This window comes from Actomonas spartinae (assembly GCF_051209155.1).
In the GTDB taxonomy this organism is placed as follows: Bacteria; Verrucomicrobiota; Verrucomicrobiia; order Opitutales; family Opitutaceae; genus Actomonas.
This window is the reverse complement of record NZ_JBPJGB010000001.1, coordinates 285,217-342,887: the sequence shown is the minus strand read 5'-3', so window position 1 is coordinate 342,887 and position 57,671 is coordinate 285,217. Positions and strand designations below refer to the sequence as shown.

Here is a 57,671-nt window from a genome sequence, read left to right as displayed (position 1 = left end):
ACGCTGCCGAGCAGCTGCTCGTATTTGTCGGTCCAACCCGCGAAGTGCACGATGCGATCAATCGTGGCGACGACCTCGGCCTTGGCGGCGGCGGCGGACACGCCCTTGGTGAGCATCAACGCGGCTTCGAGTTCGGCCGCGCGCGGCTCGATCATCTCGGCCAGCCGGTAAAGGATCTGCCCGCGGTTGTAACCCGAGCGCCCCGCCCAGCCGGCGCCGGCCTTCGCCGCCACTTCGACCGCGTTGCGCACATCCTTGCGGGTGCACTGCGGAATGTGGGCAAAGAAGTTCCCCGCGGCATCGTTCAGCGGAAAGGTCCGCCCGCTCTCCGAGCGAATGAACTTACCCCCGACATAACACTTGGGCGTTTTGGTCACAGTCAGACGAGACATGGCAGAAGAGGGACGGTGTTTTGTTTTTAACCACGGATGGACACGGATAAACACAGATAGGATTTCATACGATAACTCGGTCCCACTGCAGTTTGGCGTGCTTGAAATTTAAGATCAGGCCCACCCGCAGGCCCGAGATGCGAAGGTAGTTCATCATCTGACCACGTTCGTGATCAGTGATCCGATCAATGACCTTGGTATCCACGATGACCGTATTCTCGATGATGAGGTCAGGGATGTAGGTGCCGACCGTGACACCCTTGTAGTCGATATCAAAGACACTCTGTTGCGAGTAGGCGAGGTCGCGCAGTCCACATTCCACCACCAAGGCGTTCTCGTAGGGCTTCTCCTTCAGCCCATGCCCCAGCTTGTTCACGATCTCAAACGCGGCACCGATGATCTCGTGGGTGATCTCACCCGCCTCCAGATCCAATCCGTGTCTATCCGTGTTCATCCGTGGTAACAAACGCGTCCAGCCCGGCTCAGGTCAGTTTGACGTAGTCGCCGAGGCCCTGGAGGCCGCCTTCGCGGCCGAAACCGGATTCCTTGTATCCACCAAACGGTGACGCGGGGTCAAACTTGTTGTAGGTGTTGGCCCAGACGACCCCGGCCTTGAGCGCCGTGCTCATTTTGAGGATGCGCGAGCCTTTGTCGGTCCAGACGCCGGCACTCAGGCCGTAGGCGGTGTTGTTGGCCTTTTCGATCGCCTCCTCGACGGTGCGGAAGGTGATGATCGACAAGACCGGGCCAAAGATTTCCTCGCGCGCAATGCGGTGACTAAGCTCGACGCCGCGGAAGAGCGAGGGGCGAAAGAACCAGCCCTTTTTCGGCAGCGAGCAGCTCGGCTGGAACAAGTCCGCGCCCTCGTCGACGCCGCTTTTCACCAGCTCCGTGATCTTGTCCAACTGCGTCTTGGAATTGATCGCGCCGATGTCGGTGTTCTTGTCCATCGGGTCGCCCACCCGCAGGGTCCGCACACGATTCCGCAACCGCGTGAAGACCGCGTCGGCCACACTCTCCTGCACCAAGAGGCGGGAGCCGGCGCAACACACGTGGCCCTGATTGAAGAAGATGCCGTTGACGATGCCCTCCACCGCCTGATCGAGCGGCGCGTCGTCGAAGACGATGTTGGCGGCCTTGCCGCCGAGCTCGAGCGTCAGCTTTTTGCCGGTGCCCGCGGTGGCGCGCATGATGACCTTGCCCACTTCGGTCGAGCCGGTGAAGGCGACCTTCGCCGCGGTCGGGTGATTGATGACGGCCGCCCCCACTTCACCAGCTCCGGTCACGATGTTGACCACGCCGGGCGGCAGTCCGGCCTCAGCCACGATCTCGGCAAATTTGAGCGCGGTGATCGACGTCGTCTCGGCCGGTTTGAGCACGACCGTGTTGCCGGTCGCCAGGGCCGGCGCGAGTTTCCAGGCCAACATGAGCAGCGGGAAGTTCCACGGGATCACTTGTCCGACCACCCCGTGCGGCACCGGCGTCGCGCCGGGGAAGGCGTAAGCGAGTTTGTCGGCCCAGCCGGCGTGATAAAAGAAATGCGCGGCGGCCATCGGCACATCAAAGTCGCGCGACTCTTTGATCGGCTTGCCGCCATCGAGCGTCTCAGCCACTGCAAATTCGCGGGCGCGGTCCTGCAGCAGGCGGGCGAGCCGATAGAGGTATTTGCCGCGCTCGGCGCCGGACAGGGTCGCCCATGCAGGGGCGGCCTGGGCCGCGGCCGCGTAGGCGGCATCAACGTCCTTGGCCGTCGCGTGCGGGATCTCGGCCAAAACCTGTTCGTTCGCCGGGTTGATCGACGCGAAGTATTTGCGCCCGCTGGGCGCGACAAATTTACCGCCGATGAAGAGCTTGTAGCGCTGCTGGAGCTTCGGATCGGCCGACTCCGGGGCGGGATCAAACGCCCACAGATCACCAAAGATCAGCTCAGGCTCAGCGCGACGGGAACGGGATTTTTTCGGAGCAGCAACAGGCATGGGAAGGGGGATTTTAACCACGGATGAACACGGATGGACACAGGTTCTGAGAGCGGTGGGAAGATGGCATGGCGCCGTCGCATCTGTGTTTATCTGTGTTCATCCGTGGTAGAAAAAATGCGGTCAATAGGAGCCGGCGGCTTCACTGAATTCGTAGGACGCCCGGTAGGCGCCGGTCTTCATTTTCACGAGCTGACGCAGCAAGTCGTTGAGCAGGGAGGAGGCACCAAAACGGTAGCAGCGGTTGTTCAACCACTCGTCGCCGAGGGTTTCTTTCACCGCGATGAGGAAGGTGAGGGCCTGTTTGGCGGACTTGATCCCGCCGGCGGGCTTCATCGCGATGGGCACCCCCGTATCCAGATAATGGTCACGGATGGCATCGAGCATCACCTGGTTGTTGCCCAGTGTGGCGTTGGCCGAGGTCTTGCCGGTGGAGGTCTTGATGAAGTCGTTCGGTCGGATCACCCGCATGGCCAGAAACGATGCCGCGCGGATGTTGTCATAGGTCTCCAATTCGCTGGTCTCGAGGATGACCTTGAGGGTCGCGTCCCCGCAGGCCTCCACCACTGCGCTGATTTCGTCCTGCATGCGCCCGAACTCACCGGCGAGAAAGGCGCCGCGATTGATGACCATGTCGATCTCATCCGCGCCGTCGGCCACCGCCGCTTTCACTTCGGCGAGGCGTGTCTTGATCGGCGCCTGGCCGCTGGGGAAGGCGGTCGCCACCGAGGCGATGCGCACACTCGCCTTTTCGCCCAGCGCCGCGCGGGCGTGTTTCACCATCGAGGGATACACGCACACGGCCGCGACCTGCGGGATGTCGGCGTCGTCGTGGGGGTGCAGCGCCTTGGCACACAGGGCGTGCACCTTGCCGGGCGTGTCCTTGCCCTCCAGCGTCGTCAGATCGACCATCGTGGTGGCCAGCTTGAGACCGGCGATCTTCGAGCCGGTCTTGATGGAACGGGTTGCGTATTTGGCCACGCGCTCCTCCACCCCGACCGCGTCAACGGTCCCAATTTCACTCCACAAACGACGGAAAGCGGCAGCTCCGGAAGGCATGGCGGGAAACGTCGCGCAAACCCTGCTCGAAGCCAAACGCAAAGATGGGATCCTAAAACTCGGCCCCAGGCGGTAGCAGCGCGGCGACTTCGGCGGCCACGATCTGCTTCCAGTCGCGCAACTGCACATGGAAGTCCTTGGCAGCGCCGGTGCGACCCGCCTGGCCGCCGATGACCGAGCGTGCATCGCACAAGGCATCGCCGGAACGAACGTCGTAATAAAAGTCCACCTCGTTCACCGTGCGGACCGCCTTCGCTGCGATCGAACCGCGCACCTCGGTGCGCGGCAGACCAGGCGAACCCCTGACCGTCACCACCGAATCCGGCGCGTGTATCAAACCGGAAAATACGCTGAAGCCCTCCATCTGGACGGCATCCGAGCCCATGGTGTGCAGCACAAACTGCGACGGCGCCCAATCGCCGCACTGTAGCGCCAGCACCGCGAGGTTCTGCACGTAGATCGTGAGCGTGGCGTCGCCCAGGAGGCGCAGCTCCCCGCGCAGTTCGACGCCTTTGTCCACCACGACGACCACGTCGCCCTCCACTTGCATGACCTGTCCGGGCGGCAGCACCATGTCATCCTTGAAGTGCACCCGCGTTTTCGAGGCGGGACCACCGAGATCGTAAATGGGATTGCCGCCCCCCGCGCCGGTCGCCGGAACGGCAGGGGTGGGCAATACCACCACGGTGGTAGTCGTCTGGCGGTGCGGATTGCCGGTTTGGCCTGGCTGGTGCGGATTGCCGGTTTGCCCGGCTTGGTGGGGATCAGCGGTGCCACCCGGTGAGCCCACGGTGGTCGTGGTCGACAGCGTCTGCCCGCCAACGGCTCCTGTCGCCGTCGCCTTGGGCTGGCGCAACCAACCCTCCTGTTCGACCCAGGTGTGGTCCACTTGCGGCGGCACCGTCGGGCAGAAGTTGCCGGCAAAGTCGTGCGTCACCCGATTCGGATCGAACAACACGTCGGCCGGGGTATGCGGGCCCTGCAAACGGGTGCCATTCATCGCGATCCCGGCGGGCGGTCGGTATTGGGGCGTCCCGCCGCCGGTCCGCACCGTGCCGCGAATAAAACCATGGCCCAGATTGATCGCACCATCCCGCGCCGAGGCTGAGCCGAGCGCGGCGTCGTAGCCAAAGTTGTGCTGCCAATCCGGACGGCCAAAGTTCAGGTCGCTGTCGTAACTCGAGACCCGCACGCCTTCGCCGCCGGCATTTTGCAGGGTGAGATCCTCCCGCACTGCGATCACATAACCAGGGCCCGTCAATGGTCCCTCCAACAGCTCGACCGTCGCCTGGATCGCCCGCAGCTCGACCAAGTCTTCCCGGTGCTTCGCGTGGCCGATCGATTTGACGAGATACACCTGCGAATTGGCCGGCCGCGACAACAGGATGCGTTGCGCGCCGACGTTCCCCCGCCCCAGATCCGTGTCCGGCAGCCGCAGCACCGTGGCAAAGTCCTGATGCTCGAGGCCCGCATTCGGATCGGGACTCCACTCGCCCGCGCGGATACGTCGCGCCGCCTCTTCCAGTCCGGCTTCGGCGAGGTAGTAGGCCGCGTTCTCGAGATGCGCGCGGTGCGCCGTGTTCAACTCATCAAATGCGGTCTTGTAGAGCCGAGCCGTCACCGTGACGAGCACCGCCGCCAAAATGAGGGCCACCAGCAAAACCGAACCTCGTTCCGAACGCATGTTCATGGCAAAACCACCCTGCGCAGTTGGAAAAGACTGGAGGTGAACACCGCCGCGCGTCGGTCGATTCCCCCACCCGGCGAATGGTGGTCCGGCACGAGCGATATTCGCACCGCGTTCACCTCCGCAGCCGAAATCGCCGGCACCTCCGCGCCATTGGGGCTGCGCCGAAAATACTCAAAACTGCCGTCGACCAGCCGGCGCATCAGCACTTGCGACTGACCGTTTTCCATCCGCACCAAGGTGCCGGCCGCCCCATCCACCTGATACTCGACCTGCCGATCCGCGGTGTCCGCATCGTCGTAATACCGCACCCGGAGCTCCAGGCGGCTGGGCGACATCTGGGTGATTGCGACCACATTGCGCAGATCCAGCGCGAGCCGCGATTGCACTTGGATGAAGCGGTTGACCTCCACCATGTCCTCTTGGGCTGCCGTGAAGCTGCGCTGGAGGGAAATGAACGAGGTCAAGATTCCGACCATCGCAAAGGACGCCAGCGCCGTGGCCAACAAAACCTCCGCGAGGGTCATGCCGGAAACCGACCGCACGGGCTTCATAAGGCGCCGACTCCTTCCCGGAAAAAGTCCGTCACCGCGTCCAGCTCGCCGGTGTGTTTGTCCACGGCCCACGCCACGCGAACGCGCACCCGGATGTAGTCCGGTTCCACGGTCTGGGGCTGCACCGTCCACCGCACCGGATACACCCCGGACACGCTTGGCGCCTGCACGATGCCGGTAAGTTGGGCGGGGTCTGCCAGACGCTGCTCCAACACCGCGAAATCCATCGCCCGATACTCCTCCAAGGTCGTGCTCAGCACCGTGTTGGCCCGCGCCGTCGCTTCGGCGACCACCGCCACCTCACGAATGCGCACCGCCGCCGTCATCACGCCGGCAAAGACCAAACCAAGGATCACCACGCCCAACGCCACCTCCAACAGGGTAAACCCGGCGCGCGAACGGAAATGGGAAAAGGGACGCATGGTGGAAATCGAGACCGGAAAACGCTCGCTAAGCCAGCAGCCCCACGCTCATCCCGCAAGTCGAGATGCCATTCTCCTGCGATTCCCGTGCAGTAGCCCGTTCTTTAGGCTTGGCGCTGCCCCTGCGCCGGACACCTCTTCCGCATGCGCGCACTCGTGCTTTCAATCGCATTCCTCACCGTCTTCGCCGGCTGCACCACCCTGCCCCCGCGCACCATGGGCTACGGTCCGGCCGAGGAACTCGCGCGCATCAGTCAGCCGGATCTGGCCGAGATCAGCGGCATTGCCCGCTCCCTCACCCAGCCCGGCGTTTACTGGGTGCACAACGACAGCGGCGACACCGCGCGCATCTTCGCCATCAACTCGCAAGGGCGCCTGCTTGGTGAGGTGCATCTCGCCGGTATCGCGGCGCGCGACTGCGAGGACATCGACACCTTCCGTATCGGTGGCCGCAATTGGATCCTGTTGGCCGACGTCGGCGACAACGATGCCGTGCGCGACGACCTGCGTTTCCAGTTCTTCCCCGAACCCGACCCTGCCGAGCTGTCGCCCGAGCGCCCGCTCACCATCACCCCCGCCCACACCTGGCAGGTCGCCTATGTCGATGGGGCCCGCGACTGCGAAGGGGTGACCGTCTCGGAAGAAACCGCCGAGATTCTGCTCATTTCCAAACGCACCGAGCCGCCCGTGCTCTACACCCTGCCCTTTGCCCAGGGCCCCGCCACCACCGCGACCATCCACATCGCCCACCCCGTCACGCCGCTGCCTGGCATCGAGCCCCCGACCGCCGCCGAACGCGCCATCCCGGGCCGCCTCGGCCAATTCCGCGCCCAAGTCACCGCCTTTGACCTCTGCGACGGCGGCGACTGCGCGGCCGTGCTCACTTACGGCAACATCTGGTTGTATCAGAAACGTGGCAACGAGCCCTGGACCACGGTCTTCACCCGCCCCCCGGCCCGCATCCCGGTGACCGGTCTGCCCCAGGCCGAAGCCCTCTGCTTCGCCCCCGACAGCCACGACCTCATCGTCACCACCGAACGCCTGCCCGCCCCCCTGCAGCGCTACCCGGCCAAATAAGCGGTCGGCTCATTCCACCCGCACCGGGCGGCCGGTCTCGCCAGACTTGTAGAGCGCGGTGATCAGCGCCACGGCCTTGCGCGCCTCGGGACCATCAATCATCGGCGGGCGTTTATCCCGCACCGCCACGACCAGATCCTCGATCTGTCGACGGTGGCCCTCGATGGAAATACCCGCCGGATTCGAGGCTCCCGAGCCCAACTCGCCGGAAGCCGCTGCCCGAATCGCCGCGTCCTCGGGCTGCTCCTCGCGAAACGTCCACTCGGTGATCAAGCCGTCCTCGTAACGGACCGAACCGTTCTCGCCGCAGAGCTCGATGCGCAGCGACCAGCCCGGCCACGCCGCCGTGGTCGCCTCGATCGTGCCGAGCGCTCCGCTCGGGAAACGCATCACCGCCACCGCCGTATCCTCCGCTTCGATACCCGTGTGCACCCGGCGCGTTTTGAGCGCGCTCACTTCCTCCGGCAGGCCGGCAAACCATTGCAGGAGGTCCACCCCGTGAATCGCCTGGTTCATCACCGCCCCCCCGCCGTCGAGCTTGAGCGTCCCCTTCCACGGCGAACCTTTGTAATACTCCTCCGTGCGAAACCACTTCACGTAGCAACCCGCCGTGGCCAACCGACCGAAACGTCCCGCATCCAGCGCCGCCTTGATCTTGCGCGCGCCGTCGCTGAAGCGGTTCTGAAAAATCGGTGCGAGCTTCACGCCCGCCATGCGTGCCTCGGCGATGATTTTGTCCGCCCGCGCCGTGGTGGCTTCGAGCGGCTTCTCCACCACGACATGCTTGCCCGCGCGAACCGCCACGAGCGCCGGCTCGAGGTGCGCACCACTTGGGGTGGTCACGCAGATCGCATCCACGTCCGGACGGGCCACCATTTCCTCGACCGAGCCGGTCAGCGCGACCGCACCATGCTTGGCCGCAAAGGCCGGCCCTTTCTCCGCCGATCGGCTCACGACGCCCACAAGGCGCGCGCCGTCGACGGCGTTGATGGCTTGGGCATGCACCCCGGCAATCATGCCGGTGCCGACGATGGCGAATCCGAGGGGTTGATCAGACATGGCCGATAACAAAGCCGACCCCACCGAGCACGTCCAGACCGCGAAATCGACGGACCCTTTTCGTGCAAAATGCCGGATCAAACCGCCGTGTAGGGTGACCTCCTATGCCATCATCACAATTTCAAGGTATTCCATGGTTGCTCCACCCATTCATCCCTATTCCGGTTGAACACAGATGACCGATGGTCCGAATTCGCGCGGGAAACAATCCCTCCCGCGTTCCCGCCCTTTCTTGTTCGCACTGGCCTTGGCTGCGACCTTCGCGCCTGCGACCCGGGCGGCGGAAACGGCCCACCCCGGATTTCCCACCCAAGGCCTCACCGTGCATGATTGCGATCTAGGTTGGATGCTGCGCGAGCTCACGACGGGCCCGGCCGAGGCCGCGGTCGATCTACTCCGCGCCGCCGAGCGCGACGCCATCGGAATCGACCCGTCTCGCGACGAGACTGCCCCGACGCTGGAGGAGGTGCGCAACGCCGAACGTGTGCTGCGGGAGCAGGCACCGACGTGCCCTTGGAATGCCATCGCCCGCGGACGCCTCGCCAGTCTGCTGGCAACCGAAAACCGCGCGGCCGAATCCCGGCAGGCCGCCAGCCGGGCCGCCGAACTGGCCCGGGACCAGCTCAATCGCACGGATCTCCAAACCACCACCCGTATCCGCCTCTTTGATACCCTCCACATTGCGGCAGCCTTTGCGCAACTCGATCACCACGAGGCGCAGGCCGCCGCCCTCTTCCGGGAGGCGATCGGCGGGCTCGAAGCAGAGGCCCCCACCTCCCCTCAGCTGTTGTCCAGCTACGTCGATTATGGTGTGCTGCTCTATCAGGCCGGCCGCAATCGCACCCTGGCCGGCGTGCTGCTGCGGGTCGACGAATTGCTGCCCGCCGGCCCCAATCCGGTGGCCCTCGCAATCCAACGCACCAACGCCGGCACGGCGCAGCTGCGACCCGGTTATCCCACGATTGACGAGGTCGGTGAAATGCTGCGCGCAGCGGCCGATTGATTCAGTCCCCGTTGTTCACGGGCTTCGTCAGAAAGATCGCCTCCCCCGCGCCATCCTGCAGCGCGTAGCGCTGGAAGCCGGCGGCGAGGTAGGTGCGCAGGGCTTTGTGATTTTGATCGAGCACTTCGAGAGTGAGCTTGCAGCAGCCCTCCGCCCGCGCCTGCGCCTCGACCGCCGCCAGCAAGGCCCGCCCCACCCCGCGCCCGCGATGCGACGGCGCCACGCACACGTCGTGCAGGTTGAGCAGCGGCTTGGCCGCGAAGGTCGAGAAACCAAGAAAACAGACCGCCACGCCGACCGCCGCCGCCTCCTCGTAGGCGAGGAACACCCGGGTGGTCGGAAACGTCCGCAGACTCTCGATCAAGTTCGCCCGCGTTTCCCGCCGCAGCGGCGCACCATCCCCCATCGGGTCCTGGGAATACGTGTCGACCATCGTCAGCACGTCGGCCGCCTGCGCGACATCGTTCAAATCGGCCAAGATCACGCGCATGCTTGTTTCGCTCATGCCTTCACGAACGGCCAGCACCCCGGCTCTGTCGACCGCACAATCACTGTCTTTTCCGCGACAGACCCAAAAAATCCCTCCACCGTGTCCTCAGTCGTCCGCCCGGTTCGTGTAAGAGGTGAACCTGCCAACCCATCCTCATCATGACAGATCAAAACGAAAAATTACCGCAATACCTCCTCCTCTTCCGCGCCCCGCCCGATGACGGCCCCGAGCCCTCGCCCGAGGAGATGCAGGCCATCTTCGCGGTCTGGACGGCCTGGTCCGAAAAGGTCGGCGCCGAGGGCAAATACCACGGCGGCAATCCGCTCGAGGAAACCGGCAAAGTCCTCCGCGGCGAGCACGGAGAAACCATGACCGACGGTCCCTTCATGGAGTCCAAGGAGGTGCTCTGTGGCTACTTCCACATCAGCGCCATCGATATGGACGACGCCCTGCGCATCGCCCGCGATTGCCCCGGACTGGCCAACGGCATGTCCGTCGAAGTGCGACCCGTCATGGCGCATTGAACCCGCCCCCTGAATCGCCGACTCCTCCAGCCGACTCCGCCATCACGGCGGAGCCGGCCGCGCAGGTGCTCGCGCACACTTTTCGCCGGCACTACGGCCGGCTCGTCGCCATCCTCACCCGCCAGTTCGGTGCCGACCGCCTTGGGCTCGTCGAGGACGTCGTGCAGGACGCCCTGCTGCGCGCCGCCCAGGTCTGGCCCTACCATGGCGTGCCGCCGCAGCCCCTCGCCTGGCTCCTCACCACCGCCCGCCACCGCGCCATCGACCGCTGTCGCCGCGACCAACGTTGGCGCACCCAGGAAGCCGCCGTCGTCACCCACCTCGACCAACTCCGCGATCACCTCGCCGCCGCCCCCACCGCTGTATTCAACGATGAGATACAGGACGCCACCCTGCGCATGATGTTCGTGTGTTGTCACCCCGGTTTGGCCGGTTCGTCCCAGGTTGCCCTCATCCTCAAAACCCTCGCCGGTTTCGGCGAGCGCGAGATCGCCGCCGCCTTTCTCCTGCCCCGCAACACCATCGCCAAACGACTCGTGCGCGCCCGCCGTTTCCTGCGCGACGCCCAACCGCCGCTGGAGTTGCCGCCGCCAGACGAACTCACGTCGCGCACTGCGGCGGTGCTGCATGCCCTCTACCTGCTCTTCAACGAGGGCTACTGCGCCTCCGGGGGCGACCAGACCATCCGCGCCGATCTTTGCGCCGAAGCTCATCGCCTGCTCGCGGCGCTGCAAGCATCGCCGGTTGGACAAACCCCGGCCGCCTCGGCGCTGGCGGCGCTCATGTGCTTTCACCGCGCTCGTCTCGCCGCCCGGGTCGATCTCGACGGCAATACCTTGCTGCTGGTCGAGCAGGACCGCTCAACCTGGGACCGGCGGCTCATCCAAACCGGTTTTGCCCACCTGCAACGTTCCGGCCGCGGCGAAGAACTGACCCGCTACCATTGCGAGGCCGGTATTGCGGCCTGTCACTGTCTGGCGCCGACCTACGCCGCCACCGATTGGGCGCGCATCATCGCGCTTTACGAAAAACTGCACCGCATCGCGCCCTCGCCGCTGGCTACGTTGAACCACGCCGTCGCCTTGTTTGAACACGGCCAATCCGACGCTGCCCGGCAGCTGCTCGACCACCGCATCGACCCGACCACGCTCGATGGCCACCATCGCTTTCACGCCGTGCGCGCCCACCTGTTGCAGGATCACGATCGCGCCGCCGCCCGGGCCGCCTGCCAGCGGGCGATCGAACTCGCGCCGCTCCCCGCCGAGCGCCGGATCCTCGCCGCTCGACTGGCGTCCCTGTCCCCGCGTTGAATCACGCCGGTTCCGCCGCACCTACAACCGCTGCTGCATCACCTGCGCCGCCTGTTGCTGGCGCTCGGAATAGGTCTGGATCTTCGCCGCAATCTCGTCGAAGCGCGCCTGCGCGTCTTCATTCAGCCACTCGACATTGCCCGTTTCCGGCTCCACCTGCCATTCGTCGAAGCGCTCGGCGAGCAGCCGGTAAAGCTTGTCCATCTCCTCGTAGGTCTTGGATTCCAGGGAACGCATGGCGCGCATCGGGCCGATCTGGCGATTGAGCGGCTCCATGAACCCGGCGAGAAACTCCTCCTTCTGTTTCTCCGGAAAGTCCGACTCCGCAATGATGCTCTTCGCGTGTTCCTCCACCCCGTCGATGCTCGTCAACAAGGCTTCGTTGAGGGTCTTCAGCTCAAGGAGCGCCGCGCGGATCTCGGCCAGCCGACCCTCCTTTCGCCAGTTTACGGGATCGAAGGCGCCGTCCATGAAGCCCGCTGCCTGCCGCATGTAGGCGTTGCCCTGCTCCATGATCGGCCGCCCGACCTTCATGCCGAGTTCCAACATCACGCGGGTCGGCGGCGTCACCTTGGCGAGGGTCTCATCCATCAACTCCATCAGCTCCTGCTGCAGCTCCGCCGTGCGCGCGGGATCGGTCTCCTGCAGAATCTCCATCTGCAGCTCCCGGCTCCGGCTCTGCAGGTGAGCCACGAGGGCTTCATCTCCCGGCCCCTGCGCTCGCAGGACCGATCCTCCCCACCCCAGAACCAGCAGACAGAACAGGCGACGAAACAGTGGCACGAAAGTCATGCCCCCAACGTGCACCGTCCCTCCCGCCAAAGCGATGCAATTATGCCCCGCACGCGACCAGGGGATCATTCCCGGTCGCGCGTATCGATTCTTCAACTACAGCATCGCCTCAATCGAGGCGCGCGTATTTCTCCGCCGGAATCTTGAAGCGGTGCCCGGAATCCAGATCGGTGAAAATGTGCCAGTGCGGGTCATCGGTTTTGTGCACCGCGACCTCAAGCTTTTGGCCCGGCTCGTAGTGGTATTCCGCCGCGACCAGGACGTGGTCCTCGTGTTCGATCGCTTCGCCCAGTTCGCCGCTGTGCGGCTCTTTGATTTCAATATGCCAGTGCATGGGAGGTATGGGGTTATGCCTCCACTGGCAGTCGACGAAGGGCGGCGGCCAGCTTCGGCGTTTTTGAGACGGCTTCAACCTAACCGCACCGGCCCGGGCGTCGAGCCATCGTATACCGCGTTTCCTGCCAAACTCCACGCATCCGCGGAAACGCTTTCCCTTTGAAGTCGGTGTCAGGACCAACACGCTCAGACTCGTGTCCGCAAACGCCCCCATCGACCCGCAGCTCCTGGCCCGTGTGCGTGAACTGGCCGCCACCCACCTCCGGTCCAGCCGACCCGAGCGCTACGACGGCGGCGGGTTTGACATCACGTTGGACCACTTTCACCCCACCGACCAGAATCTCCTCCGCCGGCTCTACGCCGCGGTCAAAGAGTGCTTCGAGCTCTGGCGCTACATGCGCGAAGCACCCAACCATGACCTCATGGCGCGTCACCTGGTCAAGCAGTTCACCGGTCCCGCATTTAACGAGGTTGTCAGCCAACTTGGATACGCGACCCGGGAGAGCGCGCCTGACACGCCGCCCATGCTGCGCAAGGTGCTGCACGATGTGCGGGGTGGTGCCCTTGTCGGCATCGCCGGCTACGCCGACCTCATCGCCGACGTCGCGCCCAGTCCCACCGAACTCGCCCAGTGGGTTGAGATCGCGTCCTACATGACCCGTGACCACGCCAAACTCATGCGCAACGCGATTCCCGACATCGACCCCCTTGTGCGCGAGGCCGATGAAGGGCTCAAGGTGCACTACATCGACGACTTCGCGACCAAATGGTCCGGCGCCCGCATGCGTCACGGCGACCACTCCGCTCAGGTCACCGTGCACTGCGACTTTCACGGCAGCATCACCAACCGCTGCCTAGAAACCTCGGCCATCGACCGCGTGCTCTACAACTTTCTCAACAACGCCACCCGTTTCTCGGTCGATGGCCACATCGACCTCATCATCACCGCCATCAATCCGACCCTCATCCGCTGGGCGGTCAGCAACCAGATCAACGACGACCAAGCCCGGTGGCTTACCACACGTTTCGCCGAAGACCTGCGCCCGCTCTTCGCCGGCGGCCACACCCGCGGCGGCCAGGGCATCGGCCTGAGCAATTGCGCCGACTTCGTGGCGGCCAGCTGCGGACTTACGCCCCGCGAGGCCGTGGACGAAGGCTACCTCGGCGCCCGCCTGTATCAGAGCAGTTACTACGCCTGGTTCCACTGGCCCGCCTACGACGCCGGCGCCCGGAACATCCCCGACTGCGCCTGCTAGGTCAGGCGGTTCAGCCAGCGCACGAGTCCGGCCAACAGCGCGGCGCCAACCGCCACGATCACCATCACCGTGGTCGGGTCGCTCACCTCCACCACCCAGCCCATCGCCGCCGGCATCAGCGCCCCGCCCACGTAAGCCGCGCCAATTTGCCGGCCGATCACCACCTGCACCGCGGCGGGCGCAAACCGTTTTGGCACCTCATGCATCATGCTCGGGTAGACCGGCGCAAACCCCAGGCCCAAAGTCACCACCGCGGCCAGCGCGGCCGCCGAGTCCAGCGGCAGGCACAGCACCGCCCCGCCACCGACCGCCAGCATCGTGCCGCCGACCAACATCCGCCGGTTGCCCCAACGATCCACCACAAAACCGGTCCCGATCCGCCCCACCGTGATCGCCCCAAAATACAGCGACACCGCCAACCCCGCGGTCCCGAGCGCCACCTCCCGCGCCACCACCAGGTAAGTCGCCAGCCATAAACCGGCGCTCAGTTCGATCGCCACATACACCGCAAAAATCAACGCCGACAACCAACCCGCCAGGCTGTTCGCTCCCATCGTGGGCACGCGACCGCCCGGCTGCTCCGCCGCTGTCTCGGCGCTGCGCTCCGGCACCGCCCGCCACCACGACAGCGTCACCAAAAACAGGGTCGCCAAGCCCAACTGCATTCCGCCGATGATTCCGTAGCCGAGTCGCCATCCCGCCTCGCGTCCGATGACTTGCGCCATGATCAACGGCCCCGCCGTTGCCCCAATGCCCCAGCACGCGTGCAACCAGTTCATGTGTCGCCCGCTGTAGTGCCGCGCCACATACCCGTTGAGCCCGGCATCAACCGCCCCCGCCCCCAGCCCCAGCGGCAGCGCCGCCACCAAGAGCCAGCCGACATGCGTCGCCTGCGCGATCAGCAGCAACGCCCCGCCCGTCATCACGCAGCTCATCATCACCACCGGCCCTTCGCCAAAGCGCCGGATCACCCGCCCGCTGCCAAAACTCGACCCTGCCGAAAACAGCGTCACCCAAAGCATCAGCGGACCGGCCAAGCCCAAGGCCAAACCGAGGTCGCCATGCATCCGCGGCCACGCCACCCCCAGCGTGCCATCCGGCAGCCCCAGGCTGATGAAGCCCAGGTAAATGATCGGCAAAAGCCACCGCGTTGCGCGCTCAGCGTCCATTCGCCGTTTCGCTTCAGCCCATCGGACTGCACAGTTCCACCAGGTGACCATCCGGATCGCGCACGTAGGCCACCACCTGTCCCCATGGTTTGGATACGGGAGTAGCGAAAGGCTCGGCTCCGTTCGCCACCGCGACTTGAAATGCGCCCGACACGTCGGCCGTGACAAACGCGATCTCCGCCACCGCCGGGGCGGCTCCACGGGTCGGCAACATCGGCTCAATCCCCAGCACCTCGGTCGCCTGGGCCTCACTGACAAACCCCAGCCTCGTCGCCCCCGTCTCCAGCTCCCCGTAGCCTTTGTCTCCATCTTGGTGAAACATGCGCCGACGCAACCCGAACGCCGCCTCGTAGAACGAAAGCGTCGCACCGACATCACGCACGTAGAGCAAAACATAACCAAGCGACAAAGCGGGACCACGACTCATGACCCCACTGTGATTCAACGCCCCCCATCCGGTCGATGCCGATCTCGATTCAACACGCCCCCGACTCCCGCCTCGCCTTCTTCGCCGGGACGCAAATGCTGGCCGGGTCTCACCGCCATGGCCGAAGAACCGTCCCTCGAAGCCGCCGCTGCCGCCGCCTTGGATGGCACCACTGAACCGCCGTCCAAGCGCCGGCGCGGCGTGGTCGACCCCGAGCGCCTGCGCGTCGCGCCCGATCTCGTCGGGCGTCGGCTCGCCTCGCCTATTCAGCGGGCAGCCGCGATGGCGGTCGACTTGGTGGCGATCGGCGCATTGTCCCTGCTCGCCCACCCGGTGCTCGGTCTGCTCACCGGCGCGACACTCGCCGCCCTCGGCACGCGTCGCGAAAGTGATGCCAAAACCTGGACGGTCGTGCGCTGGGCTCTGATCGCGCTCGGCGCCGTGGTGATCCTGCTCTCCGGCGCCGCGCTTGCCGGCCAGCCCTTGGTCCGCACCGGCGCCTTCAACCTCGCCGCGGAAAAGGAGGCGCCCGATCTCTCGCCGGTCGTCATCAGCCCGACGCCAAGCCGCGACGAGTTGCGCGCCGCCGTGGCCAAACTCGATGCTCAGGTCGACTACCTGCAGGACCAGAACGCCGCGCTGCGCGATGAGATTCGCGGCAACTCCTGGCTGCGCCTCGCCGCCGACTCAACGCGCACGATGGGCTTCACCTTCGGTTGGGCCGGCGTGTATTTCACCCTGCTCACCGTGCTGCTGCGCGGCCGCACGCTGGGCAAACTCATCCTTCGCACCCGCACCGTGCGGCTCGACGGCCGCCGCCTCACTGCGATGGATGCCTTCATTCGCAACGGCGGTTACGCCGCCGGCCTCGCCACCGGCTTGATCGGTTTCGCCCGCCTGCTCTGGGATCCCAACCGCCAAGCCATCCAAGACCGCATCGCCGGCACCGTGGTGGTGCGCGAGACGTAGCGTAGATCGAAGTCGCGCCCCACTGTAGCCGGGGTCGGTTCGCCTCACTCCTGCATCGGGCCGTGGTAGATGCGGCCGAAGAAATCGCCTTTCAACCACACCGGATCGGCCGTCTCGTCGGCCACCGCGCCGAGAAGGTTTTCCAGCAGGCGCGTGAAGGCGACGGCGCTGTCCCAATCGATCGGGAGCGAGAGGTCGTCCGAGGGGCGGTGGTAGTGGTTGCGGCGGAAATCGCGTTCATGCTCCGCCGCTTCGCCCTCGGTGTTGCCCGCGCTCAGGTAAAGCGCCGGCACGCCTTGGCGCACGAAGGAATACTGGTCGCTGCGCACGAAGATCACTTCCTCCGGAATCGGGTCTTCCACCACCGTCCAACCCTGCGCCGCCGCCACCTCGCTGAAGATCGCGCCGAGCGTGGAGTGTTGGTCGCCGCGCCCCAGCACTTCGCGGTTGGGCACATGCAATTGAGTCATATCGACATTGAGGTTGGCGGCGTAGCCACTCAGGCCAGCCGGCGGATTGCGCGCGAGATGCAGGCTGCCGAGCAGGCCCTTCTCCTCGGCCGTCACCGCGGCGAACAACACCGGTCGCGCGCGCTGCGGTCCGTTCACGAGCGCCTCCGCCGCGGCCAACATGATCGCCGTGCCGGTCGCGTTGTCATAGGCGCCGTTGTAAATGTTGTCGCCGTCGATCTCCGGACCGATGCCGAGGTGATCAAGGTGCGAGGTGATCACGATCGGCCGGTCTGCAAGCGCCGGATCGCTGCCCGGCAACAAGCCGAGCACATTCGAGGACGAGGTGCGCTCAAAGGTCGCCTCGCCGTGCAAGGTGACTTCGCAAGCCAAGGGGAAGTGCATCACCTCGCCGCGCTCCGCCGCCGTATGGGCCTCATCGAGACTCATCGGCGCGCCCTCAAACAGCGCGGCGCCACCGCCGCTGCGCACCGTGGCCGAAACCCGGATGCCGGACAAACCGTCCACCACGCCACCGTCTGGATCGATCAGACGCATGCGGGCAAAGCGCTGGCGGGCCAAGCTCACCGCCCACGGCGTGCGCTGCGCGTCGTCGGGCTTGTTGAGATAGACCATGCCGATCGCCCCCGCGGCTTCGATCGCGTCATACTTGCGCCGCGAGAAATGGGCCCGGGCCGTCACCGGCAAGTGCTCGGGCGCCCCCGCCAACACCACCGCGATCTTGCCGGTCAGGTCGACCCCCTCGAGGTCATCATGGCCAAACTCCCCGGCCCGCACACCGAAGCCGATGAAAACCGCCGGCGCCCGCACCGTCTCGCTCGTCGAGTCATAAGCCGGCCGCGCCGTCATGTCGTTGAGCGCTTCGAGCGCGACCTCCGCACCATCGGCCCCGTGCACGACCAGGCGACTGGCCTCAAGGTTCACCTGCGCCGAGAGCAGCGGCACGGTTTGAAAGTAAGCCTCGCCCTCGCCCATCGACCGCAGGCCGAGACGTTGAAACTGCGCCGCCACGTAGCGCGCCGCGATGTCAAAGCCCCGCGTGCCGGCCGCGCGCCCCTCCAACAAATCGTCCGCCAGAAATGTCCGGTGCGCCTCGATGATGGGCTGCAGGTCCTGGGCCGGTGGTTCGGTGGCGAGCAAAGCACCGCTCGACAAGGCGGTCAGCGTCAGGGCGAAACGTTTCACGTGCATGCGCCGCAAGCTGCGCCGGTGCCGCGGCCGGCGCAAGAAACCGCCCGCCTCCACCGCAAAAAAAAACCGCCGCCGGGAACGAGCCGGCGGCGGTGCGACAATAACCTATAACTTACTATGAGATTCCCCCAACCCAACGGGGAAAGTGGTGGGACCGCTCACATCGGCGGCAGAATCACAGTGTCGATGAAGTGGATGACGCCGTTGGAGCTCTGCCAGTCGACGCCGGTCACGGTCGCGTTCTCGATCATGACGCCGCCCTCGGTGCTGAGGGTCGCCATGTCGCCGTTGGCCATGGTGACTTCGCCGGCGGTGACCGCGGACGACTCGACCTTGGCGCCTTGGATGACGTGGTAGAGCAGGATGTCGCGCAACGTCGGGATGTTCTCGTCCAACAGCAGATTCTCCACCGTGCCCGCCGGCAGTTTGGCAAAGGCCGCGTCGGTCGGCGCGAAGAGCGTGAACGGTCCGGCGCTGTTGAGCGTGTCGACGAGACCCGCGGCCTGCACCGCCGCGACGAGCGTGGTGAAGTCGCCCTGCGCGACGAGGTTCTCAACGATTGTCTGACCCTCCGGCGCATCGCCCGGCAGGATCACCGTGTCGATGACATGGATCGTGCCGTTGGTGCCCATCCAGTCGACCTCGATGATGTTGGCGTTGTCGATCATGGCGCCGTTCTCCACCGAGAGGCTGGCAGGCAGACCATTGGCCATCATGAGCGGGCCATCGGCCACCGCCGAAGCCGGGACCTCGGTGCCGGACACCACGTGGTAAAGCAGGATGTTGGTCAGCGTCGGGAGATCACCAAGCAGACTTTCGACCGTGCCTTCGGGCAACTTGGCAAAGGCTTCATCGGTCGGCGCGAAGAGTGTGAACGGACCGGGCCCGGAGAGCACCGCATCCAGTCCGGTCGCGGTCACGGCGGCGAGCAAGGTGGAGAATCCACCGGACGCGACGAGGTTGGCCGGAATGCTCTTTTCTTCGAGGAAGTAGGCTTCGACCAAACCATTGGCCGCGACGGCTTCACCGTGCAGGTGCGCTGAGTAGAGCCCCGGCACGAGATTGGCGATCACCGCACTCTCGTTCTCGTAAGCCGGCGCAAAACCGGTGGCGCGAATCGCGTAGGATTGCCCGCCTTCGCTCCAATTGTCGTTGGCGGCCAACTCGGTCGTGCCGGTGAACACCGTGAGCGCGGGGTCGCTGAGCACATTGGCCACATCGTAGTCGGCGAGGGTCGGGCCGATGCCGCGGAAGAGCACCTGAACATAATCCGTGGACGGACCTTCGACGACCACCCCGGCGATCATCGTATCGTCACCGGTGCCGGCGAGGCCGCGCGTCGCAACGTTGGCGACTTTGACCGTGGATTGGGCGGAAAGGAGGGAGGCTGAAAGCAGCGCTCCACAGGCGAGGAGGGTAGTTGTGGATTTCATAGCTGAGGTGGTTCGAAGATAAACAAAAGCTACACAAAAGATACTCGGAGGGACGTTTTTGTTTCATTTTTGTGCGCTTCAACGTCCCCGAATCCCGGCAGCTCGCCTCACTTCCCGCTCATTTCGAGTGGCTTATCTTGATTCATCAGCCAAAGGCGCTGCACTTTTTTGTTTATTTTTTGTTAGGTTTTTACAGAGTCCGACCATGCGCGTTCCCATCAAAATCGCCGCCCAACGCAGTGGCCTCTCCCCGCAGCGCATCCGCATGTGGGAGAAGCGACACGGCATTCTGACCGGCACGCGCGGGCCCACCAACCGGCGCCAGTTCTCGGCCAGCGAGGTGGAGCATCTGGGGCTGCTGCGCGAGGCCACCGAAGCGGGACATCGCATTGGCGATATCGCGGATCTCCCCGCGACCGAGTTGCGACGACTCATCGCCGACCCGGCTGCACCGGCCCGGGCCACCGCGCCCGGGTCCGACGGCGCCATTGCGCGAGCGTTGGACGCCATTCAACAACTCGACGAGGAGGCCCTGCGCCAGCTGGTCGCCGAGGAGCAGGCCACCCACGGCCACCAAGGCATGCTGCAACGGTTCATCGCTCCACTGCTGGCGCGCATCGGCGAAAAGTGGTCGGCCGGTGACCTGCGCTCGCACCACGAACACTTTGCCACCGCCACCCTGCGCACGGTGCTGTTGGAAGGCGCGCACACCTTTGCCCCCGAGCCGGGTGCACCCACACTCATCGCCACCACGCCCGCCGGCCAACTGCACGAAATGGGCGCCGTGCTCGCCGCCGCCGCCGCCAAGAACCAGGGCTGGCGGGTGCTTTACCTCGGCGCCAACCTGCCCGCCGAGGAGATCGCCGCCGCCGCCCGCGCCTCCGGCGCGACCCTCGTCGCACTCAGCATCATTCACCCCGCCGACGACCCGCAGCTCCCGCAGCAGCTGCACGCGCTGCGCGACGGCCTGCCCGACGATATCGACATCCTGGCGGGGGGTCAGGCGGTGCCAGGCTACACGACCACGCTTGACCGCATCCACGCGCGCACGGCCGACTCCTTGTCTGCGCTCATCGCGCACTTGCAGCTCGCCCGGCGCGGCCGCGGCTAGGGCCTGTCTTGCCGTCGGCGCCGGCCCCCCCTTCGATGCCGGCCGTCGTGACGCGCGCAATCATCCTTGGGCTGTTCCTCGCGGTCTTCCTGCCGGCGCAGGAGGTGCAGCAGCACGGTGTCGTGTTTGAAAAATGGATACGCGACACCTTTTTCGAGGGTTATGAGCCGGCGAGCTACACCCAGAAGTGGGACATTCCGGCCGACGCCAACCGGCGCCACGGCGGTCTGCCGGTGAACCCCAAGGCCACCAAATACCGCAGCGCCGTCGGTCTCGGCGACGCCCTGCGCCAATACGACATCGACCAGCCCTTCATCCTGCTGCTCGGTTTCTGGGAGCAGGACGGGGACGTGAAACGCTTCGTCAACATCACGCCGGTGACGATTCATCCGGAAACCTGGCGCATGATGTGGGGTCCGGTGACGCGCGCCGACCTCGAGCGCCTCGACGAACTGATCAAGAACCGGGACCTCGACTACCGCGAAGTGCGCCGCCGCGCCCAGGCCATGAAACGCGCCCCGCCCTTCAGCGAGTCGCTCATCGTCCTGAACCCCAAAATCGGCGCCGGCCCCCACGGCCAGCGACGCCTGCAGTGCAGCCTGCGCTTCGACCACATCTTCGACCTCCTCGCCAGCCACGCCGACCGCACCCCCTGCGAAAACCCCACCCTCTGGGGCATCCCCTTCCCCGGCCCCGTCGCCTCGGAAGCGCGGCATTTCGAGGAAGAGAGAAGTCTGACAATACCTTGAAGGCTTTGCCCCTTGCTCTCTATCCGCTCGCTCCGGTAATTCACGTGTTCCCCTGCCCTCCGGAACTGGCCTGCTGGAGTGAAAAACCCTTCTCGTCCATGATCACTCCCTTTGCTCACCGCGGTGAGCTTATTGCCGGCCCATCGCAGTGTTTCCTCACGATCCTGCGCCTCCTTCTGGTGGCAATCGCAACCTGCGCCACCTCGGCACAAACGCCGCTCAAGCTGCTGGAGCCCCCCCAGTCCACCACTGTCGCGCCCGGTGAAACCTTGACGCTGAGCGTTGCCGCCGAGGGCGACGGTGAACTCAGCTACCAATGGCACCACAACGGCTACGCCATCCCGGGCGCCACGACTTCGACGCTGACGATCGCGGAAGCGAACGCACAGGATCAGGGCCACTACACCGTCACGGTGACCGCGGGAGAGAGCGAACTGGCGTCCGATCCCGTGTGGGTGGCTGTGGCTCCGGCCGAGCTCCCCAACATCATGGAAGTGGACTCGTCCTTTGCACCGAGGTTTTCATATCGTCAAGGGACCGCCTACGACGGAGTCGGGATGGCCGACGGATCGGTCATCATCGCCGGCTCGTTCGACAACGTCGGCGGCACGCCTCACACGCTCGCAGCTCGCATTACGCCGGAAGGTGTCCTGGACGATTCCTTCAACCCGGGCCTCGCGGTCGACGGTATTGCCAGTGGCGTGGCGGCGCAGCCCGACGGAAAGATCATCGTGGCCGGTGCCTTCACCGTCCACGTTGGCAACCGCGCCTACCAGGGCTTGGTTCGTTTCGAAGCCGATGGCCAAGTCGACACCGACTGGTATGAGCAGCGACCACAACTTTCGGCGATCAGAAGGATGGTGGTGTTGCCGGACGGCAAACTGCTGGTGGCCGGATACGCTTACGCACCGTTGAACGGCCTCATCCGCCTCAACCCGGACGGCAGCATCGACAACACCTTCACCCGGGGCTGGGGATTCGACGGGGATGTGCTCGACATGACCCGGCAGACGGATGGCTCCATTCTCGTCGTTGGACGCTTCACCACTTACCAAGGCTTCGCGTGCCCCGGCGTGGCGCGGCTGCTGCCCGACGGGGCACTCGATACCGCTTTCCAACTCGCGGAGGCCCTGCCCGGCGAGCCGATTGCGGTTTTCGGTCAATCCGACCAAAAGGTGGTGGTTGGCATTCGAACGAATTCCGAAGCGCCCCACCTTCACCGCCTCACCAGCACCGGCGCGGTCGACACCAGCTTCACACCCGGCACTGCCGTCCCCGTCTACGATCCGCGGTTCTGGCAGCAGGCCGACGGCAAGCTGATCGTCGCCGGTGCCGCCTATCCGCTGCCGCCGCTCATTCGTCTCAATCTCAACGGTTCGCTGGACACCTCCTTTTATCCCTCCGGCGTCACCGCACCAGACCAGCCGTTCTTCCTTTTCCCGGCCGGCAACAATCGCCTTGTCACCGGCGGATCCACGGGCGGCATCGACGGACCGGCCGTAGTTCGCTACGACCTCAGCGGGCAAGCCGATGCCACCTTTCAGGTCAATCTCGGGAACGGCGGGGAAGTCGTCGACCAAGTAATGGATCAGGATGGTTCCATGTGGGTGTCCGGTTCATTCGACAAAGTGAACGGCGTGGTCCGCCAAAACGTGGCCCACCTGCTGTCCGACGGTTCACTCGACCCGGCCGTGCCCGCCGCGACCACCGCCATCGGGCTGGTGCACCGGATGCTCCGCCAAGACGACGGACGCATGGTGTTTATCGGTGGATTTCACACCTTCGCCGGACAGGCGCGCCGGGGCATCGCGCGAACCTTCGCCGACGGCACCTTTGATTTGTCACTGGTCAACGCCACTTCGGCGACCTGGGACCTGCAGGACGGTCTGCTGCTGCCCGACGGACGGATGTTGGTCTGCGGCTGGAGTTCTCTGCAGGGCCACGCCGTCTGGCGCGTGCTCGCGAACGGGACATTGGATCCGACCTTCGATTCCTCCGCCACCTTCGACGGCTTCAACACCAATGTTGCGGCGGCGGTCGAATCGCTGGCCCTGCAGGCCGACGGCTCCATCCTGGTCGGCGGAAACTTTACCAGCGTGAACGACAAACCCTTCGCTGGTCTAGCGCGCCTGCACCGCGACGGCGGTCTGGATGAAAGCTTCAGTGGCGGCAGCACGGCCTTTTCCGGGGTCTCGAAAGTCGCTGTCCTGCCGGATTCGAAACTGGCGCTGCTCGGCGGCACTCAACTCAACACCGAGTTTGGCACCCGCAATGGCTACCTTCGGCTCACCGCCGAGGGTGAAGTGGATCTCAATTTCGCCGGCACCGGCACGCCTACTCAAGCTACGGCCTTTTGGGTCCAACCCGACGAAAAGTGGATCATCGGCGGCTACCGGGGACACGCCCAACGCCTCGAAACCAGCGGCGTCAGGGACAACACCTTCGCGGCGGTCGAGGCGGAATATTCGAGCGAAGGTCGCATCAACTACTTTCTCCCTTGGCACAACAACCAGCTCTTCGTCGGCGGTCGCAACCTCCGGGTGCCCGGTGAACCCGAAACCGCCCTGGTCCGCATGCGCCCCTTGGACCTGAGCAACGACGCCTTTGCCACGCCGCAAGCCTTCCCAGCCGGCGGAGGTTCGATCAGCACCAACAACGTTTTCGCCACTCGGGAGACCGACGAACCGCAACACGGCGGCCTCACCACCGATCGTTCGGTGTGGTTTACCTGGACCGCGCCAGCCGACGGACGGGCGGAAATCGAATCCAGCGGCGACTCATTTTTCCCCAAGGTCTTCATCTACACGGGCGATGATCTCGGCGACCTCACCTTGGTCGGTTTCACCGAAAGTTCCCTCCCGGCATCGTTCAACGTCACCGCCGGCACCACTTACCGCATCGTCGCCACCGGGGACCCGGGCTCAACCGGGGGCGGTCCGCTCACGCTCACCCTGACCCAACCATTCGTCTTTCGCGACGGACCAGCCGACACCACCGCTCGCGCGGGCGAAACCGTGACGCTCAGCCCCGACGTCGAGGGCGACAACCTCACCTACCAGTGGCGCAAACACGGTTTCCCGATCGCAGGCGCCACCGAACGCAACCTGGTCATCCCGGCGGCGGATCTCCATGACAGCGGTCTTTACGACGTGACCGTGGGCGACGGCAGCCTGACGATCACGAGTCCGCGCGGCCGCCTCACCGTTTATCCTGCGGCGGAACCCGACCTCATGGAAATCGATCCCGCCTGGGTGGTGCCGCTTAGCGGCGGCATCACGGTGGTGAACGCGGTCGCCTCAACGGCGGACGGTGGCTTCGTGATCGCAGGGTCCTTCGATACCCTGGGCGGGCATAACACGTCCCAAGTCGCGCGCGTGCACGCCGACGGCACCGTCGACACCACCTTCACCTCCGACACGACCATCGAGGGCGACATCGTCGAGATTCTCGAACTCGACGACGGGAAGGTGTTGGTGGGGGGGCGGTTTGAGGCCGGAGCCATGTTCACCCCGCTGCTGCGTTTCAATCGCGACGGCTCGCTCGATTCCACCTTCCAACGCTTCCAGGGGGACGTCTCCCTCACCCGCTTCGTCGTCGATTCCGGGGGAATCATCTACGGCGCGGGTTCGCTGCTCGAATCACCCTCCGGTCCCGTGCGACACCTGTTCCGCTTCGGCGCCGACGGCCGGTTGGACGCGACCTTCACGGCCGAGCTGCCGACCACAGACGCCTCCATCCCCACCCTCGCCGTAAGTTGGGATCGATCCATCTTCGTGGGCCACCAAACGTGGATCGAAGCCGAGTCCCGCTACGCGCTTCGACTCATCCGGGTCCTCCCCGACGGCACCCTCGACAACGAATTTAATCCCGACCTCTCCGCCTTCTCCGAATTGCGAGACCTGCGCTGGGGCTCGAACTACACGATCTACGTCACCGGTCTCGGGGGCTCGCCCGAGCGGGCCCGTTGGCGCCGCTACTTTGCAGCCAACGGCGTCATGGACGGTGGCTTCGCCGGGGAAGGCGCGCCCGCCAACGACCGCATTCGCACCGCGGTGGTGCGGGATGGGTCCCTGCTCATCGGCAGCACGCGCCTTTATCACACCTTCACGGACGGCCGGATGAAGAACCTCCCCGTCTGGAACACGCTGAACACCGTGACCGATGTGGCGCTCGACTTCGCCGGTCGGCCGTTGGTCGCCGCCGCTCGCAGCAACGACACCAGCGCAAGCGAAGCGATCACACGGCTCACGACCAACTTTGCGGTCGACCCGACCATGTCCCTTTTGCCGACCCATCGACGTCGGGCTTACGACCTGTGGCTCCAGCCGGACGGACGTCCGGTGATCGTGGGCGATTTCACTCACGTGCAGAACGCCTGGAGCCCCTACATCGTCCGCCTGCAGACCGACGGCTCGATTGACTACACCTTTAACGCTCCCTCCGTGGACGGACGCATCCGCAACATCGAACCACAGGTCGACGGGAAGATGCTGATCACCGGCGACTTTAACTGGATTGGCAGCACCCCCCGCGACGGACTGGCCCGCCTCAACCGCGACGGCACGCTCGATCTCACGTTTGCTCCGCCGCCCGGCTGGACCGGCTTGGGCGACTTCGCCACCACCGCTTTCGTGCGGGCCTTGCCGAGCGGACAGGTGCTCATCGGCGGCTCCTTTGGCCCGACCTCGGTCCTCGATCCGGATTTGCACCTGCTCCATCTGACCGCCACCGGTGGCGTGGTGGACACCTTCGTTCCGCCCTTTGCTTCCGCCGCGCTGGAAATCGTGAACGCATGGGAGACCCGCGACGGCGACATCGTGGTGGGAGGCAATCACCTCACCGACCACAGCCCGGTGCTGTTGAGACTCTCCTCCAACGGCGTCATCCTCGTCGACTACGCGACCCAGTTCGACGAGTTGACCACCATCCGCGCCCTGGCGCTGGGCCATGACGAGAGCCTGTGGGTCATGGATGACTTCGGTTTGCATCATTTGAACCCGGACGGCTCTCCCGCCGAGGGCTTCTTCGACGTGGGCCGCGCCGAATCGTCGCCGTTCCATCTCGCCGAGGCAGACTTCGATCTCTTGCCACTCGCGTCCGGCGACGTGCTGGTGGCAGGTGGTCGCCGAACCCGGATCATCGGCGACCCAGCGGCCTTGCAGCCGATCACCAAATTCGGGGCGGACGGTTTCGAGGACTCGGACTTCACGATCCTCGGTCTCGACCAAGAGGTGACCGCCGCAACCGCCCGCGCCGACGGCAGTCTGATCCTCGGAGTCTCCGGGGCGCTGCAACGGGCGATCAGTCTGCGATCGCCGCTGCCTGATTCTAACGGCGGCGCGACTACCGTTGTGAGCTCGATCGGCCAGACCGTGGTGCTCGACGCCGGTATCGCGGGTCGTCTCCTGACCTACCAGTGGTTCAAGGACGGCGTCGCACTGCCGGGCGAGACCGGCGCCTCGCTCACGCTCTCCGACATCGAAGCCGCCAACGTCGGCACCTATCAGGTCAGAGCAACCAATCCGCTTGGCGTCACTTGGGCTACCCCAGGCACGCTGCTGGTGCCGACCGACGGCGAGTCCATTTACACGGGCAATCACCGCGTCATCGCCTCAACCGGTCCCGACGACCAACCCGACAGCTACACCGTGGCGAATCGACTGAGCCTCACTCGGGCGACCTCAGGCCTGAGCTGGTCCGTTCTCCTGCCGGAAGGTTGGACCCTGACACCCGGTCCCAGCACCGCGACCACGAGTCCCGCCGCGACCAGCACAAGTCTCGCGGAATGGACCTGGTCGGGCACCACGGACACTGAGATCAATTTCGACTACACCCTCACCCCGCCCGCCTCCGTCGGGAGTTTCGCCTTCGCCGCAATGGCCGCCGCCACCATCAACGGCGAATCGATCGAAATCATGGCCCGACCGGATCCGTTGCGGATTCGGCGCGGCGTGCTGCACAGCGCCGACGTGGACGGCGACCGACGCATTTCATTGAGCGAGCTGCTGCGCGTGATCGAACTCTACAACACTCGTCACGGTAGCCAGCGCACGGGCGCCTATCGCCAGGATGACTTCACGGACGATGGTTTCGGCACCGATACCTTCACCGCCCCCACCGAATCGATCTGGCTCGCTCGTCACCACAATGCGGATACCGACGCCGATGGCCGACTCAATCTCTCCGAGTTGCTGCGCGTGATCGAACTCTACAACACGCGCGCCGGCACCACCCGCACCGGAGCTTACCGCCCGGAGGCGGGCACGACGGACGGATTTTCGCCCGGAGAATGATTTTTTCAAAAAAGCGGCAAAGGGTGTCCGTCCGTTCCAGGTTCAGACGTAGGGTTCTCGAACTTCACCCCATATGAATCCTCCCTTCGTTGAACCCTACCTCTTCTTCGGCGGTCGTTGCGCCGAGGCCCTTGAATTTTACCAGACCGCCGTCGGGGCGCGCGTCGAGTTTATGATGCGCTACGACCAGAGCCCGGATGGCCCGCCCGAGGGCATGCTGGCGGAGGGCTTTGCCAGCAAGATCATGCACGCGTCCTTCTTCGTCGGGGAGTCCCACCTCATGGCCTCCGACGGCTGCAAGGAAGACGACCGCAGCCGCGGCGGCTTCACCCTGTCGCTGACCGTGGCCGATGCCCCCGCGGCCGAGGCGGCGTTCACCGCCCTCAGCGAGGGCGGCGCGGTTTCGATGCCACTGGGCAAGACCTTCTGGTCCGAGAGCTTCGGCATGCTCACCGATCGCTTCGGGATCGAGTGGATGGTGACGACGCCGGTGAAGGAAATGCCGGCGCCCTAGGTCGTGCCGATCAGCCGAGTTCCACCGCCTCGCCCGAGGCCGAGGCGCGGTAGATGGCGTCGATGAGCACCATGTCGCGGCGGCCCATTTCGCCCGGCACGATGTCTTCGCCGTGGCCCAGCACCACGGCCGCAAAGGCGTCCATCTGGTGCGCCTGTTGGTTGAAACCGTCGAGCGGTGTCAGCGCATCGCCATCGAGCGTCATGCGCAGCCGGTCGTAGGAAAACGCCGGTTGCAGGCGAAGGGTGTGGTCGGCGGCGCGGGCCGCAAAATGGTTGGAGCCTTCGACACCGCTGGAGGTGCCATCAAGTTTGGAGCCGTCGGCCCATTCGAAGGTCCAGTTGATCGTTTCCTCCACCTCGCTGAAATAGTCGGGACGCGTCTTCGGCGGCTCGCTGGCCGTCACCCGCACGGGCATCTCGCCGCCTTTGGCCATCAGCGCGGATTGGATCACGTAGATGCCCGTGTTGGGCAACTGCCCGCCGCCGGCGAGCTCTTTGTCCACCCGCCAGTCGTCACCCGTTCCCATACGATAACCAAAGCCGCCGTTCATCGCCACCGGCCCGCCCCAAGCCTGTTCCGCCGCGAGCGCCTTCACCCGTTGGTGGTAGGGATGGAAATGCAGGCGATAGCCCATCGAGAGTCGCACCCCGGCGTCCCGACAGGCGGCGATCATGTCGTCGCACTCCGCCACACTCACCGCCATCGGTTTTTCGCACACCACCTGCTTGCCCGCCGCCGCGGCCGCCAACACATCGCGCCGGTGCAGTCCCGGCGGCGTCACCACGTAAACGATGTCGATCGCCGGATCCTCGGCGAGGCGTGGCATCGTGTCATAATCGTAGATACTGCTCTCGCTGAACCCATACTCACGCGCCCAGCGCCGACCTTTGCCCTGCGGATCACCGGTCACCACCCCGCGCAATTCGCACAAGCTCGTCTCGCGCAGCGCCGGGCCGAGTTGGCCGGTGGAGTAGCCGCCCAATCCCACCAGCGCCACACCGAGTTTGCGGCGCCCGCCGAGCAAATCCTGCGCCTTCGCCGACCAACTCAGCCCCAGTCCGAGTCCAGCCATACCCATCACGGATTGGCCCAGAAAACGACGACGCGACAGCGGGGAGAAAGCAGGTTGAGTTTCCATGCCGGCAGCATGATCGCCCCCGCCCGCCGTGCAAACGCTTGGCGTGTTTCCGGCAAATCCTGCGTAAATCACCCCACCGCCCTGCGTAGTTTCTTCGCTTAGAAAATGCGTGTGCACGCATACAGTTCCCCCTCGTGGCCCGGATCTACTGGCCTGGTGCTGTGCACAATGGCGCCGATCCGTGGCCACACCTTTTCTTTCCTCCATGACTCTCGAACCGCCTCTTTTCGACCGGTGCGTTCGCCGGGCGTGCATGCTCGGCGGAACCCTGGCGGCTACCGTCACGGCATGGGCGGCCGAGCCGGTCACCGCCACCGCGACCAGCGAAGCGGCATCGCGGTTGGCCCGCACCACCACGGAGTTCTGGAATCTCGCCACCGAAAACCCCGACACCGACCTCGCCTACGACATCGAGTGCGACGTGCTCTACTACAATCCGTTCTGGACGATCATGTGGATCGATTCCGGCGCGAAGGGTGAATACGCCGATCCCGGACCGGGACCGCGCCCCTACCAGTCGGGCGACCGGGTCCGGTTCACCGGCGTCATCCCCGCCCCGGTCACTGCCCTTACCTTTGCCCACGCCACGGCCACCGTGGTTGGACGCGGCCACCCCACCGCACATCCACTGCCCGAAACCGAGTCGGGCTTCGACGCCTTGCGCAACAGCTTGGTGACCGTGGACGCGTGGGTCGACAAGCAGGACATCATCGACCAGGACTTCATCCGGCTGACGCTTTCGCGCCAAGGCCGGACGATGACCGCCAACGTCACTTGGAAAGCCAACGGCCTGACCGATGGCTTGGTCGACCGGCGCGTGCGGATTGAGGGCGTGTTCGCCCCCCGCCAAGATCCCGCCGGGCAGATCACGGAGCTGCAGCTCATGGTTCCCGGCGTCGAGTCCATCGAGGTGCTTGGAGACGTCGCAACCGACCCCGCCTTTACGGCGGCGCGGGTCAGCATCGATTCACTGGCCAACCTGCCTTCCGGACAAGCCGTCCTCCTCCGCGGCCGGGTGGTGGATCAAAACGTTGGCCGCACCCTCACCATTCGCGATGAGTCCAGCCAACTCACCCTGACCACCGAACAGGTTCGCTACGTGAATGCCGGCGAAACCGTGGAAGTGGTCGGCGAAGTGGATCACACCAAAGCCTTGGCGACGCTACGCCGCGTGGCCTTTCGCGCCATCCCACCGGTGTCCGCCGACCGCGCCAGCCCCACCGCCAACCGCTACTTCCTCAACCTCGCGGCCCGGGTGCGCGAACTGCCCGAAGCTGAACTCACCCGCGAGCACCAAGCCACGCTTCGCGGTGTCGTTACTTGGAGCGACCCCGATTCCACCACGTTCTTCGTCGCGGATGCGAGTGGCGGCATCGAAATCGACCGCACTCCCGCGATGCCACACGTTGATCCCGGGTCCTTTGTTGAAGTGCGCGGCGTCGTCCGTGCCGGCGATTTTGCGCCCATCATCCACGCCAACCGTCTGACCGCCATCGGCACCCTGTCCTATCCACTCGGTCGGGAAGTGAGCCTCGAGCGCGCCCTGACCGGTTCGGAAGACGCGCAATGGGTCACCATGCGCGGCTACGTTTTCGACGTGTCCCGCAACGACGGCACCTGCACCCTCCAGCTCTCCACCACGGAAGGCGACTTTGCCGTCGAGGTGTCGTCTCGACGCAACCGTCGTGACCTGCTGCACTCGGTGGTCGAGGTCGTCGGCGTTTGTCGGGCGCGGGCCAACTCCCAGCGCCAGCTCGAAACCATCGACCTGCTGGTTCCCGATGAAACCCTCTTGAACAGCATCGACAGCCCGCCGGCCGATCCCTTTGCCCTCGCTGAGCTCCCCGTGTCGCGCCTCGGACGCTTCAATCCCGGCGCCAACGTTCTCAACTTCGTCAACATCGCCGGCACCGTCCTCTACCATCAACCGGGGCGCTGGCTCTACCTCGCCGATGGGGAGGAGGTGATTCGCGTTCACACCCGCGAAACCAAGCGGTTGCCCCGGGGACGTCACCTTGAGGTGGCGGGACGACTGGGTCGCGATCAGGGCGAAATCGTGCTCCGGGAAGCCCTGCTGCGCTCCCGGGGAGAGGCCCCCCTGCCGGCCAGTGTCGAAATCGCACCTGACTCCACCGACCTGTCCGGTTTGGCCGGTCATCTTGCGACCTTCACCGGCACCCTGATCAACCTGCTGGAGACCAAGGACCGCATCCGCTACACCGTGCAACAAGGCTCCCTCGTGATGGAGGCCGAGTTGGCCCACGATCACCACGACTTTCCAAACGACGCCTTCGCCCACCCCTCCAACGGTTCCACGCTGCGCCTCACCGGGGTGCTGGTGCCGACCTCCGAGGGGACCCGATCGAGTGCCGCCGGCTATGTGCTGCAACTGGCCGAGCCCGCCGACGTCGCCCTGTTGCACGACGCCCCCTGGTGGACCTCGCGCCGCCTCACCCAAGCCGCCCTTCTGCTGGTGCTCGTCCTCAGCCTCGGCATCATCTGGGTGCGGGTGCTGCGCCGCCGCGTGCGCCACCAAACCGCCCTGCTCAAACGCCAGATGGCACGCGAAGCCCGCCTCTCCGAACAACTGCAGGACGCCACGCGCCTGGAATCCCTCGGCCTGCTCGCCGGCGGCATCGCCCACGATTTCAACAACCTCCTCACCGTCGTGCTGGGCAACCTCTCGTTGCTGCGCCTCGACCTGCCAACCGGTCACGAATGCGAGGAAAGCGTCGCCGACGCCGAGAAAGCCGTGCGCCGCGCCCAGCAACTCACGCTGCAACTGCTCACCTTCTCCAAGGGCGGCTCGCCCGTGTGCAACGCCGAGGATCTTCCCGGCATCGTCAACGAAGTGACCGAGTTTGCCCTGCACGGCAGCGGAGTGTGTTGCGACACCCGCGTCGCGCCCGACCTGTGGGCGGCGCATGTCGACAAGGGCCAAATCTCCCAAGTCGTGCAGAACCTCGTCATCAACGCCCAACAAGCCATGGGCGGCGAGGGCCGACTCGACCTTCGTCTCACCAACGTCAGCGACTTCGCCGAGTTGCCGCCCACGCTTCCGGAGGGACGCTTCGTGCGGCTCGAGGTGCGCGACACCGGCTGCGGCATCCCGGAGGACAAGATCAAGCGCATCTTCGACCCCTACTTCTCGACCAAACACGACGGCCACGGTCTCGGCCTCGCGACCGTCTACTCCATCGTGCGCAAACACCACGGCGACATCGCGGTCACCTCGCAACCCGGACGCGGCACGACCTTCACGGTTTGGTTGCCCGCCGCCCGCGGCACCAGTCAATCCGGCACGCCCTTCGCCGCCAAAAAGCTTCCCCCCCGTGGCCACGGCCAACGCATCCTCGTCATGGACGACGAAGCCAGTATCCGCGCCCTCGCGACCAAGATGCTCCTGCAGCTCAACTACGAGCCCGTCGCCGTGCCCGACGGCGACGCCGCCATCGAAACCTTCACGGCCGCTCAGGCCAACGGCCACCCCTTCGCCGCCGTCATCCTCGATCTCACCATTCGCGGGGGCATGGGCGGCGCCGACACCTTGAAACAACTGCGGCTGCAACAACCCGACCTGCGCGCCATCGTATCGAGTGGTTACTCGTCCGACCAAGCCATCGCCGCCCACCAGGAGCTCGGCTTCGACGACCTGATTCCGAAGCCCTACGAGCTCGAGAACTTCGCCACGACTCTCGCCAACCTGTTGGCCCGACGCAGCACGCCCCCGGCCGAAGCCGCCGCCGCGCGGTGAGCTGAGCACACCGTTGTGCGGGATCCGCGTGATCGTTTGTTGACATATCAACTATTGTTGTATCAACCATATTTCATGCCCACCCCGCCGTCCATCGAACTCGTCGTGCAAACCCTCCGCACCCACAACGCGCTGCTGCGGGCCAGCCGTCGTCTCTTCCGCCCCTACGGCCTGTCCGAAGCCCAGTTCAACGTGCTCCACGTGCTGCACGATGCCGGCGACGCCCTTACCCAGCGCGAACTCAGCGAAATTCTGGTCGTGGACCGCTCCAATGTCACCGGCCTCATCGATCGCATGGAAAAGGCCGCCTGGGTGCGCCGCGCGCCCGTGCCCGAGGATCGCCGCGCCTACCGCATCGTGCTCACGCCCGCCGGACGCAAGCTCTGGCAAACCGTGCATCCGGTCTACGCCGCGGCCGCCCATCAACTCGCCGCGCCACTCACCGCCGCCGCACTCACAACCACGCTGCGCAGTCTCGCCACCCTCGAGGCCGAGGCCAACGGCCTCGAATAACCCCCCCAGCGCCCCCTCCCATGGAAACCGCCCCTGCTCCCTTGGCCGACCGCGTCGCGGTTTTGGAACGCGAAATCGGCCGCCTGCGTCGCCGCCTCGATCGCCTCGAAGGCATCCCGCAAGCCGCTGCGCCTGCGCCCACGCCCGCGCCCTCAAAACCCGCCCCTGAGCCGACGCCCGCGGCGCGCCCCACGCCACCCCCCCTCCCTCCGCGCCATGCTCCGGCCCCCAACGTTCCGGTCAAACCGTCGGCCGTGCACGAGGTCCTGGCCACGCTGCAACTCCTCCCCCCGCGCGCCGACACCGGAGGCGAAGCCCAACTCGGCGCCTGGTGGGCGACCCGCATCGGCGCCCTGCTGGCGGTGATCGGAGTGGTGTTTTTTGGCCTCTATATATCCGCCCACACGACGCCGCTCGTGCGTTGGCTCGAGCTCGCCACCATCGTGGCGGGCATCAGCGCGGCCGGCGCCTTCTTCGAGCGCCGTGGTCTGCGTATTGGTCCCGTGGTGACAGGCGCCGGTCTCGCACTCACCTACTTCACCGCCTTCGCCGCGTATGCGGTGCCCGCGGTCAAAGTGATCGACGCGACGCCGCTGGCCGCCGTGCTCCAGATCGCCGCCGTGCTCTACATCGGCGGGCGGGCGCTGCGGCGCGATTCCCGCACCATCGCGCTCATGGCGATCGGTTTCGGTTATTTGTCGGCCTTTGTATCGCTCGAAACCGATCTGGCCGGATTCGCCGCCCTCGCCGGTCTGGGGCTCAGCCTCGCCGCCATGCTGCTCCACCGCCACCGCGGCTGGATGGGGCCGCTCTTTGCCAGCGGACTGCTCGCCCCGGCGCTTCAGCTCGTGCTGGCGTTCCAAATCTGGGCCCATCCGGCGGGCGGCTGGGATAGCGCCCTGCCCTACGGTTTCATCGCCCTCGGTTTTCTCGTGCATCTTGTCCCACTCGGGCGCGCGCTGCACGGTCCCGACGCCACCGGCACCGATTCGCGCATGCGCATGCTGCAGGCGATGCAGACGGCGTTGCACGTCCTCGCGGGACTCGCCTTGACGCTAAACGCGCACGGCACCGACGCGATCGAGGCTTGGTGCTTCGCCGCCGGCGCCGCGTTGAGCGTGGTGACCGTGCTGGTCTGGCGCGCTCGGTCCGAAGATCCGATTCTTGCCCTCTTCGCGGTGAAGGCGTCGGCGCTCATCGCGCTCGGCATCATCGCGCACTGGGATGCGCGCACGCGCTGGGTGGCACTGTTGGTCGAGGCGGCCGTGCTGCTCGCCGGTGCCCATCGCACCCGCCGAGCGGGACTTTTCGTCACCGCAGTCGGCACCTGGGCCGTGGCACTGGGCTTCTTCCTCAACGACATCGACGGCTTGGCGGGACGCTTGGTCTCGCCTGCCGGCGGTGCGGTCGCGTTGTTTCTGCTCGGCGGCGTCGCGCTGCTGAGCTGGGCCGACCGCCTGTGGCGGACCTTCGAGCCGACGACCGCCGTGGTGTTTCGTCGCATCGTTGCCATCGCCGCCGCCGTTCCGGTGCAAGTAGCCGCCGCGGTTGCCGGTGAAGAGGCCTGGTTCATCGTGGCCGCGCTCGTTCTCGGGCTCGCGCTGGAAGCGATGCGTCGCCGCTTGGCATCCACCGTCCCGGTTGTCGCGATCGTGGTGGCGATGCTCAACGCCCATGTCGCGCTCCAAGGTTTCGCCGAGCACGCGCACGGCGTGACCTGGCTCTGGATTGGCAGCGCGCTGCTCATCCCAGCGACCGCCGCCGCCACCTGGATCCTGACGCGCGACGGCCGTTGGCCGGGCGCGGCAACCTTTGGCTGGGTGCTCGTGCACGCCGCCTGGTCCGGCGCGTGCCTGCAATCCCTGCCCTCGCACCCCGCCCTCGCCATCACCCTCGTCTCGGCGGTCGCCATGGCCGCGGTGGGACGCCGGCTTCGGCAGGAAACCATCGTGACGGCGGCGATTTTTGCCGTCTTCAGCGGCAGCCTGCTGGGCTTCTGGCACCTCCTCACCACCTGGCAGCAAAACGGCGCCGACACGTGGCTGATCTTCTCCGCCCTCGCCCTGCCTGCCCTCTGGTGGCTCGTGCCCGGCCAGGACGCGGACAACGACAAGATGCGTCGCGCCGCCTGGTGGGGTGCCGCCGTCGCGGGCTCGCTCCTCATCTGGGCCGCGTTGACCAACCTCACGCCGCGACCGGCGTTGAGCCTGGCCACCGCAGCCGTGGTGATTGGCCTCACCGTATTCGCCCGCCGACTCGATCGGCCGACGATCCGCTTCGTCGCGGGCGCACTGGCCGGCTTGGGCGCGATCGCGTTTCTGATCCGCGCCGATGCGGCTTCCACCGGCGGTCTGGGACTGCGATTGCTCGGCGGCACGGCGATGGGTCTGGCCACGGTCGCGGCGCCCTTGTGGTGGCGTCAGCAACGCGACGCCCGCGACCGAGGCGTTTGGACGATGCTCCACGTGATTCTTGGCACGACGGTCATTTCGGCCGCCGCGCTCAACCCCGGCGGCCCGTGGCAGACCTATGCCAGCGCCTGGTGGGCGCTGGGGGGACTGGGGCTCTTTGCGTTGGGTCTGGGCCTGCGCTCCCGCCTGCATCGCGTGGTCGGTCTGGCGGTGCTCGCGCTCTGTATCGGGCGCATCTTCGTCCATGATATCAACGACGTGCAGCACCGCATCATCGCGTTCATCGCGCTCGGCGGCCTGTTGATCTGGGTGGGCTTTTCCTACCAGCGTTTCCGCCATCTCATCGACGACGATCGCCCGGATCCGTCCTGAGCGGCCGCGGCGCCCGCTCAGTCCAGCACGGTGCGAAAGACCTGTCGCAGCTGCTCCAGCGTGAAAGGTTTCGCGAGCACTCCGGCCGGCCGTTCCCCGGTCCAATTGCCGACTTCGAGCATGCTGCTGTAGCCGCTCATCAGAATGACCGGTAGCTCCGGTCGTAACTCGTGCAGGAGCCCCCATACTTGCCGCCCGCCCCAACCCGGCATGGTCATGTCCAGCAGCACAGCGGCATAGCGTTGCGGTTGGGCGACCACCATCTCCCAGCCCGTCTGTCCATCCGCCGCCTGGTCCACTTCGAATCCCAGATGCTCGAGGGCGCGGCTGGCCACCCTCCGCAAGGTTTCCTCATCGTCGATCACCAGCACGCGGCCGGTGCCGGTCCAATCCGCCGCCGGGGCGGCGGAGGTTGTCTCCATCGCGATGTCGGCCGTCGCCGGCAGGGCCAGCTCAAAGGTGGTGCCCACCCCGGGCTGACTCAGCAGTCGCATCGCACCGCCGTGTGCGCGCACGATTCCGCCCACCGCCGCCAAGCCGAGGCCCCGCCCGGTGAACTTGGTGGTGAAAAACGGATCAAGCACCCGTTGCCGCGTCGCTTCGTCCATGCCTTGGCCGTTGTCAGTGACCCGCATCAGCACGAAGGGCGGCGTCAGCACCTCGGCGCGAATCAAGGCTTCATGTTCCCAGACCAAGTCCTGGCTGCTCGTGCTCGTCGCAATGACCACGTCTCCGGCTCGTTCCCCCAGGGCCTCCGAACCGTTGATCACCAGATTCATAATGACCTGCCGCAGCTGCGAGGGATCGACGCGGATCGCCGGCAGATTCGCGGCCTGGTCCAGTCTCAGCCGCGTGTTCTTGCTCACCGTGTGCCGCAGCAACGGCAGCAGTTCCTCGATCAAACGGTTCAGATCGGCCGCCTGCGCTTCCCGCCGGTTCTTGCCGGTATAATCGAGCAACTGCGAACAAAGCTCCGCCGCCCGCAATCCGGCGGAGCGGACATCCTTGAGCAATTCCTCCAACGGCGAACCCGGCTCCACATCCGCCAAGGCCAAGCTGGTGTTGCCGAGCACACCGGTCAGCAGGTTGTTGAAATCGTGCGCCACCCCGCCCGCCAGCACGCCCAGACTCTCCAGCCGCTGGGCCTCCAACATTTTCCGCTCCACCGCCCGTTGCTCGGTTTCGAGCCGTTTGAGATCCGTGATATCCGTGGCGATACCGCAGACCCCCCGAATCGCACCGTGTTCGTCAAACAACGGAAACTTGTGCACGAGGCTGCTGACGGTCACCGGGCCGGCCACGGACGTATTTTCGCAGGTGAACGCACGCCCTTCCCGGATCACGCGTTCGTCGATCTCGCGATAGGCGGCGACCTCTTCGGGCGGGAAGTTCAGTTCCTCGTCGGTGCGGCCCAGAACGTCTTCCCGCTTTTGGCCCAACACCTGACAAAACCGCGGGTTCACCGAAAGGTAGCGCCCCTCCAGATCCTTCAGAAAGATCATGTTGGGACTGTTCTCCAGCACCCCGGCCAGTTCCTCGCGACTCGCCCGCAGCTGGGCGGTTCGCATCTCCACTTCACGCCGCACCGCCTCATGCCGGCGGCTCACGGCGGAGATCAACGAAACGACGAGGCCGGTGACCGCGAGTCCCAGGACCAACAGCAAGAACGGCACGGCGGAGTAGCTCTGTGCCCGCCAATCCCTGGTCGCGGCCAAACCCAGTTCCCACGTGCGGTCGCCGGCCCGCACGATCTGCAGCACCGCCCAACGATCGTCCCGCTGAAAGGGGGGAATGCGTGCCGCGTCCACGATGCTCTCGCCGTTCACGGGCAGATGGAGCTGCGGCCCGGCCGATCCCTCGGACTCAAACAGCCAGAGGTCCAGCTGTGACGCCACCTGCGACTCTCGTGTCACCGCGAGCAAGTCCTCCAAGCGGAACACCCCGAGCAGAAACCCCAGCAGCCGGTCGGTGCGGTCCACGCCACTCGCCCGATTGCTCGGATCGACGTAGACCGGCAGGTGCATGATCCAACCCAAACTCGGCCCGAGGTCCGCTTCACGATACAGGGGCGTGATTCCCGACCCCCCCGGCTCCCCATTGCGCATGCTCCACAAGCGGGACGGCCAGGACGCCGCCGAGCTGATGTCAAACCCGAGCGCCGGCCGGTTGGGCGCCAACGGCTCGATGAACGTCACGGGAAAATACTCCGCCCGCGCTCGGGCCGGCCGCAGCGTGAGATCCTCGAAGGAGGTCATTTCCATGATCGAGGCAACGTCCGTTCGGAGGCTGAGTTCGGCCTCAAATGCGGCGCGATCCGCTGCCGCCACCCGGGGCACCCATTCCAGCGCGGCGATATCCGGGAACCGCTCCCGGTAGTCGCGGGCTGCGTCGGAAAACTCCTGCTCCAGCAACTCTTCGGAATGGTCCAGGAGAACTCGCATGCCCCGCAACACCTGCTCGCGTCCCTCGATTGTCCGTTGCACCGCGATCGCCATATCCTGGCCGCGGCGCTCCAACGCGGCGCGCGCATCCGCCCGATGCTCGCGCCAGGACCAACCGGCCGTCAGCCCGCTCAAACTCACCCCCACGACCAAGACCAACCACGGAAAGGACAGCCGTCGCGACGGCGGCGGTGTGCCCGGGCTCGCCGACGAAGGAAAGCGCGGAGAACGGCTCATGACCTGCGGATCCTCAATGCCATTTTTCCCGCTTCAACGCGCATTCACCAGTCGGTCTGTCAAGTGGTCGTAGAAGCCCGGCAGGTCGCGCCAACGGATCGCGACCTCGGCGACATGGGGTCCGTCATCGTCCCGCACGGTGAAGCCGTCGTTGGTCACCGAAAAACGGATGGTCTCATACTCCAGCAAATCATCGTCGTAAGCCATGTAGACCGCGACGTTGTCGAATAAAGTGGAGGATTTCTGGGTGAAGAAATCGCAGGTCATCCACGGCACGCGCGGCGCCCAGATGCAGTAGTTCTCAATCACCGCGTTGGCGATGGGGTCGTCGGTCGCGCGCCACACCCGCTGATAGTTTTCGCCGGCCAGAATCACCAGTCCGCAGGTGTCGAGCGGCGTGAGCGCGATGCGTTGCCACGGTGCCGCCATGAGCGTGCGGAAGGAGGCGACGTCGGCCTTCACGTTGTATTCAGCATCTGGATTCGCCGCCCCGCCGTAGCCCACGTCGAAGCTGCCATGCATGCCGTAGAGTCGGCATTTGCGCGCGATGTCCGGCGCGCGCTCGACCGCCGCCGCCAGGCTCGGTGCCGGCCCGATCGCGATCACCACAACTTCGCCCTCCGCCGCCCGCACCAGATCGATGAAGGCCTGCACGCCGTCCTCGACCAGTTCACCCGGGTAGGCGCCGAGATCGTAATCGGCGACCCACGGTCCCTGGTGGCGGTGCTCGTCGCCCATCACGCCAAAATCGAGCCCCAGCGCCACCGTCACGTCGGTGCGATCGGCGACTTCCAAAAACTTGGCCGCCACCGCCGCCCGGTAGCGGGCTTCCCCCGTTTCGGTGAGCACCATCCGCAGATCGAGCTCCGGCGAGCGCAGCAGATGCGCCAGCGCCCAGGTGTCATCGATGTCGCCCGCGATATCCGTCGAAAGCACCGTCGTGACCCCGGCCCGCAGTCCGCCGCCCATGAGTCCGACCAGGCCGAGAAGAAAGAGGAATCGCTTCATGCCCACGGTTTAAGTCGCTCCGGTGCGCGAGGTCGATTCAGTTAGCGACCATGCGCGCCATTCGTCTGCACGGCCCTTTCGACCTGCGTTGTGAGAACGTCAACCCTCCGCCTCCGCCTTCGGCCGGTGAAGTGCAAGTGCGCGTCGAAGCCGTCGGAGTCTGCGGTTCCGACCTGCACATGTATGAAACCGGCGGCATCGGCGGTCGTTATGCCGATCAACCCTGCACCCTCGGCCACGAGTTCGCCGGCGTAATCGAGGCGGTCGGACCCGAGGCCTGCGACGAAGCCGGCCTCCCCCTCACCGTCGGCACCCGGGTGGCGGTCGACCCCGCCGTGCCCTGCGGTCACTGCGAAAACTGCCGCGAGGGCGATCCCAACCTGTGCCCGCATCACCGTTTCTTCGGCGTGCCTCCGGATCACGGCGCGCTGTGCGAGCACCTCGTGGTCCCCGCGGTCAACTGCTTCACCTTGCCCGACCGCACCTCGGCCGCCGTCGGCTCCTTGCTGGAAACCCTCGGCGTCGCGATTCACGCCGTCGATCTCGGCAAACTCCAGGTGGCGCGCAGCGTGGCGATCTTGGGCGCGGGCCCGGTCGGCCTGCTCATCCTCAGCCTCGCGCGTCTCGCCGGTGCCGCACCCATCCATGTCTTCGAGCCGGTGCCCGAGCGGCGGGCCAAGGCCGCCGCGCTCGGCGCCGACCACGTGTGGGACGTGCCGACCGAGGGCACCACCGATTCGATCCTCGCCGATTTCAACCGGGCGACATCCGACCGTGGCGTCGACGTGGCCTTCGAAGTCGCCAACGCCGACCGCTCGATCGACCTCACTTTCGCGGCCGCGCGGCCCGGCGGACGGGTCGTGCTGGTCGGCATCCCGGCGCACGACCGCAGCGAGTTCGGCCACTCGGTGCCCCGGCGCAAAGGCCTCACAGTCCGTTTCGCCCGGCGCATGAAGCACACCTACCCGCGCGCCATCGCGCTCGCGAGCCGACCTGATTATGGCGCGCTGTTGGAGGGATTCATCACCCACCACTTCAAATTGGAGGAAACCGCCGCCGCCTTCGAACTCGTCCACCAACAGCGCGACGGCGTCATCAAGGCCGTCATCATGCCAAGTTCACCGGCTTGAGCGCACGCCTACTCAGGCCTCGTCGCGTTGGCGCAGGGCTTCGAGGACGTTTTCGCGGCGCACGGGTTTGGCCAAAAAGAGGTTCATGCCGGCGGCCTCGGCCCGTTGTCGGGTTTCTTTGAAGACATTGGCGCTCAGGCCGATGATCCAGGGATGCGTCGCGGTGGTGTCCTCGCGCTCGCGCAGCCAGCGGGTGACCTCGATGCCGTCGCGACCGGGCATCTCGACGTCCATGTAGATGACGTCATACATATCCCGCTCCAACACCTCGCAGGCTTCGTCGCCGGTGCTGGCAAAACCCACCCGGTCGTAGCCGCTCATTTCGAGCATGAGGCCCACGACACGGCGATTGGTCGGGTTGTCATCCACCACCAGGACGGAGGGTCGGGGCGCGGTGGACGCGGGTGGCTCCTCGACCGGCTCGGTCTCCACCGGGAGCGCCGCGATCTCGCCCATGGGGTCGCCGGTTTCCACCGCATGAATCTCGAAGGTGAAGGTCGAACCGCGCCGGACTTCACTCTGCACCGAGATACCCCCGCCGAGGGCCTCGCAAAGCCGCCGGCAGATGGCGAGACCGAGGCCGGTGCCACCGTAGTTTCGCGTCGTCGATGAGTCGACTTGGCTGAAGGGCTTGAAGAGCCGCTCCATCGCCTCGGAGGCAATGCCGATGCCGGTGTCGATAACGCGGCCGATGAGCACGTCGGGCGCGCGATAATCAAGCTCGACCGTGATCGAGCCCGCGGCGGTGAATTTCACGGCGTTGCCCACGAGGTTGACCAGGATCTGCCGCAGTCGCGCGCGGTCACAGCGCACAAAACCCGGCACCGGCCCCACCGCCCGGGCCTCCAAGACGAGATTTTTGTCGACGACCCGTGAACGCATCATGTCGACGACGTCGTTGGCGACCTGCATGGGGTCGACGGGTTCGATCGAAAGCTCCAGGCGACCGGCTTCGATCTTGGAGATGTCGAGCACGTCGTTGATCACCTCCAAAAGTCCCTCACCCGAACTCTCGATCATGCGCACGTAGCGGGACTGGTCGGCATCGAGTTGGGTTTCGCGCAACAAGCTCGTGAAGCCGATGACCGCGTTCATCGGCGTGCGGATCTCGTGACTCATGACGGCGAGGAAATCACTCTTCGCCCGGTCCGCGCTCTCGGCCTTTTCCTTCGCCTGGCGCAGGGCGGCTTCGGAGCGTTTCAACTCCGAGACTTCGACCGCCGAGAGAATCACTTCGGACACCTCCCCTTCCGCATAACGCGGCTGCAACTGCGCGAGATACCAGAGATCCTTTTCGGTATCGCAGCCCTCCCAAGCCACGGCCTTGCCCTCCCAAGCCTGGGCGTAAACCCGCTCGAGTTCGGCGGCGCGGTCCTCCGGGAGGAACTCGTTCAACGCGTGGTTTTCAACCTTCTCGGCCGTCCAGCCCAAGCGGTTGGCGAGGGCCCCGCGACACAGGGTGTGCACGAACTGCAGCCCTTCGCGCCGGAAGCACACGATCATGCCTTGTTGCAGCTCGAGGGTCTGCTCGTAGTAGCGGGTGAGGTCCTGCAGGCGGTGCTCCGCGTCGCGGCGAATCTTTTCGTTGGCCTGGGTGAGTTCCTCGGAGACGACGTCGAGCGTGCGCTCCACGAATTCACGTTCCTGATCGGCCTGCACGTAGGCCGCGTCGATCGCCGCGATGAAGTCTGCCAGCGGCCCCGCCGTGATGTCGACGCCGGCGAGCTTCTTGCGAATTTGGCGAACGAGGAGTGGGTGCATGTTGGCGGGGAGCGACTGGGGTCGGAACTGCGGAGGTCAGTTCGCCCGCTCGCGAAAGGTCGTGAGGGTCATCGTTTGGTTGTGAAGTTCACAGCCATGCGCGAGACCGCCGGGACCGATTTCGCCGTAGGAATAGAAACCGACCGCGCCCGGCGGATGACCCAACTCCGTGAGCACCGCCTCGACTTCCTCCTCCACCCGTTGGTCGAGGAGGAGGCGACGACCGACACAACTGACCAGCAGCGCCAGCTCCGGCCGGGCCGCGGGACTCGCCGCCTGCCCCGCCTGCTCCGCGCCCCAGATCAGCTTGTCGATGGTCGACTTCATCAGGCGCACATGGCGACCGGCCGGCACGTCGCCGGCAAAGGTGAGCGACTGCTGCGCTTCGTCGACGGCGAGGATCGTGCGCACGAGGCTCGGTTCACCATCATCCTCCGGCAGCAGCTCCAAGGGAAACAACAGCCCCGTCGCCGGCAGCCCCTGAGCCCGATCGCCGAGGTAGTTTTTGTAGAGCGTGAGGGCGGGCTGCCCATCGAGTTCGAAGAGCACGTTGCCCGTCGCTTTGGTCACCAGCCGACGCGGACCAAAGGCCTCCCAGCCGCCGGCCGAGCCCCAGTTCACTTCCAAATCTTTCCCGTAGAGACCCACCGCGATCATGCGATCGCCGCCCACCTCGTCACCGTGCAAGACGACTGTCTGCTCAAAGCGCGAACCATCACCCGCCAAGCCACCGGTCGCACTCACGTGGTTGGGCAATCCCGCCCGCAAACCATCGGCCAGCGCCGCGCCGTTTACGTGCAATCCCTCGCTGAACACCAGCACATGGCACAGGTCTTCGGCCAACAGGGCCTCGGCCAGGTCGACCCCGATCTGATGGCTCGACTCCGCCGTCTCAATGGCATGCTCCACCGTTCGCACTCGGGTGGACGCAAACTCCACCGCCACCGCCACCGCACCGTCGTCGGACACGGTGGTGCCACATATTTCACCCGCCGTGCTGCAGCCCACGATCGCCGCCTGCGGGACCCGTCGTCGCAGCCCGCTGCGCACCGCCGGATCGAGCAAACAAGCGCCCGCGCCAAACACAAAAACCAGTTGGGCGCGATCAAGGGCGGTTTCGGGACCGATCCAACACCCGTCTTCCCATCTTAGGCTGGTGGTAAACATGGGCTTTTCTCCATCGGCCTCAAACCGCCGGGGCTGAAGGACTAACCACCGTCTCACCCCGCAACCAGCTCCAGGCCTTGTTGAGCCCGATCGGCTGCACGCCGCGGCCGCAGCCGTAGGCCGCCGCCATTTCCTCCTCATGGGTGCGGTAGCGCGGGGGCAGCACCAACACTTCGCCGCGACCATCGGTGACATTGGAGAAAAATGCGCCGCGACCGACCGCCAGACCCGCCGCCGCCGGCACCGCCACCCGGCGCTCGGGGAAAACGAGCCACGGTTTGTAGGCCAGTTCCAAGCTGCCGTTCTCAAGCTTCACCAGACGACCATAGGTGCGTTGCGGCGCGGTGCCCAGCCCCGTGCCGGCGAAGACCTTGTTGGCATCCGGCGCCACGCGAAAGCGTCCCTTCCGACCCGTGAAGAAGTCCCAGCAGAACACGCTGCTGAACACCGTCAGTCGGAACGACCAGCCGGCGATGAAGTAGGAGATGACAATCACCACCAGCGACAGCGCCGCGCCGATTTTCGGATCAAGCTGCGCCGTCAACACGACCAAACCCAGCAGCGCCGTGCGCGCGGCCTTGAGCGCCGCGTCGATCGCACCCCACGGGCTCAGCAGAATGAGGCCGTTGATGGCATGCGAACCCATCCAGACGACGGCGTAGACCGCGATGCCAAGCGGCACGGTCAGCACGCTGAGCAACCACGACCAATCAATCACCGCGAAGTGCAGCATGCCCACGCCGCCAAAATCGGCCGAAGCCGCCGCCACCGCGGTGTCGCCGCCACCCGTGATCATCTTGGACAACATGTGCATCGAAAACGGCACCACCGCGCCCGCCGCGACGAGGCCGGTCGCTTTGTTCTCAATCGTCTCCAGCACATCGAGCGGCTTCTTCCAGCCCGGGGGCAGCGCCGCGCCCGCTGCGTCTTTGAGCGCCACCGCGCCGACCAGGCCCAGGGCTGGCAGCCAGAAGGACATCTGCGCAAACCACGGCAGGTTGGCGCGCCCGGCCTCATCGGTTTGGAAATACAAATAGGCGCCGTAAACGCCCGTGCCCAGCAGCGGCGAAATCGCAATCCCGGTCACGGCCGTGATCGCCCCGGCCACCGACGCCGCCGGCGACCGGTCGTTCACCGCCACTTCCTCCGCCTCCGTCGCCGCCCAAAGCGGCGAAATCACAACGGACAGGATCAACAGCAGGACGACGGACGGAGCGAAGCGTTTCATAGTCGGGAAGCGGGGATGCAATCGGGTTGCCGAAATCAGGAGGCAAGCAGCCCGATATTGCAGCCGAAAAGTTACCTGCGTGGAAGGCGCGGAAAGCACGCGTCAGGCAGGCCCATTCAGGCGTAGTTCACGCCAACCTGCGCGCACCAATCGAGCATACCGGCAAGGTTTCCACGGGTATCGGCCCAGGTGCAGGCCGGCACCTCATGCTCGCCCGCCCGCACCGCCGCCGCGAAGGCGTCGGCCTCGTAGGCATAGAGGTCGCGATCGGGGGTGATGGTGACCACCTCGGGCTCCGTCGCGCCATCGCGCCGGATCTCGAGCCCGGTCGCCTCCAGGTCGCGCGTGATCACGAAGGGCGAAGGCACCACGATATGTCCGGCGCTGCCGTAAACCCGCACCACGTTCTGCTGCCCCACATCGGTCCCACACGACAGCTCGGCGGTCATGCCACCCGGGAAACGCGCCACTGCGCTGGCCCGCACGTCGGTCCCCGCTTCGGGGTGCATGATGCCGACACCCCGCAACTCGGTTGGTTCGGCAAAGCCCGCGCCCGTGGCCGCGCCGGCCAAGAGCCGCGCGTAGGACAAGGGATACCCTCCCACGTCCAAAATGCCGCCGCCCCCCAGCGCCTTGTTCCACAGGCGTCCCGCGGCATCGAACGGCGCGTTAAAACTGAACGCGGCCTGCACGTGCCGCACCTCGCCGATCGTGCCCGCGCGGATGAGCTCAACAAGTTTGATCGTCTGCGGATGACACCGATACATCCACGCCTCCATGAGGGTGCGACCGTGCTCGCGCGCGGCGGCCTGCATCGAGTCGACCTGCGCCAGGCTCATGCCGATGGGTTTCTCGCACAGCACGTGTTTACCGGCGGCGAGGGCGGCCACCACCACGTCGTGGTGAAACGGATGCGGCGTCGCGACATAAACGGCTTCGACCTCCGCATCGGCCCAGAGCCCGGCGTAGTCACCATGCGTGTGGGCGGGATCGATGCCATGGGCGGCGGCGAAGCGCTCGGCCGAGGCCTGACCGCGGCTGGCGACGGCAACCAGGCGGCCGGCCTGGGCGGTGCGTAGTCCGCGAGCGAATACGCCGGCGATGTGACCGGTTGAAACAATGCCCCAGCGCAGCAGCGGGGACGAGGAGGGGTTGGTGGGGGAGTTCATCGGCGTTCGGGACGGGCCATGAACACCTGCACGGCATGCACGACCTCGCCGCCCAGAGGACTCCGAGCGAGGGCGGTGCCGCAAGCCAGATAACGCACTTCCGGGTGGAGCAGGTTCACCCGGTGCGCCGGCGAATCCATCCACTGCTGCACGATGCGGGCGGCGAGTTCCGCATAAGTCGGCCACGGCAGGTCCTGGCCCGTGACGTCATCGCGGCGCAGGCGCGCCCCTTCGGCCGACACCACGATGCGCACGGCACCACCGGAGGGCGGAACCCGCGCCAGGGTGATCGCAACGTTTTCCAACACCATCGCCGATTCGATGCCCTCCGCCCGCACCCGGTCCCAGGCCCGGTCGCGTCGGGCGAGCGGATTGTGGTGCGACACGTTGCCGGTAATCGCGTTGGTGAACGCGTGGATATCCGCCGCCCCGTGCAGACGCGGATAAGCCCGCAGCGCCCGCAACCCAAATTCGCGGCGCACCCGGTTGGTCTCGGCAAAGATCGCCGCCGAGAGCAGTTCGTCATCGAACCCGTCCCAGCTCACGCTCGCCTGCGCCGCGACGACGGGCTGCGGGGCCTCCTCCAAGCGCCACGCCGGCGTCTCGCAACCGGCGCCCAAGAAGACCAGCATCAAAAGGCAGAGAGGACGCCACCATTTCACCACACCCCAACAAGCCACCCCTTGGACAAATGGCAAGGGAGGCTCGGGTAAGGACCTTAGCGCGGTCGGAGCGCGCGAATTTCGGATTCACTTGCCCGGGTGAGTGAGTAATCCGTTGAGGTCCGCTTGGGCACTCGCCAGCCCGTTCCTCACCGTTCCCATCGATGAAGTCCGTCTTTCACTGGCTCGATCAGCACCCGGGGTTCTACGCCGTGGTGGCCATCGCCGCGTTGCTCGCGGTGATGGGCCTCTTGCTGGACACCAGCCGGCGGCCAGTCGACCAGTGGCCGCGCCGACCGGTGCGCGCGTGGCTGGCCTGGGCCGGTATATTTGCGCTCATGCTCTTCGCCTGGCGCTGGCCGCACCTGCTCGACCCCAAACCGCTCAATCCCGACGAGGCTTCGTTCGTGGCGAGCGCCATCCGTCTCGAGCACGATCCGTTTTTCTGGCGGTCCATTGACAACACCACCTCCGGTCCCCTCGCGAGCTTTCCGCTGGTCGCAATGCGACTGCTCGGCTTGCCAGCGGACTACTTCACCGCGCGACTGGCCGCGATCCTCCTCAACGGTATCGCGCTCGCGGCGAGTTTGTTGGCGACGCGTCGACTCGCCGGTCCGCGGGCCGCCGTCGCCGGGGTGTTGTCGGCCCTCGTCTTCTTCGCGGTCACGGTCGACTGGGACATCCTGCACTATAACTCCGAAGGTCTCCCGCTTGCGCTCATGAGCATCGGCGTGTGGTTGATCACCGAGGCACAAGCCCGGCACTTCACCGGCCGGGCGTGGGTTGGGGCCGGCATTTTCCTCGGCTTATTGCCGTGGGCCAAATTGCAGTCCGTGCCGATCGGGATGGCTATCGGTGTCTGGGCGCTCGGCTGGGTGCTGCTGCAATCGAGCCTGAGTTGGACCCAGCGCTGGCACCGCGCCGCCGTCTTGGTTGGCACCGCGGTTGCGCCGACGATCCTGCTGCTTTCTTGCTACGTGTTCGGAGGCCAACTCGACCACTGGTGGACCTCGTTCATCATCGACAACCTTATTTACGCGCGCGGCATCCCGGAATCACTCGGCGTGGAAAAGATCCTGCAGATGGCGAGCTACACCTACGCCCTACACGGGTTCTTCATCGCGCCGAGCCTGTTGCTCGCGGTTGGGCTTTCCTGGTCTCCGCGCTTGCACCGGGAACCCGGCTGCTGGCTCGGCGTGCTGAGCATCGCGGCCGCCTGCTACGCCATCACCGCTTCGGGACGCGGGTTCCTCCACTACACCATGTTCCTATTCCTGCCAGTCAGCTGGCTGACCGCCGTGGCGTTGAAGGGCTGGTTGGAACGCTCGCGCACGCCGCCCCCCGCGCGTTGGCGCTTCGCCGCCCTCATGGTGCTGATTGTGACGCCGCAACTGCTCGTGCGCGCCGGTGGCTCCTACCCCACGATGCTCGGTCAGCTCGAGCACGTCTGGCGATTCCCGCGCAACGAGATTGCCCAGGTGATCACCCGCTTGAAGCAACCCGGCGACATCCTCGGCCTGTGGGGATGGGACCCCGACCTTTCGGTGCGCACCGCCCTGCCGACGGCCACCCGCGAGACCAACACCGAACGGCAGGTGCGTGAAAGCGAGCTGCGCGATTCCTACTATCGCAAACGCTACCTGGAGGAGTTTCGGACCAGCCGTCCGGCCTTCTTCGTCGACGCGGTTGGACCCAATGGCTCGCAATTTTGGGACCGCACCACCCAAGCCCATGAAACCATGCCGGAACTCAAGGCGGAGATCGCGGAGCGCTACGTTTACATCGGCGACTTTCGTCCTTGGCGCCTCTACCTGCGCAAAGACCGCGCCATGGATCTGGACGCCGTTCGCACCGCCTTGGTCGAGGCCGCGCGGCAGCAGCCGCCGTTGAACGAAAATCCCATTCCCGCCGTCCATGAATATTTTCTGCCGGAACGCCCCCGCTGGGTGATTGAAGGGCGCGAAGTCAGCATGCTGGAGACCCCGGCACATGGCATCCTGCAGCTCAGCGGCGATGAGCGCACCCTCATCTTCGACTACGGCATGGACCCGCGTTGTTACCAACGCGCCGACCAGACGGACGGAGTGAATTTCCTCGTGCGCCTGCTCGTCGACGGCGAGTGGCAGGTGCCGATCTGGGAAGACCTGCTCGACCCGGTGAACGACCCGAGCGATCGCGGTTTCCAACGCGGCGAAGCCTACCTCCCCCCCCACGCCCCCGGCACGCAGGTCATTATCCAGGCCACCCCGGGACGCGTCGGCAACGCGGCCTGGGACTGGGCCTTTGCCACCGACTTCCGCTTCCGGCGCGGACCGGCGCTCAATTATGAGCTGCTCGGCGTTGTGGACTATACCGGTCTCTAAGAAAGGCCCCCGCCGTTCGTTTGAACTCACATGTTCAAACTCGGCTGCATCTGCCTCGGCATCCTCGCGACTCCCGGACTCGCCGAGGTTCCCCTGGCCCCGGCAGAGCCGGCCGCGGCCATCCGTTGGGCCTTTGCGCACGCCAACCGCGTATCGGTCAGCGACTGGGATGCGCAGACCCGCCGCAGGTTCGAAATCGAACTGCGGGCGGACGCCCGTTGGCGCGAGGAGGTTGACGACCTGCTCACCGACGCCGTGTTTCGGCCGCGTTCCACCTGCTTTTGCCACACCCCGCCGACCAAGCTTTGGCGTGACGACAGGTGGTTGCTCAGCATCTCGGTCCACCACGGCCGGAAGTTCCGGCTGTCGGTCAATCCGCAGCTCGGGGAGCTGTCGGGCGACTACGAAACGGACGAGGCCGTTTGTAAGGCCTTTATCGATACAGCCTACTCCCGCCTGCGCACGATGCAGGCCATCCGCGCCTCGGCCGAAACGGTGCTCAGCCGTTGATCTCGGTCGCGTCGGACTGACCGCCCAGGCTCACGTTGCTGGGCAGGAAGCTGCGTTCGAGAAAGCGCAGGGCGGCACGGCCATCGGAGCGCAGCGCCTCAAGCTCCGCGCTCAAGGCATCGGGTTGCGCGGTGGCGGCGGTATTGGCGGCGGGCGCGCTGAGCACCTTTTGCGAAAACGATTCAATGCTCGCGCTGAGTTGCTGCAGGTCCTGCTGGGTGAAGGCGATGTCGTCGCTCGGGATGGTCGACTTGCCCGGCGCGCCGTTCCACAGCGCCGCGGTCACCGCCAGCGCGGCGGCGGTGCCGAGGGCGACGGGCAACCAGCGCTGCCAGGCCGGCGCGCGGCGGACCTGCGCCTGCTCACGGAGCACGGGCCGCACGGCGGCGAAAATGCGGTCCTCCAGGCCGAGCGGCAGCTCCGGTTCGGCCCCTCCGGCAAAGGCGCGGGCCTCCTGGCGCAGTTCGTTCTCAAGCGCGGAGAGCGCGGCAAAGTGTCGAGCGCAGTCGGGGCAACCCGCGGCGTGGCGGGCGGCGAGACCGGGCGCGGGCCGGGTGGCGTCATCCTCGCGCCAAGCGCTCCACGCTCGCGCGAGCCGGCAGGTGAGACGGGGTTGGGCGGGGGCGGTGGTTTTCATGGCGGGTTGATTCATAGGAACGATTCCTTCGCCGACAGCAAACGCTGACGGGCTCTAAAGATGAGGGTTTTGATGCCGGGCACACTCTGGCCAGTGGCGGCCGCGGTCTCGGCGGTGGACATTTCTTCGCCGAAGCGCAGCCAGAGCGCTTCGTATTCGCGGCCGGTGAGGACGCGGCGGGCCTTGGCCCAGAGGTCGTCGACCCGCTCGCGCAGATCGGCCTCGCGGCGCGGTCCGTGGCTGCCGTCGCCGAGGGTTTCCTCGGGCAGCTCGACGAACTGCTTGCGGCCGCGGAAGTGGTTGAGCGCCGTGCGGCGCGCGATGGTAAAGAGCCAGTTGATGAGCGGCCGATCGGCGTCGACCTTGTGCAGCGCGCGGAAGGCTTTCACAAAGGTGTCCTGCGTGATGTCCTCGGCGTCCTGGGACTGGCCGGTCATGCGCACGACGTAGTTGTAGATCGGCCGGTGGAAGAGGCGCACGAGTTCGCGGGCGGCCGACTCGCTGCCGGCCTGGGCTTCGCGCACGAGTTCCGCCTCGGCGGGGGACGCTGTATCGGTTTCTTCCATACCGCGGGCAACCGAACTGGATGCGGCGGACGTCATGGTCAGTTGGCCGGCGCGAGGTGGCTGAGGGCGAAGGCCGAAACGCCGTCGGTTTCGTCGACGTAGCGCACGCGCAGGCGGTAGCTGCCGGCCGGGCCATGGAAACGCAGTTGGGCTTTCGCCGGACCGCCGTGGCTGGAGATCAGTTCACCGCCGGAAGCGTGTTCACTTTCTTCAATGCGGTAGTTGGCGAGGCGCATGAATTCGGCTTCGTAGCGGGTGCTTTCGCCACCGGTGGCCGGGATCAGATCGATGTAATCGACGCGGGCGTGCTCGCCATTGTGGGCGATGCTGGAGAGGACCACGATCGATCCGGCGCTGAGTGCCACCGGTTCCGACGTGAAGAGGGCGAAGTTCTCAGCCGAGATAGCGTCGGATCCCAGGTCCGCGTCGGCGTGCCAATCGGCAATCGCTTCGCCATCGACGTTGCCGATGTGGGCGCGGGTATCGTCGACGGGAGCCTCGCTGCGGGCCGCTTCAGCCTGCTGAGCATGTTCCTCCATGTTGTGCATTTGCTCCTGCAACATCGCGGCCAGGCGCTCGGTCGGATAGGCCATCTGCACCGCCACCCGGCGGTCATCGCGGCGGATGCTCACCGACTGGATGAAGGCCATCAGGTCGGCGTCGCTGGACTCAGCGAGGGAGAGCATGGCGGTGAGGCCGTTGAGGATGCGGACCAGTTTCTCAGCGAGCGCGTTGTCTTTGGACTCGAGCGTGGCGGAGGCGATGAGGTTCTCTCCCTGCTCGCCGAGCACGACAGAGGCGGCCTGGGTCATCTGCAGCACACGGGCCTGCGGGGTGTTTTCACCGCCGCCGATGGCCTCGGACGGAACCTGGGACGCGGCGTAGAGGTAATACTTTCCTTGCGCCGGGAGCAGGCTGGTGAGGGCGTGCCGGCCAGCGGCGAGCGAAGCGCCTTTCCCGCGGTAGAGGTCCAGCGATTGCAGGAGCATGTCCTGCGAGCGGCTCACGAGCACGATGGGCTCGGATGGGAAACCGATGAAGATCTCATTCTCCATGCGGTAGGTTTCGATCGGCAAGCCCTCGACCTCGACGAACTGGTCGGGCGCCGAGACCGTGGCGTGGGCGACGAGGCCCTCGGCGATTTTGCGCAGGTCGGTCGTGCCTTCGATGATGAGGGCGCCGGTCATGTCGGCGTTGTCGGTGGAGAGCTGGAGGTTGCCGAAACCGGTGATGCTGCCAACAGCGTCGAGGATCTTGCCGATGTTCGGCTGGAGCGGGCTGGCCTCCGCCATGCTCTCGGCGATGGGCAGGCGATCGATGATTTGCTGGCCGAGCGTGGATTCGCGCAGGGCGGCGAGGTCGGCGTAGACCACCCACTTGGCGTCGGCGGGCACCAGAGCCGGGTTGAGCTCGGCGTGCGCCGCCGGGGTCAGCCAGGAACCCGCGGTGAGGGCGGCAAGAGTAAGAAGGGTGCGTCGTTTCATGAGGTTTGGGAAAGGAGGTTGGAAATGGGTGGAAGGTTGTTGTTGCCCTCTATTCACCGCCGAAATCGGGGTGGTTTCGAAAAAATCGCGGTCAGCTCTCTTTTTCGCGGGCGCCGAGGAACTCCATGCGGGCGAAGACCGCGACCGCGACGCCCACGAGCCCCACGCTGATCGCCAGCATGAGACCGAGCGCGCCGAAGGTCTCGGCGTTCCAGGCCAGCGGTTGGAGATCACCCCTCGGCTGCAAAACGTGCAGGTGGCGGCTGATGGAGAACTTGTTGATTTGAATCGGGATGTTGCCCACGCCCGCCTCGATGAGCCCGGCGTAAGCGAGCCCCAGCAGCATGTAGCGCCGGGTCAGCGCACCCATGCCAAAGCCCAGCGCGGTGAAGGCCATGACCGCCGCGGCCATGATGGCGAACTTGCGCGGCAACTGCGCGAGCAACTCCGCCTGGTCACCCATGGCGCCGACGGCGACGACGAAACCCACCAGAAACGTTCCGGCGATGAGCCCGCAGGCCGTCTGGGCGAGGTAATTGAACACCACCAACATCGAACGCGGCACCGACCGTGGGCTGAGGTAATCGACCGTGCCCGGTTTCAGGATCTCGCGCACCGCACCGGCTCCGCCCATGAAGGCGAACAGCGGCACGATCGTGCTGAACACAAAAACGTCGGTCCAATCGGCGAACTGCGCCCCGTCGGACCGCATCGCGATGCGGAAGGTCAACACGCCCAGCAGGGCCAGCATCACCAGCGACATCACCGCGCGCGACGGCGCGAACACGCGGCGCCAGGTCAGGCGCCATACACCGCCGAGCGCCGGCAGGAGTCGGGGCGCCACGCGGGGACCAGAGACAGGGGAAGCAGCAGCAGTGGAGGTCGTCATGGCAGGGGCGGCGGTTCGATCGCGCGCTCGAGGGCGGATCCCTTGGCGTTGGCCTCTTGGATCACCACCCCGCTCTCGAGCAGGATGGCGTGGAAGTTCTCATAAAACGCCGCCGGATCGCGCCAGCGGGCGACGAGGGTGGATTTCTCCTCATCGAGGTCACAGCCGCGCAACAGCTCGCGGGCGAAAAGGAAACGGGCGAGCTTGGCCGGGTCGTCGCAGCGGAACTGGGTTTCCGCCGGCCAGCGGCGCGGCGGCGGAGCGGTCGGCACCTGCGCATCGATCGCGGCCTCCGTGTTCGGCATCGCCGGGGTGGAACGGGCGTTCGCCGCAGCGTTGCTGGAGCTGGGCATGCGACCCCAACGCAGCAGGATGAACGAGCGGCACAACGCCTCGAGGTCCTCGAGGATGTGACTCGAGATCACGACGCTCGTGCCTTCGGCGGCGAGTTGCCGCAACACGTTGGCCAGCTCCTCGCGGCCCATCGGATCGAGACCGTTCATCGGCTCGTCGAGGATGATGAGGCGGGGCTCGTGCAACAGACATTGCGCGAGCTTCACGCGCTGCTTCATGCCCTTGGAGTAAGCCGTCACGGGCTTGTTCCAATGCACCGCCGGTAGCTTCACGCGTTCGAGTGCGGCCGTCGCGCGGTCCTTGGCCTCGCGCGCCGACAATCCGGAGATCATGGCCAGCGCCGTGAGCCAGTCGCGCGGTTTGATGTTGGCGGGAACCGCTTCGTCTTCCGGGCAATACGCCAGCTGCGCGCGCACGTTGGAGCTGCTCCACGGCAGATCGCCAAACACCCGCAGCTCGCCCGAGCTGGGCTTGATCTGGCCGGTGAGCAGACGAAAGAGCGTGGTCTTGCCCGCCCCGTTGGGTCCGACGACGCCGGTGATGCCGGGGCCGATGCGGAAGGACACATTGTTGAGCCCGAGCACGATGCCGTAGAACCGGCTCAGGTTGGTGGCTTCGACGATCGCGTGACTCATTCCGGTTTCACCCTCCGCATGAAAAAGGCCAGGGACACGCCGACCAGCACCACGAGGCCGGTGATCACGCCGGTGAGCTCGTCGGTGCCGACGAAGTTCGAGGCACGTTGCATCTCGGCCGCCATCTCGGGACTGAGCAAGGGCAACACGCCGGCTGCCTCCTGCAGCACGCCGCCGATGTTGAAGATCTCATCGCGCAACATCTTGAGGTCGTAGGTGAAGCTGGCGTGGCGCACCCAACCCGGCATGAACGGATTCCCCGCCAGCCCGCCGACCACGATCCACAAGCCGATCCACCACAGCCGCGCCATCGCTGCAGTCTTACCGAGCGACGAAACCGCAAACGCAATCGCCGAGATCACGACCAGCCCCACCAGGTTGAACAACAGCGCATTGCCCAGCGCGCCAAACGAGTAACGCGCAAAGACCATGTCGGGCGCGAAGAGCACGCTCAGCAACCAGCCCGCCAGCAGCGGCCCGGTCCACAACATGAGCAGCGTGCCCACGATGATGCCAAACTTGCCCAGCAGGTAGTCGCGCGACGTCAGCGGTCGCGCCAGGTAAATGGTCAGCGCCTGACTCGACCGGTCGCGCGTGATGAGTCCCGGCACGAGCAAGGTGAGCGCCACCAGACTCAGCAACAGCCCGACCTGCGAATGCGCCCAGAAGATGCTCTTGAACATGCCCGCCACCAGGATGTCCGGGTAGAGCAACAACAGCGCGCTCACCGCCGACATGATCGCCTGCGGCCGCGGGCCACCTTTCGCGGCGAGGCTCGCCAACCAGCCGGTTTCCGAGAGCGTCTGCGTAAAGGCAAAACCTGCCACCGCCACCAGCACGCCCGCCGTCCAAGCGAAGAACAGCAGCAGCTTGAAGAAACGCATCTTCGTCAACTGGCGCAGCCCGGTCGACAGGATCACCCAGCGCCGCGCGTTTACGCCGCGCCGCGGGCCGGTCCAGCGATTGAAGTCCAACTTCGGCTCAAGCTCCGGCATCGACGACCTCCGGCTGCTGGTTGGGGTTCGATTTGGCCAGGGCCTGCAGGAACAAGCCGTGCAATGAATCCGGACTCGCAAAGATATCCGCCGGCGGCAGCCCGTGCTCCTGCATGAGTTGCAGCAACCAAGCGATGTCCTCGGCCGTCGTCTCGACGCGCAGCCGGCCGTTGGACAGGTGCTCGACCGCGTGACCCGCCGCGCGCAGCGCCGTCTCGTAGCGATCCACCGCCGCGGCCGGCGAGAGTTCGATGACCCGTTTGCGCTTGGCCTGCAGCTCGGCCATCGAGGCATGCTCGACGATGCGGCCGCCGGCGATGATGAGCACGCGGTCGCAGATGCGCTCCACGTCGTGTAACAAGTGAGAGGATACGATGACGCTGATGCCGTGCTCCTTCCACAACGTGCCGATCAACCGCAGGATGTGCTCACGCCCGCTCGGATCGAGCCCGTTGGTCGGCTCGTCCAGGATGATGAGCTTCGGGTCGTGCACCAGCGCCTGCGCCAGTTTCGCCCGTTGGCGCATGCCAGTGGAATAGGTGTCGACCGAGCGGTAGCGCTCCTGGCCCATGCCGACGAGGTCGAGCATCTCATGCGCCCGCTGGCGCGCCGCCTGGAAGGACATGCCGGAGAGTTGCCCGCAATAGGTCACGTATTCGCAACCCGCCATGCCGGGAATGTGGCAGTCGCGCTCCGGCCCGTAACCGACGCGCTCCCGCGATTCGCGGTTCTGCGCGGTGATGCTGACGCCCAACACCCGCGCCGAGCCGGCTGACGGTGTCTCGAGGTTGAGCAGACACTTGAGAAAGGTCGTTTTGCCCGCGCCATTGGGCCCGAGCAGGCCGATGGTGCCAGGCGGCACGCTCACCGTGACATCGTCGAGCGCCCGGTGGGAGCCGTAGAGCTTGGTCAGCCCGGAGGTTTCGATGATCGGCTCGCTCACGGCTTGAGACATGGCGACGCCCCCGCGGCGCGACAAGCGCGCGCGGCGACAATCGGGTGAAAGGTCGGAACTGGCATGCACCCCCATCACCCGACGAACCGGTGCGGGGTTTCAAAAAGTTCAAAGTTTCTCCGCCGGGGACCCGCGGCGCTTTTCCGAAGGGATGCCCGGCCGCCCGGGGTCATACCCCTTCGCCTGCCCTTCACCCTCAACCCCGTTCTCCCCATGAACACGCTGGCAAAATATCTCCTCCTCGTCGCGCTGGGCACCGCGGCCACGCTGTCGGCCGCCCCCTCCGGCGTGACCCTCGAAATCCAACCCACGCGCCAGATTTTCCCCCGCGACGCGCAAAACCGTGGCCTCACCGAAGGCTGGGCCCGCGTCGCCGTGGCCATCGACGCCGACGGCCGCCTGCTCGAACACCTCGTGATCGCCGCGTCGGACCGGGCCTTCGCCAAGGAAGCCGATCAGCTTGTGCGCACCGCCCGCATTTCTCCGCCGCGGGAAGACGGTCGCCCCCTCGCCCTGCGAACCGAGGTCAACATCGCCTTCCGGAACAACGGCTTGTTCATCGTCGACGACTTCCAAGCCATCGCCGAACTCTACCTCCACGGCCGGCTGGACCGCGCGGAGCCTGTGCGGATGGCTTCGCCGCGGGAGCTCGATCACCTGCCGCAAGCGATCGAAGCCCCCATGCCGCCCTACGCCACCGAACTCGCCAGTCGCGGGGTCACCGGCCGGGTGGTCGTGGATTTCTACATCGATGAAGCCGGTCGCGTGCGTCTGCCCGCCATCGCCTCGGCCGATCACCCCGAACTCGCCGATCTCGCCCTCAACGCCCTCGCACAGTGGCGCTTCGCTCCACCCACCCGCTACGGCCAACCCGTGCTCACCCACGTGCGCCAACCCTTCGACTTCACCCTCAAGCTCCCGCTCAACGCCACCCTCACGCCGGTGCCCAACCCACCCTCCTCCTGAGCGGCCCACCCGCCTGGGCCTCCCTGTCACCGCACACCAACGCAAACCGCCATCCCCCGT

47 protein-coding genes (1 of these 47 running past the window's edge) are annotated in these 57,671 nt (G+C 65.9%); 17 read left to right on the top strand and 30 right to left on the bottom strand.

Going from position 1 to position 57,671, the window contains the following annotated elements; translation table 11 throughout:
* The 7 genes from AC0MRV_RS01395 to AC0MRV_RS01365 all read right to left on the bottom strand — a co-directional run.
* Positions 1-392: the beginning of an aldehyde dehydrogenase family protein gene (locus tag AC0MRV_RS01395; protein WP_472762631.1), read on the bottom strand. The gene continues 484 nt to the left of window position 1, outside the view; 392 of the gene's 876 nt are visible here — the first part of the coding sequence; the start codon lies at positions 390-392; its stop codon lies beyond the left edge, outside the window.
* Between the two features lie 64 nt (positions 393-456).
* A complete protein-coding gene (locus tag AC0MRV_RS01390; RefSeq protein ID WP_472762630.1) occupies positions 457-846 on the bottom strand; it encodes a GxxExxY protein in 390 nt (129 codons plus the stop codon).
* 28 nt (positions 847-874) lie between these two features.
* Positions 875-2,368: an aldehyde dehydrogenase family protein gene (locus AC0MRV_RS01385; RefSeq protein WP_472762629.1), complete on the bottom strand. Its 1,494-nt coding sequence runs from the start codon at positions 2,366-2,368 to the stop codon at positions 875-877.
* A 123-nt stretch (positions 2,369-2,491) separates the two neighbouring features.
* Positions 2,492-3,427 (bottom strand): deoxyribose-phosphate aldolase, encoded by a 936-nt coding sequence (gene deoC / locus AC0MRV_RS01380; RefSeq protein WP_472762628.1) that lies wholly within the window; start codon positions 3,425-3,427, stop codon positions 2,492-2,494.
* Positions 3,428-3,479: 52 nt separating this feature from the next.
* Entirely contained in the window at positions 3,480-5,117 is a 1,638-nt protein-coding gene (locus AC0MRV_RS01375) for a DUF7305 domain-containing protein (protein WP_472762627.1), read from the bottom strand.
* Positions 5,114-5,668, bottom strand: a complete 555-nt coding sequence (locus AC0MRV_RS01370; RefSeq protein ID WP_472762626.1) for a PulJ/GspJ family protein — start codon at positions 5,666-5,668, stop codon at positions 5,114-5,116. The genes AC0MRV_RS01375 and AC0MRV_RS01370 overlap by 4 nt, the downstream gene beginning before the upstream one ends.
* Positions 5,665-6,090 carry a type II secretion system protein gene (locus AC0MRV_RS01365; RefSeq protein ID WP_472762625.1) on the bottom strand — a complete coding sequence of 142 codons (426 nt, stop codon included), beginning with the start codon at positions 6,088-6,090 and terminating at the stop codon, positions 5,665-5,667. The genes AC0MRV_RS01370 and AC0MRV_RS01365 overlap by 4 nt, the downstream gene beginning before the upstream one ends.
* Before the next feature lie 144 nt (positions 6,091-6,234).
* Between AC0MRV_RS01365 and AC0MRV_RS01360 the strand changes: the two genes are divergently transcribed.
* On the top strand, positions 6,235-7,167 hold the full coding sequence (locus AC0MRV_RS01360; RefSeq protein ID WP_472762624.1) for a hypothetical protein: 933 nt from the start codon (positions 6,235-6,237) through the stop codon (positions 7,165-7,167).
* Between the two features lie 9 nt (positions 7,168-7,176).
* Here the strand turns inward: AC0MRV_RS01360 and AC0MRV_RS01355 are convergent, their stop codons facing one another.
* On the bottom strand, positions 7,177-8,226 hold the full coding sequence (locus tag AC0MRV_RS01355) for a Gfo/Idh/MocA family protein (RefSeq protein ID WP_472762623.1): 1,050 nt from the start codon (positions 8,224-8,226) through the stop codon (positions 7,177-7,179).
* Between the two features lie 232 nt (positions 8,227-8,458).
* On the opposite strand from AC0MRV_RS01355, the gene AC0MRV_RS01350 reads away from it, so the two are divergent.
* Positions 8,459-9,229: a hypothetical protein gene (locus AC0MRV_RS01350; protein ID WP_472762622.1), complete on the top strand. Its 771-nt coding sequence runs from the start codon at positions 8,459-8,461 to the stop codon at positions 9,227-9,229.
* Position 9,230: 1 nt separating this feature from the next.
* Here the strand turns inward: AC0MRV_RS01350 and AC0MRV_RS01345 are convergent, their stop codons facing one another.
* Positions 9,231-9,734 (bottom strand): GNAT family N-acetyltransferase, encoded by a 504-nt coding sequence (locus AC0MRV_RS01345; RefSeq protein ID WP_472762621.1) that lies wholly within the window; start codon positions 9,732-9,734, stop codon positions 9,231-9,233.
* 143 nt (positions 9,735-9,877) lie between these two features.
* Between AC0MRV_RS01345 and AC0MRV_RS01340 the strand changes: the two genes are divergently transcribed.
* On the top strand, positions 9,878-10,243 hold the full coding sequence (locus AC0MRV_RS01340; RefSeq protein ID WP_472762620.1) for a YciI family protein: 366 nt from the start codon (positions 9,878-9,880) through the stop codon (positions 10,241-10,243).
* A complete protein-coding gene (locus AC0MRV_RS01335; RefSeq protein WP_472762619.1) occupies positions 10,240-11,553 on the top strand; it encodes an RNA polymerase sigma factor in 1,314 nt (437 codons plus the stop codon). The genes AC0MRV_RS01340 and AC0MRV_RS01335 overlap by 4 nt, the downstream gene beginning before the upstream one ends.
* Before the next feature lie 21 nt (positions 11,554-11,574).
* Here AC0MRV_RS01335 and AC0MRV_RS01330 read toward each other — a convergent pair whose 3' ends face one another.
* Together AC0MRV_RS01330 and AC0MRV_RS01325 are read right to left on the bottom strand one after the other, a co-directional pair.
* Positions 11,575-12,345, bottom strand: a complete 771-nt coding sequence (locus AC0MRV_RS01330; RefSeq protein WP_472762618.1) for a hypothetical protein — start codon at positions 12,343-12,345, stop codon at positions 11,575-11,577.
* A 109-nt stretch (positions 12,346-12,454) separates the two neighbouring features.
* Positions 12,455-12,679 carry a hypothetical protein gene (locus AC0MRV_RS01325; RefSeq protein ID WP_472762617.1) on the bottom strand — a complete coding sequence of 75 codons (225 nt, stop codon included), beginning with the start codon at positions 12,677-12,679 and terminating at the stop codon, positions 12,455-12,457.
* A gap of 196 nt (positions 12,680-12,875) precedes the next feature.
* Here AC0MRV_RS01325 and AC0MRV_RS01320 point away from each other — a divergent pair, with 196 nt between their 5' ends.
* Positions 12,876-13,937 carry a histidine kinase gene (locus AC0MRV_RS01320; RefSeq protein WP_472762616.1) on the top strand — a complete coding sequence of 354 codons (1,062 nt, stop codon included), beginning with the start codon at positions 12,876-12,878 and terminating at the stop codon, positions 13,935-13,937.
* Here AC0MRV_RS01320 and AC0MRV_RS01315 read toward each other — a convergent pair.
* Positions 13,934-15,076 (bottom strand): MFS transporter, encoded by a 1,143-nt coding sequence (locus tag AC0MRV_RS01315; RefSeq protein ID WP_472762615.1) that lies wholly within the window; start codon positions 15,074-15,076, stop codon positions 13,934-13,936. The genes AC0MRV_RS01320 and AC0MRV_RS01315 overlap by 4 nt on opposite strands.
* 43 nt (positions 15,077-15,119) lie before the next feature.
* Positions 15,120-15,533 carry a VOC family protein gene (locus tag AC0MRV_RS01310; RefSeq protein ID WP_472762614.1) on the bottom strand — a complete coding sequence of 138 codons (414 nt, stop codon included), beginning with the start codon at positions 15,531-15,533 and terminating at the stop codon, positions 15,120-15,122.
* A gap of 117 nt (positions 15,534-15,650) precedes the next feature.
* Here AC0MRV_RS01310 and AC0MRV_RS01305 point away from each other — a divergent pair, with 117 nt between their 5' ends.
* A complete protein-coding gene (locus tag AC0MRV_RS01305) occupies positions 15,651-16,502 on the top strand; it encodes an RDD family protein (RefSeq protein ID WP_472762613.1) in 852 nt (283 codons plus the stop codon).
* A 44-nt stretch (positions 16,503-16,546) separates the two neighbouring features.
* Here AC0MRV_RS01305 and AC0MRV_RS01300 read toward each other — a convergent pair whose 3' ends face one another.
* The gene (locus AC0MRV_RS01300) at positions 16,547-18,163 is read right to left on the bottom strand and encodes a M28 family peptidase (protein ID WP_472762612.1); all 1,617 of its coding nucleotides are present in this window, start codon (positions 18,161-18,163) and stop codon (positions 16,547-16,549) included.
* Positions 18,164-18,321: 158 nt separating this feature from the next.
* Entirely contained in the window at positions 18,322-19,596 is a 1,275-nt protein-coding gene (locus tag AC0MRV_RS01295; protein ID WP_472762611.1) for a fasciclin domain-containing protein, read from the bottom strand.
* Between the two features lie 205 nt (positions 19,597-19,801).
* Here AC0MRV_RS01295 and AC0MRV_RS01290 point away from each other — a divergent pair, with 205 nt between their 5' ends.
* From AC0MRV_RS01290 to AC0MRV_RS01275, 4 genes are all read left to right on the top strand, one after another.
* Positions 19,802-20,707 carry a MerR family transcriptional regulator gene (locus AC0MRV_RS01290; protein WP_472762610.1) on the top strand — a complete coding sequence of 302 codons (906 nt, stop codon included), beginning with the start codon at positions 19,802-19,804 and terminating at the stop codon, positions 20,705-20,707.
* Positions 20,708-20,754: 47 nt separating this feature from the next.
* Positions 20,755-21,456, top strand: a complete 702-nt coding sequence (locus AC0MRV_RS01285; RefSeq protein WP_472762609.1) for a hypothetical protein — start codon at positions 20,755-20,757, stop codon at positions 21,454-21,456.
* 98 nt (positions 21,457-21,554) lie between these two features.
* The gene (locus AC0MRV_RS01280; protein ID WP_472762608.1) at positions 21,555-27,749 is read left to right on the top strand and encodes an immunoglobulin domain-containing protein; all 6,195 of its coding nucleotides are present in this window, start codon (positions 21,555-21,557) and stop codon (positions 27,747-27,749) included.
* Positions 27,750-27,822: 73 nt separating this feature from the next.
* Positions 27,823-28,263: a VOC family protein gene (locus AC0MRV_RS01275; protein WP_472762607.1), complete on the top strand. Its 441-nt coding sequence runs from the start codon at positions 27,823-27,825 to the stop codon at positions 28,261-28,263.
* Positions 28,264-28,273: 10 nt separating this feature from the next.
* Here AC0MRV_RS01275 and AC0MRV_RS01270 read toward each other — a convergent pair whose 3' ends face one another.
* On the bottom strand, positions 28,274-29,404 hold the full coding sequence (locus AC0MRV_RS01270) for a Gfo/Idh/MocA family protein (RefSeq protein WP_472762606.1): 1,131 nt from the start codon (positions 29,402-29,404) through the stop codon (positions 28,274-28,276).
* Positions 29,405-29,657: 253 nt separating this feature from the next.
* Here AC0MRV_RS01270 and AC0MRV_RS01265 point away from each other — a divergent pair, with 253 nt between their 5' ends.
* The 3 genes from AC0MRV_RS01265 to AC0MRV_RS01255 all read left to right on the top strand — a co-directional run bounded on the left by AC0MRV_RS01265 (position 29,658) and on the right by AC0MRV_RS01255 (position 36,454).
* Positions 29,658-33,158: an ATP-binding protein gene (locus tag AC0MRV_RS01265; RefSeq protein ID WP_472762605.1), complete on the top strand. Its 3,501-nt coding sequence runs from the start codon at positions 29,658-29,660 to the stop codon at positions 33,156-33,158.
* Between the two features lie 75 nt (positions 33,159-33,233).
* Positions 33,234-33,671 (top strand): MarR family winged helix-turn-helix transcriptional regulator, encoded by a 438-nt coding sequence (locus AC0MRV_RS01260; RefSeq protein WP_472762604.1) that lies wholly within the window; start codon positions 33,234-33,236, stop codon positions 33,669-33,671.
* A 20-nt stretch (positions 33,672-33,691) separates the two neighbouring features.
* Positions 33,692-36,454 carry a DUF2339 domain-containing protein gene (locus AC0MRV_RS01255; protein WP_472762603.1) on the top strand — a complete coding sequence of 921 codons (2,763 nt, stop codon included), beginning with the start codon at positions 33,692-33,694 and terminating at the stop codon, positions 36,452-36,454.
* A 17-nt stretch (positions 36,455-36,471) separates the two neighbouring features.
* Here AC0MRV_RS01255 and AC0MRV_RS01250 read toward each other — a convergent pair whose 3' ends face one another.
* Together AC0MRV_RS01250 and AC0MRV_RS01245 are read right to left on the bottom strand one after the other, a co-directional pair.
* Positions 36,472-39,132 carry a CHASE domain-containing protein gene (locus tag AC0MRV_RS01250; RefSeq protein ID WP_472762602.1) on the bottom strand — a complete coding sequence of 887 codons (2,661 nt, stop codon included), beginning with the start codon at positions 39,130-39,132 and terminating at the stop codon, positions 36,472-36,474.
* Between the two features lie 33 nt (positions 39,133-39,165).
* Complete coding sequence (locus AC0MRV_RS01245) at positions 39,166-40,140, bottom strand: nucleoside hydrolase (protein WP_472762601.1); 975 nt, start codon at positions 40,138-40,140, stop codon at positions 39,166-39,168.
* A 50-nt stretch (positions 40,141-40,190) separates the two neighbouring features.
* Between AC0MRV_RS01245 and AC0MRV_RS01240 the strand changes: the two genes are divergently transcribed.
* Positions 40,191-41,270, top strand: coding sequence for a zinc-dependent alcohol dehydrogenase (locus AC0MRV_RS01240; protein WP_472762600.1), 1,080 nt, complete (start codon positions 40,191-40,193; stop codon positions 41,268-41,270).
* 12 nt (positions 41,271-41,282) lie between these two features.
* Here the strand turns inward: AC0MRV_RS01240 and AC0MRV_RS01235 are convergent, their stop codons facing one another.
* The 5 genes from AC0MRV_RS01235 to AC0MRV_RS01215 all read right to left on the bottom strand — a co-directional run bounded on the left by AC0MRV_RS01235 (position 41,283) and on the right by AC0MRV_RS01215 (position 47,227).
* Entirely contained in the window at positions 41,283-43,031 is a 1,749-nt protein-coding gene (locus AC0MRV_RS01235) for an ATP-binding protein (protein WP_472762599.1), read from the bottom strand.
* Between the two features lie 36 nt (positions 43,032-43,067).
* Entirely contained in the window at positions 43,068-44,198 is a 1,131-nt protein-coding gene (locus AC0MRV_RS01230) for an FIST signal transduction protein (protein ID WP_472762598.1), read from the bottom strand.
* Positions 44,199-44,217: 19 nt separating this feature from the next.
* Positions 44,218-45,426 carry a hypothetical protein gene (locus tag AC0MRV_RS01225; protein WP_472762597.1) on the bottom strand — a complete coding sequence of 403 codons (1,209 nt, stop codon included), beginning with the start codon at positions 45,424-45,426 and terminating at the stop codon, positions 44,218-44,220.
* 116 nt (positions 45,427-45,542) lie between these two features.
* Positions 45,543-46,595, bottom strand: a complete 1,053-nt coding sequence (locus tag AC0MRV_RS01220) for a Gfo/Idh/MocA family protein (RefSeq protein ID WP_472762596.1) — start codon at positions 46,593-46,595, stop codon at positions 45,543-45,545.
* Positions 46,592-47,227, bottom strand: coding sequence for a CAP domain-containing protein (locus AC0MRV_RS01215; protein WP_472762595.1), 636 nt, complete (start codon positions 47,225-47,227; stop codon positions 46,592-46,594). Before AC0MRV_RS01215 ends, AC0MRV_RS01220 begins: the two co-directional genes overlap by 4 nt.
* 194 nt (positions 47,228-47,421) lie before the next feature.
* Here AC0MRV_RS01215 and AC0MRV_RS01210 point away from each other — a divergent pair, with 194 nt between their 5' ends.
* Both AC0MRV_RS01210 and AC0MRV_RS01205 read left to right on the top strand, forming a co-directional pair.
* Positions 47,422-49,620, top strand: a complete 2,199-nt coding sequence (locus AC0MRV_RS01210; RefSeq protein WP_472762594.1) for an ArnT family glycosyltransferase — start codon at positions 47,422-47,424, stop codon at positions 49,618-49,620.
* A gap of 30 nt (positions 49,621-49,650) precedes the next feature.
* Positions 49,651-50,130 (top strand): hypothetical protein, encoded by a 480-nt coding sequence (locus AC0MRV_RS01205; protein ID WP_472762593.1) that lies wholly within the window; start codon positions 49,651-49,653, stop codon positions 50,128-50,130.
* Here the strand turns inward: AC0MRV_RS01205 and AC0MRV_RS01200 are convergent.
* The 7 genes from AC0MRV_RS01200 to AC0MRV_RS01170 all read right to left on the bottom strand — a co-directional run bounded on the left by AC0MRV_RS01200 (position 50,120) and on the right by AC0MRV_RS01170 (position 56,645).
* Positions 50,120-50,767: a hypothetical protein gene (locus AC0MRV_RS01200; protein WP_472762592.1), complete on the bottom strand. Its 648-nt coding sequence runs from the start codon at positions 50,765-50,767 to the stop codon at positions 50,120-50,122. The two genes, AC0MRV_RS01205 and AC0MRV_RS01200, sit on opposite strands and share 11 nt — an antisense overlap.
* Before the next feature lie 11 nt (positions 50,768-50,778).
* Entirely contained in the window at positions 50,779-51,369 is a 591-nt protein-coding gene (locus AC0MRV_RS01195; protein WP_472762591.1) for an RNA polymerase sigma factor, read from the bottom strand.
* Positions 51,370-51,371: 2 nt separating this feature from the next.
* Positions 51,372-52,817 (bottom strand): hypothetical protein, encoded by a 1,446-nt coding sequence (locus AC0MRV_RS01190; RefSeq protein WP_472762590.1) that lies wholly within the window; start codon positions 52,815-52,817, stop codon positions 51,372-51,374.
* Between the two features lie 91 nt (positions 52,818-52,908).
* The gene (locus tag AC0MRV_RS01185) at positions 52,909-53,706 is read right to left on the bottom strand and encodes a hypothetical protein (RefSeq protein ID WP_472762589.1); all 798 of its coding nucleotides are present in this window, start codon (positions 53,704-53,706) and stop codon (positions 52,909-52,911) included.
* Complete coding sequence (locus AC0MRV_RS01180) at positions 53,703-54,695, bottom strand: ABC transporter ATP-binding protein (protein WP_472762588.1); 993 nt, start codon at positions 54,693-54,695, stop codon at positions 53,703-53,705. The genes AC0MRV_RS01185 and AC0MRV_RS01180 overlap by 4 nt, the downstream gene beginning before the upstream one ends.
* Positions 54,692-55,690, bottom strand: coding sequence for a hypothetical protein (locus AC0MRV_RS01175; protein WP_472762587.1), 999 nt, complete (start codon positions 55,688-55,690; stop codon positions 54,692-54,694). Before AC0MRV_RS01175 ends, AC0MRV_RS01180 begins: the two co-directional genes overlap by 4 nt.
* On the bottom strand, positions 55,677-56,645 hold the full coding sequence (locus tag AC0MRV_RS01170) for an ABC transporter ATP-binding protein (protein ID WP_472762586.1): 969 nt from the start codon (positions 56,643-56,645) through the stop codon (positions 55,677-55,679). Before AC0MRV_RS01170 ends, AC0MRV_RS01175 begins: the two co-directional genes overlap by 14 nt.
* Before the next feature lie 213 nt (positions 56,646-56,858).
* On the opposite strand from AC0MRV_RS01170, the gene AC0MRV_RS01165 reads away from it, so the two are divergent.
* The gene (locus AC0MRV_RS01165) at positions 56,859-57,611 is read left to right on the top strand and encodes a TonB family protein (RefSeq protein ID WP_472762585.1); all 753 of its coding nucleotides are present in this window, start codon (positions 56,859-56,861) and stop codon (positions 57,609-57,611) included.
* The last annotated feature ends 60 nt before the right edge of the window (positions 57,612-57,671 follow it).

Excerpts from the sequence above, each read along its gene's own strand:
- AC0MRV_RS01390 (WP_472762630.1), bottom strand. The coding sequence starts at position 846 with ATGAACACGGATAGACACGGATTGGATCTGGAGGCGGGTGAGATCACC.
- AC0MRV_RS01385 (WP_472762629.1), bottom strand. The coding sequence starts at position 2,368 with ATGCCTGTTGCTGCTCCGAAAAAATCCCGTTCCCGTCGCGCTGAGCCT.
- deoC (WP_472762628.1), bottom strand. The coding sequence starts at position 3,427 with ATGCCTTCCGGAGCTGCCGCTTTCCGTCGTTTGTGGAGTGAAATTGGG.
- AC0MRV_RS01375 (WP_472762627.1), bottom strand. The coding sequence starts at position 5,117 with ATGAACATGCGTTCGGAACGAGGTTCGGTTTTGCTGGTGGCCCTCATT.
- AC0MRV_RS01370 (WP_472762626.1), bottom strand. The coding sequence starts at position 5,668 with ATGAAGCCCGTGCGGTCGGTTTCCGGCATGACCCTCGCGGAGGTTTTG.
- AC0MRV_RS01365 (WP_472762625.1), bottom strand. The coding sequence starts at position 6,090 with ATGCGTCCCTTTTCCCATTTCCGTTCGCGCGCCGGGTTTACCCTGTTG.
- AC0MRV_RS01360 (WP_472762624.1), top strand. The coding sequence starts at position 6,235 with ATGCGCGCACTCGTGCTTTCAATCGCATTCCTCACCGTCTTCGCCGGC.
- AC0MRV_RS01355 (WP_472762623.1), bottom strand. The coding sequence starts at position 8,226 with ATGTCTGATCAACCCCTCGGATTCGCCATCGTCGGCACCGGCATGATT.
- AC0MRV_RS01345 (WP_472762621.1), bottom strand. The coding sequence starts at position 9,734 with ATGAGCGAAACAAGCATGCGCGTGATCTTGGCCGATTTGAACGATGTC.
- AC0MRV_RS01340 (WP_472762620.1), top strand. The coding sequence starts at position 9,878 with ATGACAGATCAAAACGAAAAATTACCGCAATACCTCCTCCTCTTCCGC.
- AC0MRV_RS01330 (WP_472762618.1), bottom strand. The coding sequence starts at position 12,345 with ATGACTTTCGTGCCACTGTTTCGTCGCCTGTTCTGTCTGCTGGTTCTG.
- AC0MRV_RS01325 (WP_472762617.1), bottom strand. The coding sequence starts at position 12,679 with ATGCACTGGCATATTGAAATCAAAGAGCCGCACAGCGGCGAACTGGGC.
- AC0MRV_RS01310 (WP_472762614.1), bottom strand. The coding sequence starts at position 15,533 with ATGAGTCGTGGTCCCGCTTTGTCGCTTGGTTATGTTTTGCTCTACGTG.
- AC0MRV_RS01305 (WP_472762613.1), top strand. The coding sequence starts at position 15,651 with ATGGCCGAAGAACCGTCCCTCGAAGCCGCCGCTGCCGCCGCCTTGGAT.
- AC0MRV_RS01300 (WP_472762612.1), bottom strand. The coding sequence starts at position 18,163 with ATGCACGTGAAACGTTTCGCCCTGACGCTGACCGCCTTGTCGAGCGGT.
- AC0MRV_RS01295 (WP_472762611.1), bottom strand. The coding sequence starts at position 19,596 with ATGAAATCCACAACTACCCTCCTCGCCTGTGGAGCGCTGCTTTCAGCC.
- AC0MRV_RS01290 (WP_472762610.1), top strand. The coding sequence starts at position 19,802 with ATGCGCGTTCCCATCAAAATCGCCGCCCAACGCAGTGGCCTCTCCCCG.
- AC0MRV_RS01280 (WP_472762608.1), top strand. The coding sequence starts at position 21,555 with ATGATCACTCCCTTTGCTCACCGCGGTGAGCTTATTGCCGGCCCATCG.
- AC0MRV_RS01275 (WP_472762607.1), top strand. The coding sequence starts at position 27,823 with ATGAATCCTCCCTTCGTTGAACCCTACCTCTTCTTCGGCGGTCGTTGC.
- AC0MRV_RS01270 (WP_472762606.1), bottom strand. The coding sequence starts at position 29,404 with ATGGAAACTCAACCTGCTTTCTCCCCGCTGTCGCGTCGTCGTTTTCTG.
- AC0MRV_RS01265 (WP_472762605.1), top strand. The coding sequence starts at position 29,658 with ATGCTCGGCGGAACCCTGGCGGCTACCGTCACGGCATGGGCGGCCGAG.
- AC0MRV_RS01260 (WP_472762604.1), top strand. The coding sequence starts at position 33,234 with ATGCCCACCCCGCCGTCCATCGAACTCGTCGTGCAAACCCTCCGCACC.
- AC0MRV_RS01255 (WP_472762603.1), top strand. The coding sequence starts at position 33,692 with ATGGAAACCGCCCCTGCTCCCTTGGCCGACCGCGTCGCGGTTTTGGAA.
- AC0MRV_RS01250 (WP_472762602.1), bottom strand. The coding sequence starts at position 39,132 with ATGAGCCGTTCTCCGCGCTTTCCTTCGTCGGCGAGCCCGGGCACACCG.
- AC0MRV_RS01245 (WP_472762601.1), bottom strand. The coding sequence starts at position 40,140 with ATGAAGCGATTCCTCTTTCTTCTCGGCCTGGTCGGACTCATGGGCGGC.
- AC0MRV_RS01240 (WP_472762600.1), top strand. The coding sequence starts at position 40,191 with ATGCGCGCCATTCGTCTGCACGGCCCTTTCGACCTGCGTTGTGAGAAC.
- AC0MRV_RS01235 (WP_472762599.1), bottom strand. The coding sequence starts at position 43,031 with ATGCACCCACTCCTCGTTCGCCAAATTCGCAAGAAGCTCGCCGGCGTC.
- AC0MRV_RS01230 (WP_472762598.1), bottom strand. The coding sequence starts at position 44,198 with ATGTTTACCACCAGCCTAAGATGGGAAGACGGGTGTTGGATCGGTCCC.
- AC0MRV_RS01225 (WP_472762597.1), bottom strand. The coding sequence starts at position 45,426 with ATGAAACGCTTCGCTCCGTCCGTCGTCCTGCTGTTGATCCTGTCCGTT.
- AC0MRV_RS01220 (WP_472762596.1), bottom strand. The coding sequence starts at position 46,595 with ATGAACTCCCCCACCAACCCCTCCTCGTCCCCGCTGCTGCGCTGGGGC.
- AC0MRV_RS01215 (WP_472762595.1), bottom strand. The coding sequence starts at position 47,227 with ATGCTGGTCTTCTTGGGCGCCGGTTGCGAGACGCCGGCGTGGCGCTTG.
- AC0MRV_RS01210 (WP_472762594.1), top strand. The coding sequence starts at position 47,422 with ATGAAGTCCGTCTTTCACTGGCTCGATCAGCACCCGGGGTTCTACGCC.
- AC0MRV_RS01205 (WP_472762593.1), top strand. The coding sequence starts at position 49,651 with ATGTTCAAACTCGGCTGCATCTGCCTCGGCATCCTCGCGACTCCCGGA.
- AC0MRV_RS01200 (WP_472762592.1), bottom strand. The coding sequence starts at position 50,767 with ATGAAAACCACCGCCCCCGCCCAACCCCGTCTCACCTGCCGGCTCGCG.
- AC0MRV_RS01195 (WP_472762591.1), bottom strand. The coding sequence starts at position 51,369 with ATGACGTCCGCCGCATCCAGTTCGGTTGCCCGCGGTATGGAAGAAACC.
- AC0MRV_RS01190 (WP_472762590.1), bottom strand. The coding sequence starts at position 52,817 with ATGAAACGACGCACCCTTCTTACTCTTGCCGCCCTCACCGCGGGTTCC.
- AC0MRV_RS01185 (WP_472762589.1), bottom strand. The coding sequence starts at position 53,706 with ATGACGACCTCCACTGCTGCTGCTTCCCCTGTCTCTGGTCCCCGCGTG.
- AC0MRV_RS01180 (WP_472762588.1), bottom strand. The coding sequence starts at position 54,695 with ATGAGTCACGCGATCGTCGAAGCCACCAACCTGAGCCGGTTCTACGGC.
- AC0MRV_RS01175 (WP_472762587.1), bottom strand. The coding sequence starts at position 55,690 with ATGCCGGAGCTTGAGCCGAAGTTGGACTTCAATCGCTGGACCGGCCCG.
- AC0MRV_RS01170 (WP_472762586.1), bottom strand. The coding sequence starts at position 56,645 with ATGTCTCAAGCCGTGAGCGAGCCGATCATCGAAACCTCCGGGCTGACC.
- AC0MRV_RS01165 (WP_472762585.1), top strand. The coding sequence starts at position 56,859 with ATGAACACGCTGGCAAAATATCTCCTCCTCGTCGCGCTGGGCACCGCG.